Source organism: Embleya sp. NPDC020630, from assembly GCF_044334985.1.
GTDB lineage: Bacteria > Actinomycetota > Actinomycetes > Streptomycetales > Streptomycetaceae > Embleya.
This window is the reverse complement of record NZ_JBIRUB010000014.1, coordinates 171,441-213,047: the sequence shown is the minus strand read 5'-3', so window position 1 is coordinate 213,047 and position 41,607 is coordinate 171,441. Positions and strand designations below refer to the sequence as shown.

The following is a 41,607-nucleotide window of genomic DNA, read 5'->3' as shown; positions in this document are numbered from 1 at the left end:
CCCACAGGAATACGAAGCCCAGCAGGATACGCAGGCCCGCCACGGCGACATCGGCCGCGCGGACCACGGCGATCGCCGGGGACCCGGCCACGACGACGGATCCGGTCTCGTCCCTCCGGGGCGCTGAGGCGGAGTGGCGGGGCAGGTGCAGGCGCGAGGACAGTCGGTGGTCGTGTGCGGTTGCCATGTCGGGTTCCCTCCCTGGTGGCGCCGGGCCCGGTGCCCGACGCTCGGCCGCCGACGTGCGCTGCCGGGCCGTTGACATCAATCTCCCGTGATCCCGGCGGCCGCCCCAGGGCCGACAGGCCCGAACGACCGGGTCCAACAGCCGGTTGCCGCCGGGACGTTGCCGGTGAAGCGCACGAACCCACGGCAACGAAAGAGCGGTCGCCCCCGAGGCATCGGCGACGACCGCCCCGGATCGCGGCCCGGGACCACCAGGTCCGCCTCGCCGGAGGCCTCCACCAGCGCCTGACTCGCGCCTTCGCGCACAACCGGCGGGATCGCGTTCAGCGCACACACCCGCAGATGCCGCAACTGAGCTTCTTCATAGGCGGCTTCCACTGCGGGACCACAATCCGAGCCCTCGACACCCACCACCACCAGGCCCTCACCAAAACCGTGCGCTCGGGACGCGACCTCGTGCCTGTCGCGCACCACCAGCAGGGGACAGGGCGTGTACGCGGCCACCGAAAGGCTGACCGAGCCCAGGAGCAGACCGGCCATCCGGCCGTGTCCGCGGCTGCCGAGCACCACGAGGCAGGCGTGTTCGGCGGAGGCGAGCAGGACCTCGTGCGCGGGGCCGCGACGGACCCGGGCGATGGTCCAGATCTGCGGGTGCAGGGCCCGTGCGTGGGCGACGGCCGCCTTCGTCGCCTCCTCGGCCTCCCGGCGCATCTGCATCACGTAGGCGTCGAGTTGACCATCGTCGGGCAGAGTCCAGGCGCTGACGATCTCCAATGGCAGATGCCGGTTCGCCGCCTCCAGAGCAGCCTGTGTGACGGCGGAGAGCGCGGCGGAGGAGCCGTCCACGCCGACGACCACGTGTCCGGTGGGAGGCGGTGGAATGGCGGACATGGACTCGTCCTTTCGAGAGGGGGCAACCGAGCGGGCGGCGTTGCCTTTTCGAGTCCATGTCAACGCATATCGCCTCCGCCACACAGGGGCCGATGGGCCCAGCGGTGGGGCCGAGCGACCCGATCGCGGGTGTGCGTCCGGCGTCCGACGACGCATCGCGACGAGCGATGTCGAATGCGGTCAACTCAGCGGGACGCGCCACTCCACGAGTGCGCCGCCGTCGGGCGCGGGGCCGAACGAGCATGTGCCGCCCAGTGATTCGGCCCGTTCTCGCATATTCCCCAGTCCGCTGTCGCGGGCCGGGGCGGCAGGCGGACCGACGCCGTCGTCGCGTACCCGAAGGCGCACATGTTTGTCGTCGGTCTCCACGTGTACCTCGACGCGGGTCGCGTGTGCGTGGCGGGCGGCGTTGGCGAGTGCCTCGCGCAGGACCGCGATCAGGTGGACGGCGATGGGTTCGGGGACTGAGGTGTCCAGGAGGCCGTCGACGCGCAGGGTCGGGGCGAAGCCGAGGACTTCGGTGGCGGCGTCGACTTCGCGCAGGCAGCGTGAGCGCAGTCCGGTACCGGTGTCGCGGTCGCGGGCCTTGAGGGAGAAGATCGTGGAGCGGATGACCTTGATGGTGTCGTCGAGGGCGTCCACGGCGGATTCGACGCGCTCCAGGGCTTCGGGGTGGTCGATGAAGCGGGTGGCGCTTTGCAGGGTCATGCCGGTGGCGAACAGTCGTTGGATGGCGAGGTCGTGCAGGTCGCGGGCGATGCGGTCGCGGTCCTTCAGCACCGTCAACAACTCCGCGTCGCGGCGCCGCTCGGCGATCTCCAAGGCCAGCGCGGCGTGGTCGGCGAAGCCGGTGACCATGCGCAGCACCGCGTCCGACAACTGCGGGCGATCCGCTCGATTGGCGACCTGGAGCACACCGCGGATGCTGTCGGGGGTGCCGAGCGGCAGCAGGAACGCCGAGCCCAGATCGAGTTCGACGGTTTGAGCCACGACCGCGCCGGGGTCGTGGCTGAGGGTGTTGGTGACGATGGTCTCGCCAGAGCCGAACACCTTGCCCATCAGGGTGCTCTCCCCGGACAGGACGAGACCGCGAACGCCGTCCGCGAGGGGGCCCGAGGCGGCCTCCACCACCAGGTCGTCGCTGCCGGCCACCGGCACCGCCAGAGTCACCAGATCGGCGTCGGCCATCTCGCGAATGGTCGTGGTGAACGAGCGCAGCACGTCGGCGGGGGCGTCGCCGGAGAGCAGGCTTCGGGTCAGGTCCGAACTCGCCGCCAACCATCGTTCGCGGCGGCGGACGTCGTCGTACAGGCGTGCGTTGTCGATGGCGACGCCGGCCGCTGCGGCGAGGGTGCGCAGGACTGCTTCGTCATCGTCGTCGAAGTCTGCGCCGCCGCGTTTTTCGGTGAGATAGAGGTTGCCGAAGACGGTGTCGCGGATGCGGATCGGCACGCCGACGAAGGAGTTCATGGGCGGGTGACCGGGCGGGAAGCCGAACGAGTCGGGGTGTTCGGAAAGGTCGTGCAGGCGTAGCGGGTGTGGATCGCGGATGATCAGGCCGAGGATGCCCCGCCCGGTGGGAAACGGGCCGATGCGCAGGATCGTCTCGGGGTCCATGCCCACGGGCAGGAACCGGGCCAGTCGTTCCTCGTCGCCGATCACCCCGAGGGCGCCGTATTCGGCGTCGACCAGCGACACCGCCGACTCCACGATTCTCCGGAGCACGGTCTCCAGGTCCAGATCGCTGCCCACCGACAGCACGGCCTCCAGCAGCCCGTTGACCCGATCCCGGGCCGAACGCACCACCTCCACGTGTGCCTGGAGCTCGTCCAGCAGCTCGTCCAGGCGCATGCGGGGCAGAGCCGGTCGCTCGTCCGACGCCACAACCGCTCCCCAGGTGTCGAAGATTGTCTAAACGCTTCTTGTGCTCATCGTGTCAAACCATGCCCCTCCCGTCTCGTCTTCGCCGGATGGAAGGCGGGTGGCTCCGGTTGACGACATCTCCCGCAGGGCCGAACGACCCTGGAGAAGTCCCTGCGAGGGGGCCGGGAGACCCTGTGCGGGCCGTACGAGGCGGAGCAGGGTTGGGGGTGTACCTCTCGTCGAGGAGGAACCCATGGACACGCGCCCGTCGCAGAACCGGCCGCCGTGTGTGGTCGTCGGACTGAACCCGGACCCGTCGATCAATCGCGGGTCCGTCGGGTGGGGTGCTCACGAGGCGGGTCTGCGCGGCGCCGTGCTGCACCTCGTGTACGCCTGGGAACCGGCGCCCGTGCACCGCGCGCCCTACGCGCCGATGCACACCCTCGTCGACCCGACCGAGCGGCGTCGACAGGTCCGCGAGCTGCTCGACGCGGCGGAGCAGGCCGCATACCACCTCCGGCCGGACCTCTTGGTGGTCCGGCGGCCGATCGAGGGGCCGACCGTGCCGGCGCTGCTCGGCGCGGCGCGCGAGGCCGCCCTGCGGGTCCTGGGCAGCCGGCCCCGTTACGAGGATCGGCGCCCTCTCGGACCCGTCACACGCGAGTGCCTGCGTTGCGCACGCTGTCCGGTGGTCACCGTCGGTGTCGCGCCGGACGAGGAGGATCGCCGCCCGACTCCGGTGGCGACACACACGACAGGAGTAACGCCATGACCGAGACGACGCAGTCCGTTCAGGACACGAGTCCGCGCATCCCGACCGTGCGCGAGGTGATGCATGGGCCGGTGGTCTCGGTGGCTGCCGAGGACACGTTGTGGGTGGTGATGGACAACATGATCACCACTCGGCTGCACCACGTCTGCGTCCTCGACGGGGATCGGGCCCTGGGCCTGATCAGCGACCGCGATCTGGCCGCCGTCTGGACCCTGGACCCGCTGGGCCTCAAGCAGCACACCGCCGGACGCGTCGTCGCAGACACCGAGACGACCTTCGTCTCCCCCGACACCGACGTGGTGACCGCGGGTGAGCAGTTGCTCAGGCATCGCCGCGACGCGCTGCTCGTCGTCGACGCCGGTGGCGTGGCACTCGGGGTTCTCACCGACCGTGACCTGCTGACCGTTCTCCTGGGGCTGCACCGCCCACGGTGACCGGCACGGACGTCCGCGACGTTCCACAATGGAGTCGAGCCCGACCCCCGGGGGAGGGCCGTGTCGACATCGCCCAGGGCCAGACTCGGCCTCGAACGCCGGGTCCACGCGGAGGTGTACATGACAGAGCTGCGCCAGGGCAACGAGGGTCAACGGACCTGAGAACGGGGCCCGAGGCGCACCCACCGGCGCCCCGAGCCGGCCGACGGCCCGGTAAGCATCGGTGGTTGCGCGTCGCGGGCCTCTTGGTCTACCACCCTTCGACACATCCGCGCGTCGATGTGCCGAAGGGGCGTTCGGGACCGTGGGCGTGGGTGAGTTCGTGGGTGACCTGTTCGACGCCGTCCACGGCGGCGCACAGCCGTACCACGACGTCGACGAGGGTGGGGTGGTCGACCTCGCCGGTGAGATGTACGACGGCGTCGTGGACCTCGACCTCGATCGTTCCGGGATCCAGGCACAACGCCTCGCCGAGAATCTCGCGCTCGATCTCCGTGCGGATCTCCGCGTCCGACCGCACGAGGGCGCCCAGCAGGTCGCAGCGGCTGACGATGCCCACCAGCCGCCCGGAGCGGTCCACCACCGGCAGGCGCTTGACGTGGTGGCGGTCCATCAGCCGAGCCGCCCGCAGAGTGCTCGCGGTTGCTGCCACGGTGATCACCGGCGCCGTCATCAACCCGCGGGCGGTGAGCGCCTCGTCGGGTGGTGATGCCTCGCGTTCCCGTGCCCAGTCCCGCCGTGTCCGCGACGTCCCGGTGCCGGCGACGCGCGCGTGCAGCAGGTCCGCCTCCGAGACGATCCCGAGCAGCCGATGGGCGTCGTCCACCACCGGAAGCGCACTGACCTGCCACGTCTCCAGCACCCCGGCGATGTCACGGAAGCGGGCGCCGGAGCCGATGGTGACGACGTCACGGGTCATCACGTCCCCGATCGTGCCGTGTGTCATGTCGTACCTCCCGACGCAGGCGCCTGCGGAACGAGTTCGGCGGCGATGCTGTCGGCCCACGCCTCGATCTCGGCCCAGTCCCGGAAATCGCCGTAGTGCCCCCCTGCCGCGCGGAAGAACAACCGACGGCGTAGAGAGAGGTCCTTGCGGGCGATGGCGCCGGCGAAGCGGTGGTGATCGTGCACCTTCGCGACGGCGGAGATCTTGTCTACGCTCTCGGGTGTGGGAGCGTGGCGCTCGAAGCCCCCTCCGAGCGTGCGGGTCAACCCGACGTCGAACAGCCAGACCGGGCGATCGGCGAGTTCTACGCAGTGCTCGTTGACGAACGTGGTGGCGACCGGTAGCCAGGCGCCACCGTGGATGGCGCTGCCGAGGACGCAGGCATCGAACGAGGACAGGTCCTCGATCTTGTCCATCGGGCCGACCCGCGCGTGCAGACCTCGCCGGCGCAGGCGCTCTCCGATGTGGTGGGCGATTGCCCGCGTGCTGCCGTGCATGCTCGCGTACGCGATGAGGACGTTCACCATGTCACCTCCCCGGGGCACCCTCAGCATGCGACCGCCGTCGACGGTGTGACAGGGCCGCGTTGCCCGGCGTCCGGGGGCCGTTCGGCCCGGATACATCACGCCTCCTGGTTTCGCCACCCGGTTCGCCACCCGGAGTGGACCAGCGCACGGTGGCTCGAATGACGGGCGCACGGGCTCGAACGAGTCATCTCCAGAGCGACGTTCGGCCCTTCTGCGGGGCTCTCGTCGGCAGGCAGGCTGGGACGCGACCCAGGGGAGGGATCATGCGTCGACGAAGCCTGAAGATCGTGATAACCGAGTCGCACACGGGCGGCTGCGAACCGGTCGCGAGCGAGCTGACCGCGGCCGGGCACAGGGTGCTGCGCTGCCATGGGGAATCGGCGGTCGGTAGCGAAGCACCGTGTGTGGCCTGGACGGCGGGGGGCGGCTGCCCACTGATCGCACCGGACGTCGACGTCGTCGTGGACGTGCGTACCGAGGTCGGGCCGCAGACGGTACGCGAGCAGGGCGTGATGTGCGCGCTCGTGGCCGGTGTCCCGCTGGTGATCTGCGGGCCTGCCGACACCCTCGGCGGGACAGGCGCACTGTCGCGTGCGGACGTGGTGTGTGGGCGGGCGGACGTCGAGGCCGCGTGCCACCGCGCGTTCTCCCCGGTCGGGCCCACCGCGCACCGGGTGGTGGCGCGAGCGGTGTCCCGCGCGCTCGCCGGGGTGACCGCGCCCGCCGACGTGCACGTCGACCTGACGGCGCGCGAGAGCGTCGTCGTCGCCGACATCACGGTCGCCGCCTCCCCGACGGCCACCGCCTTCCGTCGTGTACGCGGTGCGGTCCGGACGGCCCTCGCGCCCTTCACCCCGGCCTGGCCGTATGTCCCGGTGACGCTGTACTACCGCGCCCCCGAGACCCGGCGCGAGTGATCCGGTCGGACGCCTCGCAAGTCCGCTCGGACCCGGCCGTTTTCCGCGCGAGCGGCTCCAACGGCCCTGCCGAAATCCTTGGAGGCGGAGGAGTGCCGGGCCCGACCGTCCCTGCACGATGTCGGGCGCGTCGCCTCCGAAAAGGGCACGCTCGACACGCCCCCGGGGCAGGGTCGTTCGGCAGGGTCGGCCGGGCCGTCCGCCCCTGCCCGGCGCGGTGGGAGGCGGCCAGTGTGTGAGGTGTCGAGATCGAGTCGATCGAGTCCATCGAGAGGCCACCATGACGACCACCACCACATCCCCCGCGGACGTCGACCTCGCGCCCTGGCGCGACTTCCGCCCCGGGGCCTGGCAACACGCCATCGACGTCCGCGACTTCATCCACACCAACCACATGCCCTACACCGGCGACGCGGACTTCCTGTGCGAGGCCACCGCACGCACGCGTGCGGTGTGGGAGCGGGTGTCGGCACTGTTCCCCGAGGAGCGCCGCAAGGGCGTGCTCGACGTGGACACCGCGACGCCCTCCACGATCACCTCGCACGCCCCCGGCTGGATCGACCGCGACCGGGAGTTGATCGTCGGCCTGCAGACCGACGCACCGCTCAAGCGGGCCATCATGCCGGGCGGCGGGCTGCGCATGGTCGAGAGCGGCCTGCGCGCCTACGGCTACGAGATGGACCCGTTCGTCCGCGCGGTGTTCGGTACCTACCGCAAGACCCACAACGACGCCGTCTTCGACGCGTACACCCCCGAGATCCTGCGGGCCCGCCGAGCGGGTCTGATCACCGGGCTCCCGGACGCCTACGGCCGGGGACGGATCATCGGCGACTACCGGCGCGTGGCCCTGTACGGCGTGGACCGCCTGATCGAGGCCAAGCGGGCCGCGCGCGGCGCCCTGGATCCGCTGCCCGCCACCGGCGAGGTGATCCGCGATCGGGAGGAACTGGCCGAACAGGTGCGCGCCCTGGCCGAGTTGAAGGAGATGGCCGCGACCTACGGCTGCGACGTCGCCCGCCCCGCGGCCACCGCGCACGAGGCCGTGCAGTGGCTGTACCTGGCCTACCTGGCCGCGACCAAGGAGCAGAACGGCGCCGCGATGTCGCTCGGCCGCACCTCCACGTTCCTGGACGTCTACCTGGAGCGCGACCTGCGCGAGGGCCGCATCGACGAGAGCCGCGCCCAGGAGCTGATCGACGACTTCGTGATCAAGCTGCGGATCATCCGCTTCCTGCGCACCCCCGAGTACGACGCGCTGTTCTCCGGCGACCCCACCTGGGTCACCGAATCCCTCGGCGGGATCGGCACCGACGGGCGTCCGCTGGTTTCGCGCACCTCCTTCCGCTACCTGCGGACCCTGTACAACCTGGGACCCGCGCCCGAGCCGAACCTGACCGTGCTGTGGTCGCCGCGACTGCCGCTCGCCTTCAGGCGCTACTGCGCACAGGTCTCGATCGACACCAGCTCGATCCAGTACGAATCCGACGACCTGATGCGCCCGCGTACCGGGGACGACACCGCGATCGCGTGCTGCGTGTCGGCGATGGCCGTGGGCAAGGACATGCAGTTCTTCGGCGCCCGGGTCAACCTCGCCAAGGCCCTGCTGTACGCGATCAACGGCGGCCGGGACGAGATCAGCGGCGAACAGGTCGGTCCGAAGTCCCTTCCGCTGACCGGCGATCGACTCGATCCGGCCGAACTCGACGCGGCGTTCGACCACGTCCTGGACTGGCTGGCGGGCGTCTATGTCGACGCGCTCAACATCATCCACCACATGCACGACAAGTACGCCTACGAGCGCCTGGAGATGGCGCTGCACGACCACCCCGTACACCGCACCATGGCCTGCGGCATCGCCGGACTCTCGGTGGTCGCGGACAGCCTCTCGGCGGTTCGGTACGCGGGAGTCGAGGTGATCCGCGACCCGGACACCGGCCTGGCCGTGGACTACCGCGTCCTGGGGGAGTATCCCGCGTTCGGCAACAACGACGATCGCGCCGACGCGATCGCGGTCGACCTGGTGCGCTCCTTCCTGCTCAAACTGCGCCGCCACCCCACCTATCGGGATGCCGAGCACACGTTGTCGGTGCTGACCATCACCTCCAACGTGGTCTACGGCAAGCACACCGGCAACACCCCCGACGGGCGTCGCGCCGGTACACCGTTCGCGCCGGGGGCCAACCCGATGAACGGCCGCGACCGGCACGGCATGGCCGCCTCCGCGCTGTCGGTGGCCAAGATCCCCTACGAGTGGGCCCGTGACGGCATCTCGCTCACCTCGACCGTGACCCCGGAGGGACTCGGCCACGACCCGACCGAGCGCGCCGACAACCTGGTGGGCCTGCTCGACGGCTACTTCGCCTCCGGCGGCTTCCACATGAACGTCAACGTGCTCGACCGGGCCACGCTCACCGACGCCATGGCACACCCCGAGCGGTACCCGAACCTGACCATCCGCGTCTCCGGATACGCGGTCCGCTTCGTCCGCCTGACCCGCGAGCAGCAGCTCGACGTGATCGGCCGGACCTTCCACGAGGCCCGGTGATCACGATGCGACAGGTCCCGGGCCCGACCATGCACGGCGCCCGCCCCCGCAACCTCGGCGACATCGGGCTGGTGCACTCGTGGGACATGTCCACGGGTGTGGACGGGCCCGGGACCCGCTTCGTGCTCTTCGTGAATGGCTGCCCGCTGCGCTGCCTGTACTGCGCCAACCCGGACACCTGGCACCTGCGCGACGGCCGGCGCACGGACGTCGATGAGGTCATGGACAGGATCGAGGCATGCCGGGACTTCCTGCGCGCGAGCGGCGGGGGCGTCACGATCACCGGCGGTGAACCCCTGCTCCAGGCCCCGTTCGTCGAGACGGTGCTGCGCCGCTGTCGCGAACTGGGCCTGCACACCGCGCTGGACACCTCCGGATACCTCGGGGCCCGTGCCGGCGATCGCCTGTTGTCCGCGACCGACCTCGTCCTGCTCGACATCAAGTCCTTCGACCCCGACGCCTACCGACGACTCACCGGCCGCGAACTCGCGCCCACCCTCGCGTTCGCCCGACGCCTGGCCGATCTCGGCATCCCTGTGTGGCTGCGCTTCGTGCTGGTCCCGGGGCTGACCGAGGATCCCGCGATGATCGACGAACTGGCGGCGTTCGCAGCGGGGTTGGGCAACGTCGAACGCGTCGACGTGCTGCCCTTCCACAAACTCGGCGCCGCCAAGTACGACGACCTGGGCATCACTTTCCCGTTGCGAGACACGCCACTGCCGCAGGTCGGACTGGTCGAGCGTGTCCGCGCGCGGTTCCGCGCGCACGGACTGCGCGCCCACTGACCGGAAACGGCGGCCCGGAACCACCATCGGGATCGGGAACACAACGGCGCGTGCGAGCGTGACCGGTACACCGCACGCACGCCGAGGGTCGGGGGAGCCATGGCCGCGTCCGAGGTCACCGTCGCGTGGATCACCGCAGGCGGCACACTCACCGGCGCCGTGGCAGGCGCCGCCGCGATGCGATTCGGGGCGATGGCCACGGTGCGCGCCGCGGTGGTCCACGAGGTGCACCAGGCGGAAACCGACCTGAGTACGTTCCTGACTCCGTTCCTTGACCTGCGTCGGCGAGTCGCGCCGGTCGCGGCCTCGATGACCGTCGGACCGTCCTGGCAGCGCCTGGCACCGATGGTCCCCACCACCGTGCCACCGTGGTGTCTGCTCGCCGACAACGCGCCCAGCCTGCTCGTGATGCCCGGCGAGGTCGCCCGCTGCGCTGCCGCGGTGGACGACGAAGTGCTCGCTCACCAAGCCCGGTCCGAGCCCACGCTCAATGCGTACGGGCAGGCTGCGGTAAGGGAGTTGGCCAATGCACTCGATCGGCTGATCCGAGCCTTTCCACCGGCCTTCAAGCGGCACGTACGCGCCGGGATGGGCACGATCCGTTGACGTGGGTCTCGGCACCGGACGGGTCGGTCGGGCCCCTGCGCAGGGCCGGTCGGCCCTGTCCGACATCCGCGATGAGCGGGACGGTGGGACCGGACGCCATCCACCCGCGCGAATGGAGAAGTGACATGGATCGGACACCGCTCGTCGTCGCGGCGACCGACGGTTCGCCCGAGGCGACCGCCGCCGTGATCGAGGCCGCCGACGAAACCGCCCGTCTGGACGCGGAGTTGGAGATCGTGTTCGTCTGGGAAGTATTGGCGCGCGGGCGGCACGCCGGCTGCGGCAAGGCGCTGAGCGACCACGTCGAACGGATCCGTCGGGAGGCCGTAGCCGTCGCACGTTCGCGGCAGCCTGCGATCGGGATGCGCTCCTCGGTGGTGCACGACGTTCCCGTCGCCGGATTGCTGGAGGTGGCCAAGCGGGCCGATCTGCTGGTCATGGGAAGCCGCGGGCACGGCGCGGTCGGCGGGATCCTGCTCGGGTCGGTGAGTTTGGCCCTGGCCGGTCGGGCGCCCTGTCCCGTTCTGGTGGTGCGCACCCGGGTGGCGGCCGGGCGGCCCGTGGTGGTGGGCGTCGTCGACGAAGACAGCCGGCCCGCGCTGGAGTATGCCTTCGCCAAGGCCCGAGCGCGCGAGGTGGGTCTGATCGCGGTGCACGCCTGGAACTTCCCCGAGATCCCGCGAGCGCTGCGGGAAGCGCAGGGAGCCGAGACGCCCTACCGCCAGGCCGAGGAGTTCGCGCGGCAGATGCTTGTGAACGTCATGTCGCCGCTTCGGGAAGCCAACCCGCAGGTGAAGGTCGAGGAACGCGTCGTACAGGGGAGTGCCGGCGCCGCGCTGGTCTCGGCGTCGCGGGACGCGGGTCTGGTCGTGGTCGGGCGGCATTCCTCACCGCGCCACTTCGGGCCCCGTCTGGGGCACGCGCCGATCGCCCTGCTGCACCACGCGCACGCGCCGCTCCTGGTCGTGCCGTCGGACTGAGTCCGCGGCCGAACGTGTCGAGACCGCCGGGTGGTTCGCCACCCGGCGGTCTCGGTGTATACCCGATCGGGACGAGTCAGTCGACGGGGATCAGCAGGACCGGTGCCTTGCTGTGGTGCAGCAGGACGTGGGCGACATGGCCGAGATTGGGCCCGAAGCGGCCGTGGCGGCGGTGGGCGGCCAGGACGATCAGGTCGGCCTCGTCGGTGGCGTCCAAAAGCGCGTGAGCGGGGATGTCGCACACGACCTGCTCGGTGACGGACACCTCGGGATACTTGTCCACGAACGGGGACAGGGCCGCGCCGAGCGTGGCCTCGGCGGCCCGGTGGCCTTCGTCGCCGGACCACAGCGGAGCGGCGTAGGGCGCCGCGGGGGACAGCGGCGGCGTCCACGCGTGCACCGCGCGAAGGGGCACGCCGCGCGCCTGTGCCGCGGCGAACGCGGCCTCGACGGCGGGGTGGCAGTCGAAGTCGGAGATGCCCACCACGACCGTGCCCGGCTCGTCCGCCGGGGCGTTGGTGTCTCGCGCGTGGACGACGAGGACCGGGCACCGCGAGACGGCGGCCACGGACAGCGAGACCGAACCCAGCAACAGGCCGACGAAGCCACCCCGGCCGCGATTGCCGAGGACGACGAGCGCCGCACGCTCGCCGGCCTCCTCCAGGGTGGGGATGGTCGGGGCGAGGGTGACCGTGTTGACGATGACCAGGTCGGGGTACCGCCGACGGGCCCGATCGGCCGCCTCGGCGACCAGGATCTCCGCCTCGCTTCGTAACTGCGCGGCGTATCCGTCCTCTTCGCGGGTCGGAGCCCATTCGACGACGTGCAGTACCTCCAGCGGTACGTGTCGCAGCGCCGCTTCGTCGGCGGCCCGGTCGGTCGCGAGGTCCGAGATCGGGGAACCGTCGACGCCCACGACGACGTGACCGCGCACGGTCGTGTCGTCGGCACCTGCGGTTGGGTGGGACGAAATGTTGTCGTTCATGTCGAACTCCCGGGATCGAGTGAATAGGGGGAATACCGGCGGGGCGTGATCTCGCCTCGCGTGTGTGCGCTGCGCGGAGTGCCAACGGTTGCCGGAGCACGGCCGTGTCGTCGGCCCTGGGCATGCCGCGGGCCCCGGATATCCAAGCCATTCCGGAGCCTGCGTGAACTCAGCCCTCTGCGGGATCGTCGTTCGTCGAGTGGTGGGGTCCGTACAGGTTCAGCAGTCGCAGTCGACTCGCCTGGAGGCGGCCGGCGATCACCTGCGCGCAGGCGAGGGTGATCGCTCGGCCGAAGGCCGGGTCGCGCTCGCATTCGGCCCGCACCGCGCCCGCGTCGAACTCCACGGCCCGGACGGTGCCGACGGCCCGGCCGCCCAGGTGCCAACGGTAGGGCGGGAACAGCCAGCTCCAGCCCACGAGTTCGCCCGGACCCAGCGTCTCGACGGTTGCCGCGGGCCCGCCGGGGACGTGTACGTCAAGGCACACGGAGCCGCCCTCGACGAGCCAGAAGGTGCGGGCCGGTCGGTCCTCCTCGAACAGGCGGGTACCCGGCTCGAAGGTGACCGGCCTGCCGAATGCCAGGAGCCGATCGAGGTGTTCCTTGGGGATGCGGCCGACGCGGCCAAAGGCGTGGAACACGGTGTCCTCCTCAACGGCCGGGCGAGCGGCGGGCGAAGTGCGCCGGGCCGGGCCTGATGTGGCTGTCGTCGAAGTCGAAGGTCAGGGTGTGGGTCACGCTCTCGACGCCGTCGACGGCGCGGCACAGGCGCACCACGATGTCGATGAGGCTGCGGTTGTCGACCGCCCCGGACAGGCACACCACCGCGTCGCGCACGTCCACCACGATCGTGCCGGGTTCCAGCCACAGCGCGCTGCGCAGGACGTCGTGCTCGATCTCGGTCCGGATGTCCTCGTCCGGACGCAGGAAGGTGCGCAGCAGGTCGCAGCGGCTGACGATGCCGATCAGGCGGCCCTGGGTGTCGACCACCGGGAGGCGCTTGACGTGGTGGCGTTCCATCAGACGCGCGCCCTGGAGGGTGCCGGCGGTGGGTTCCACGCTCACCACGGGAGTGGTCATCAGCTCGTGGGCCGTGTGGCCCTCGCCCTTGGTGTGTCGGTTGGCCAGTCGGCGCAGGCCCGGCAGGAGGTGGGTGTCCTCGGCCTGCTCCACCTGGGCGCGCAGGAGGTCCGCCTCCGAGACGATGCCCAGGATTCGCCGCTCGTCGTCGACGACCGGCAGGGCGCTGATCCGCCGGGCGTCCAATGTGGCGACGATTTCCTGGAACTCGGCGTCGGGCCCCACGGTGACCACGTCACGGGTCATGACGTCCTCGATCTTGCGTTGCAACATGCGAACCCCCTGGTCGATATGCGGCGAGTCACCGAGGCTTCGACGGCGACGTTCTCGGTCGGACACCATGAGCGTGTCGCCGTTTCGGGTGCCGTGGCAGGGCCGCGTTGCCCGGATGCCCCGGGCCGTTCGACCCGGGGCATCCGCACCGCCGATCTCGAGGGGGCGTTCGGCGGCGGGTGTGGTGACCATCGGTACCACGAGATCGTCCGTCGCGGCCCGGCCGACCTGCTCGGCGCCGAGGCGGACATCGAGATCGTCGGCGAATCGGCGTCCGCCCTCGAAGCGATGCGACGAATACCCGCCCTGCGCGGTCCGAGAGGTCGCCGCCGGCCGCTCGCTCCTGGATCCGGCGATCACCACCAAGGTCCTCGACCGCGTCCGCACCGGAACACGCGAGGACCCGCGCGTGGCGTCGCTCTCCGACCGGGAACGCCGGATCTTCGACCTGGTCGCCGAGGGCCTGACCAACCGCCAGATCGCCGAGCGCCTGCACCTGGCGGAGAAGACCGTCAAGGACTACGTCTCCACGATGCCGCACAAACCCGGCTTCGAACGCCGCGTCCAGGCCGCGGTCTTCGCCGGCACCCTGCCGCACCGCGCGTCCGTTCGACCGATCATTGCCTCGAGCCAACCGATGGCGCCGGACGTAGTCCCACTCCGGTCGAACAGCGCGCTCCGAACCCGCTGGTCGCCCACGTCCGGTCGAGCGTGACCACCGCGAATGCCTCGTAGCCGCACAGACGTTCGATCCACGCGTGCGCGGTGTCGCCCATCGCGGAGGCGGCCGTCGCGTAGGCGTCGACACGAGTGAGGTCGGAGCCGATCACGGTGATCGAGGCGGGACCTTGGGCGGCGAGACCGGTGTGCCGGTCGAGGATGTGGCCGCCGCGTTCGGCCGTGCCCGAGGTGGCGATCGCGAGTTCCCGTCCCCTGACGACGGTGCACAGTTCGCCGTCCCGCAGCGGGTGGGCGATCCCGATGCACCAGGGTTCACCGGGTTCCGGTTCGCCCCTCACGCGTATGTCACCCCCTCCGTTCACGCATGTGTTCCGGGCTCCGGCGTCGGCGAGCAAACGACTGGCGTGCTCGATCGCCCAGCCCTTGACGAGCCCGGAGGGATCGAGCCGGCCCGAGGCTTCGGCACTGAACCAACCGCCGCTCAGATCGCTCACCTCGCCACACAGGTCGAGCACGTCGGCCACGTCCGGTGGACAGTCGGCGAGCGTGATCTCGCCTCGGTCGAGGCGAGTGATCGCGCTGTCGGTGCGGTAGGTGGAGAAAACCTCGTCCACCGAGTGCAGCCACGTGATCGCCTGGTTCAGCGCCTCCCGTACCTGGCGGGTGGGCAGATCGCGGATGTCGAAGGAGAACACGGTGCCCATGACGTGTTCGACGTGGTGCAGACGACGCTGCGCGAGGTCAACCATGTGCCTGGTCCAGCGCGCTCTGAAGGGACTGCATATAGCCCTTGCTGGTGTAGGTGGCCCCGGAGACTGTGTGGATGCGCGCACTCTGCGCGGCCAACGCCTCCCGAGTCAGAGTGGGCACCGAGCGAGCGGCGATCTGCCGGTCACGGCCGTTGTCGTCGGGGGTCCGCAGGACGCGTACATCCGTGATCCTGCCGTCGACGAGCGTGACGGCGACCTGGACCGGGCCGTACCGCGTGTCGATCACATCGCCGGTGAACGTGCCGCTGCGGGTGCTCGACACGCCCTGTGGAGTGGGAGGCCCAGCGGATGTCCCGGGTGAGCCGGCTGCGGGTTCCGTGCCCAAGGACGCGGAACCCGACGGCGGCTCGTGGTGGGGTTTGAGGGACAGCAACAGGATGATGCCGGCGATGGTGGAAACGGTGCTGAGGAGCACACGACGCATGAACGACTCCTCGGAGACGGATGGTTCAGAAGGCGAACGACTCGTGATGGATAAGCCGCCGCGAAACGCCCGCGTCGCGGAGCGCGGAGATCGCGGCGGCGACCATCCCGGGCGGTCCACAGACGTAGACGTCGTGCGCGACCAGGTCGGGAACCAGGGCGGTCAGGCTTCGGGCGGTGAGCCCGCCCGCCGTGTCGACGACGTAGTGCACCCGAGCGTGTCGGGCGGCGGCGATGGCGTCCAATTCGGCGCGCAGCGCCAGATCCTCGGTGCGCCGGGCCCGATAGATCAGTGTCACCTGCCCGGGAAGGGTCTCGAACAAGGCCCGTAGCGGGGTGATGCCCATGCCACCGGCCAGCAGCAACACCCGGGGCGCGGTCCGGCGGGCCGCGGTGAACGCGCCGTACGGGCCCTCCGCCCATACGCGCGTCCCGGGCGTCAGCCGCGCAAGGGCCGCGCTGTGCGCGCCGACGGCCTTGACGGTGATGCGCAGGCCGGCGGGGTGGGCGGGCGCGGAGAGCGAGTACGGATTGGCGGTCCACCACAGACCGCGGGTCAGAAACCGCCATCGCAGGAACTGGCCCGATTCGCCGCCGAGTTCCATCAGATGCCGCCCGGTGAGGTGGACCGAGACCACTCCCGGAGTCTCGGGAGACACGGCCACGACCCGCAACCGATGACGCAGGGCGCGACGCATCGGCGTCAGGAACCGGTACCAGAGCACCAGCGCCGCGACGGCCGCGTAGAGCGCGTACCAGCCGGCGCGGGCCGGTGTGCTGCCGACGAAGTCCGCACCGTTGGCGAGCATGTGGCCGAAGACCATGAACACCGCCAGGTAGGTGACGAAGTGCAGGTAGTGCCAGGTCTCGTAGGACAATCGGCGACGGGCCGCGCGAGCCGAGACGACGCCGGTGCCCAGCAACAGCAGGAACCCGAGTGTGCCCTTCAGCATTTCCGGATAATCGAACACCAGGGTGCCCGTCTGGTGGACGACATCGGTGTGCGCGGCGAGCGAGTAGCCGACCACGATCAGCAGGGTGTGCGCCACGGCCAGACACACGGTGTATCGGCCGCCCATGGCATGCCAACGCGCCAATCGATCCGACCCGATGTGGTGGTCGAGCAGGGGTACGCGCGCCATCAGCGCCAGAAGGACCGCGCACGCGTAGCCGGCCAACAGCCCCGTAATGCGCCCTGCGTCGGTGATCCAGCCCGCGGGACCGATCACGGCCGGGGTGTCGACCCACCACAGACCCACCACCGCGACGGCTCCGCCGATGATCAGCGCCCGAGCCGCGCCCGGAACCGCGCGGCGCAGCGGATGGGGGGCGAACCCCGGTTTCGGACGGGTGCGATACAGCGTGTGGCTCACGAGGACTCCTCTCCGCCCGGCGGTGGGTGGCCAGCCTCGCAACGCAACCTCTGAACATCCTCTGAACAGCCCAAAGCGGCGCGGATTCAGAGGAAACTCAGAGGCGCGCCGCCGGCGGGAGAACGTCGATCACACGCGATGCTGGTGAGATCATGGAGAACCCGAATACGCCCTCCCCGCTGCGCCGGCCCGACGGGCAGCCGGTGCGGATCCTCGTCGTGGACGACGAGCCGGACCTGACCGACGTCTTGTCGAGCGCACTGCGCTACGAGGGCTGCGAGGTGCGCACCGCAGGGGACGGCGCCGCCGCCCTGGCGTCGGCGCGGACCTTTCGCCCCGACGCGATCGTCCTGGACTGGATGCTGCCCGACACCGACGGCGTTACCCTCCTGCGTGCCTTGCGCGCGGAACTGGAACGGGTGTGCGTGCTCTTTCTGACCGCGCGTGACGCGGTGGAGGATCGCATCGCCGGGATCACCGCGGGCGGCGACGACTACGTCACCAAACCCTTCAGCCTCGAAGAGGTACTGGCCCGACTCCGGGGATTGCTCAGGCGCGCCGGGATGGCCCGCGAGGCCGGCGGCGACCGACTGGTGGTCGGTGATCTGGTACTCGATCAGGAGGCCCGCGAGGTGACCAGGGCGGGCTCCGTGATCGAACTCTCCCGCACCGAGTTCGAACTCCTGCGCTATCTGATGCGCAACCCCCGACGCGTCCTGTCCAAAGCGCAGATCCTGGACCGGGTGTGGTCCTACGACTTCGGCGGCCAGGCACACGTGGTCGAGCTGTACATCAGCTATCTGCGCAAGAAGGTGGACGCCGGACGAAGCCCGCTGATTCACACCGTGCGCGGGGTCGGCTACGTACTCAAGCCGGAGCAGACGTGAACAGGCGCGGCCCGCGATGGCCACGCACCCTACGCAGCAGACTCACCGCCGCCCTGGTGCTCCTGCTCGCGGTCGCGTGCCTGGCCGTCGGCGTGGCCACCGTGGTCGCGCTGGAAGGATTCCTCAAGGATCGGCTGGACCGGCAACTGCACGATGCGGGAGGCAGGTTCGCCGCCGGCCTGGAGCGCTCGACCCGGCCCGGCGGCGACGGTCGACCCGATACCCGAGGTCAGGCCGAGGGCACACTGGGCGCGCGCCTGCTGAACGGACGAACCACCGCCGCGGCGGTGGTCAGCCGGGACGGACAACGCGAGCCGGTTCTCACCGAAGGCGACCGGCGGGCGCTGGCCGAGGTTCCGGTCGACGGCCGACCGCACGATCTGCGGATCCGCGGCCTGGGCCGATACCGGGTCCTCGCCATGCCCGGTCAGGACGGCGACGTGCTGATCACCGGCCTGCCGCTGCACGAGATCGAGGAGACGGTGCACCACCTGGAGGCCATCGAGGTGCTGGTCTTCGGGGCGGCTCTGGTGATCACCGGACTGGTCGCCGCGTTCTGGGTGCGCCTGTCGCTGCGCCCGTTGCGCGAGGTCGTCGATACCGCGACCCGCGTGGCGGAACTGCCGTTGGCCGGCGGGGAGGTGGCGATGCCCGCGCCGATCCCCGACACCGATCCGCGCACCGAGGTCGGCCGGGTCGGCGTCGCCCTCAACCGGATGCTGGGGCACGTGGGCGACGCGCTGGCCCGCCGACAGGCCAGTGAGCAACGCCTGCGGCACTTCGCCGCGGATGCCAGTCACGAATTGCGCACCCCGGTCGCGAGCGTGCGCGGTCACGCCGAACTCGCCCTGCGCCACCCCGGACCGATGCCGTCGCAGGTCCGTCACTCCCTGGAACGCATCCAGGCCGAATCGCAGCGCATGAGCGCACTCGTCGACGATCTGCTACTGCTCGCCCGACTGGACGCCGGTCGCCCGCTCGTACACGAAACGGTGGACCTCACCCGCCTGGTACTCGATGCCACGAGCGATGCCCGCGCGGCCGGCCCCGAACATCACTGGGTCTTGGACGTGCCCGACGAGCCGGTGACGGTCACCGGTGACGAACACCGCCTCCAGCAGGTGATTGCCAACCTCCTCACCAACGCCCGGGTCCACACCCCGCCCGGAACCGAGGTGACGGTACGCCTCGGCGCCGACGCCACACACGTCGAACTGGGTGTGTCGGACGACGGTCCCGGCGTGCCGATCGCCGCCAGAGCGCACATCTTCGGCCGCTTCACCCGCGCCGATCCCGGACGTTCGCGTGCCACGGGGTCGACCGGACTGGGCCTGGCCATCGTCAAGGCGGTCGTCGGCGCACACGGCGGAACCGTCGCGTTGACCGATCGGCGGGGGTGTACCGAGTTCCTGGTACGACTGCCCCGTTGACCGATAGTCGAGCGGTTGCCGGCGCGACAGTTCCGAAACGCGAACCGGTCGCAGACCTCGTCGAGGCCTGCGACCGGTGATCCGACGCACCTACTTGCCGGTGCTCACGGAAATCTTGCGGCTCTCGTGCTTGTCCTCGTGGAGCGGGACGGCGACGGTCAGGATGCCGTCCTTGTAGTCAGCCTTGATCTCGCTCTCCTTGGTACCGACCGGGAGCCGGACGCTGCGGCGCGCGGAACCGTACCGGAACTCCGTGTGGTGCTTGCCCTCGTTCTCCTCGACGTTCGGCGTGAATGGTGAGGACGCCGGAGGTCACGGTCAGCTGGAGGTCCTTGCCCGGGTCGATACCGGTCAGTTCCCGTGCCGTTGGGTCCGACGACGAGAGAGACGCCCCTCCGGTTGCGATCGTCGAGCGCCCGCCACGAGCGCCGCAACCCGGACGACGTCATGTCGGTCGGCCCCCTCGGCCGGGCCACTCGGCCCTATCACGGTCGTCCGCGCGTTGTGACGCTGAGGTGGAGAGCGTTGGCGCTCATGTTCCGAAAGGTGGACGTCATGAAAGCCCTGACCTACCACGGCGCCGGACTTCACCGCTGGGAGGAGGTGCCCGCGCCCGCCGTTCGCGACCCTCAGGACGCGGTGGTTCGCGTGGACGCCGTCACCATCTGCGGCACCGACCTGCACATCCTCGAAGGCGACGTGCCCGAGGTGGCCGCCGGTCGGATCCTCGGGCACGAAGCCGTCGGCACGATCACCGAAGTCGGCCCCGGCGTACGCGGCTTCGTCCGCGGTGACCGGGTGCTCGTGTCGTGCATCTCCTCGTGTGGACGTTGTCGCAACTGCCGTGCGGGTGCCTACGGTCAGTGCTCGGGGGGCGGCGGCTGGGTACTGGGTCACCTGATCGACGGGACCCAGGCCGAGTACGTGCGCGTGCCGTTCGCGGACACCTCCCTCTACCGGCTCCCGGACGCCGTCGGGGACGAGCAGGCCCTGATGCTCGCCGACATCTTGCCCACCTCGTACGAGGTCGGCGTGCGCAACGGTCAGGTGTCCCCCGGCGACACCGTGGTCATCGTCGGAGCCGGCCCCATCGGCTTGGCCGCCATCACCACCGCCCGGCTGTTCACCCCCTCCCGCATCATCGTCGTCGACCCTGCGCCCGCACGGCGCGACGCCGCGAAGGCGTTCGGGGCCGACGCCGTCCTCGACCTCCCCGAGGCCACGCCCGACACCCTGTGCTCGCTCACCACGGACGGGCAGGGCGCGCATGTGGCCATCGAGGCCGTCGGCGTGCCCGAGTCCTTCGAACTGTGCACCCGCCTGGTCCGCGCCGGCGGGCACGTCGCCAACGTCGGCGTGCACGGCCGACCCGCCACCCTGCACCTCGAAGACCTGTGGATCCGCGACCTCACCCTCACCACCGGCCTGGTCGACACCACCAGCACACCGCTGCTCCTGGACCTGCTCGCCGAGGGTCGACTGGGCACGGAAGGACTGGTCACCCACCGGTTCGGTCTCGACGAGATGCCGACCGCCTACGACGTCTTCTCCCGCGCGGCGGAGACCGGCGCGCTCAAGGTCGCCCTCTTCCGCACCTGAACACCACCTTGTTCCAGCCGCGTTCCACGAGATCCGAGGAGGATCCCGCGATGACCGTACGAGTGGGAATCAACGGCTTCGGCCGGATCGGCCGCAACTACCTGCGGGCCGTCCTGGGCCGCGCCGACGCCGGCACGACACCCGTCGAGGTGGCGGCGATCAACGACATCGCCCCCGCCGCCACGCTCGCCCACCTGCTCGAGTACGACTCCACCTACGGCACCCTCGCCCGCGCGGTCGAGGCCGACGGCGACACGATCCTCGTCGACGGCGTCCCGATCGCCGTCACCGCCCACCGGGACCCGGCGGCCCTGGACTGGGACGCGGCAGGCGTCGACATCGTGATCGAGGCCACCGGCCGCTTCCGTACCCGCGAGTACGCAGCGACGCACCTGAAGTCCGGCGCGGCCAAGGTCCTGCTGTCGGCGCCCGGCCGAGGGATCGACGCCACGATCGTGATGGGCGTCAACGAGGGCGACTACGACCCGGACACCGACCACGTCGTCTCCGCCGCCTCCTGCACCACCAACTGTGTCGTCCCGATGGTCAAGGTCCTGCACGACGCCTTCGGCATCGACCGCGGCCTGATGACCACCATCCACGGCTACACCAACGACCAGTCCCTGCTCGACGCACCCCACAAGGATCTGCGCCGGGCCCGCTCGGCCGCGCTGAGCATGATCCCCACCAGCACCGGCGCGGCCCGCTCGGTGGGTCTGGTCCTGCCGGAGCTGGCCGGCGCCCTGGACGGCATCTCGGTCCGCGTGCCCGTCGAGGACGGCTCACTCACCGACCTGGCCCTGATCCTGCGCCGCCCGACCGACGCCGCGGGCGTCAACGCCGCGTTCGAGGCGGCGGCGGATGGCCCGCTGCGCGGCATCCTGCGGGTCTCGCACGTGCCGATCGTCTCCCGCGACGTGATCGGCGACCCGCACTCGTGCGTCGTCGACGCCGAACTCACCCAGGTCAACGGCAACTTGGTGAAGGTCTTCGGCTGGTACGACAACGAATGGGGTTACACCAACCGCCTGCTCGACCTGACCGAGTACGTCGCCCACCGCCTCTGACCCCGGACCCACACGATCACGCAGGAAGGCCGGCCATGACCACCGCGTACGTGTACGACTTCACCGAAGGCTCCCGCGAACAGGCCGGGTTGCTCGGCGGCAAGGGTGCGAACCTCGCCGAGATGACCCGGCTCGGACTCCCGGTGCCGCCGGGCTTCACCGTCGGCACCGACGCCTGCCGGGCCTTCCTGCGCACCGGACGCGTGCCCGAGGGACTGGAGGAGGAGATCGACGCCCACCTCGCCCGCCTGGAGCAGGCCATGGGGCGGCGCCTGGGCCACGCCGACGACCCGCTCCTGGTCTCGGTGCGCTCCGGTGCGCGGTTCTCCATGCCCGGGATGATGGACACGATCCTCGACGTCGGACTCAACGACGCCTCGGTGCTCGGCCTCGCCAAGGCCACCGGCCGCGAGCGCTTCGCCTGGGACTCCTATCGGCGCCTGGTCCAGATGTACGGCGCCACAGTCCTCGGCATCGATGCCGCCCGCTTCGAGGCCGTGCTGACCCGGCGCCGGCGAGAAGTCGGCGCCGACGACGACCTGGGTCTGGACACCCGTCAACTCGCGGAAACGGTGCGCGAGTTCCAGGGAATCATCCACGAGGCGACGGGTGAGGAGTTTCCGCAGGACCCGCGCGAGCAGCTGCGCCGCGCGGTGGTGGCCGTGTTCGAGTCGTGGAACGGCGAACGCGCCGCGGTCTACCGTCGCCGCGAGCACATCCCGGACGACCTCGGCACCGCCGTGAACATCCAGGCCATGGTCTTCGGCAACCTGGGGCCCGACTCCGGCTCGGGCGTCGCGTTCACCCGCGACCCGGGTACCGGCCGACCGGGTGCCTACGGCGACTACCTGCCCGACGCGCAGGGCGAGGACGTGGTCTCGGGCGTGCGCGACGCCCTCGCGCTCGACGAGTTGGAGCGCCTGGACCCGGACTCGTACGGCCGACTGCGTACGCATCTGGCCCTCCTGGAGGCGCACTACCGCGACCTGTGCGACGTCGAGTTCACCGTGGAGCGCGGCCGGCTGTGGGTGTTGCAGACCAGGGTCGGCAAACGCACCCCCGAAGCCGCGTTCCGGATCGCCTGCGCGCTCGTGGACGAGGGCGTGATCACCTGGCCCGAGGCCCTGTCCCGGGTCGACGCCGGGCAACTCGACCACCTCACCTTCCCGCGCTTCGACGCGGGCCCCGACACCCCGGCCCTCGCGCACGGCGTACCGGCCTCGCCCGGAGCCGCGGTCGGCGCCGTCGTCTTCGATGTCGCCGAAGCGGTACGCCGGGCCGAAATCGGCGAGCACGTGGTGCTGGTCCGCCACGAGACCAGCCCCGACGACCTGCCCGGCATGATCGCCGCCGAAGCGGTCCTCACCGGCCGCGGCGGCAAGACCAGCCACGCGGCGGTGGTCGCCCGCGGCATGGGCAAGGTGTGTGTATGCGGCGCGGCCGACCTCGACATCGACCCGGAGCGGCGCCGGTTCACCGCCGCCGACGGGACCGTGGTCGAAGAGGGCACCGTCGTCTCCGTGGACGGCACCGCCGGCACCGTGCACCTCGGCGCGCTGCCGCTGGTGGCCTCCCCGGTCACCCACTACCTGGAGACCGGCACCCGATCGGACGGCATCGTCGACGCCGTCGCCCGCTGCCTCGAACACGCCGACCAGATCCGCCGGATGGACGTCCTGGCCAACGCGGACACCCCCGAGGACGCGGCCCGCGCCCGCCGCTACGGAGCGCACGGCATCGGCCTGTGCCGCACCGAACACATGTTCCTGGGCGAGCGTCGCCGCCTGATCGAGGACATGATCCTGGCCCGCACCGACGCCGACCGCGACGCCGCTCTGGGAGCCCTTCTCCCGCTCCAACGCGACGACTTCATCGGCATCCTCGCCGCCATGGACGCACTGCCGGTCACCATCCGCCTGATCGACCCGCCGCTCCACGAATTCCTGCCCGACCACACCGAATCAGCGGTGCGCATAGCCCGCGCACACGCGCTGGGGCAACAACCCGACCCGCGCGATCTGCGCCTGCACGAGGCCGGCGAACTGCTCCACGAGGAGAACCCGATGCTGGGCCTGCGCGGCGTACGCCTCGCGCTCGCCGTACCGGGTCTGATCGCCACCCAGGTCCGCGCGATCGCCGAGGCCGTCGTCGCCCGCGTGCGGGCCGGCGGCGATCCGCGAGCGGAGATCATGATCCCGCTCGTGGCCACCGCGGCGGAACTGCGCATCGCGCGCGCCGAGGTCGAACGGGTGCTCGCCGAGGTCCGCGAACGCACCGGAGTCGACGTGCGCTGCCCGATCGGCACCATGATCGAACTGCCCAGGGCCGCGCTGACCGCCGACGAGATCGCCCGCTCGGCCGACTTCTTCTCCTTCGGCACCAACGACCTGACCCAGACCACCTGGGGCCTGTCCCGCGACGACGCCGAGGCATCCTTCCTCGCCGCCTATCTCGAACGCGGCATCCTGCCCGTCTCCCCGTTCGAGACCATCGACCGCGACGGCGTCGGCGACCTGGTGCGCACCGGCGTCGACCGGGGCCGCGCCACCCAACCGAGCCTGCGCATCGGCGTATGCGGAGAACACGGCGGCGACCCCGACTCGATCCACTTCTTCGACGCGTGCGGCATCGACTACATCTCCTGCTCGCCGTACCGCCTCCCCGGCGCCCGCCTGGAGGCCGCCCGCGCCGCGATCGACGCACACCGCACCGACCGCACCGCATCCACATACCCCGCATCCGACCCCGACTGAGCGGCACCCGGCACGTTCGAGCCGGCGCGACGGACCGTCGTGAAGGAGGACCGATGGACAACGAAACGGCAGGTACCCGCCTTCCCGACATGGTCGACATACCCCGCAACATCCGACGCCGGCGCGAACAACTGGGCATGACCCGGGCACAGGTCTGTGCCCGGGCCGGCCTGCCCCCGAAGTGGCTCGTGGACCTCGAGATCGGCGACGCCCCGTTGACTCGCGCCACCCTCGGCATCCTGGCGGCGGCGCTGAAGACCAACGTCGGCGCCCTGATGTCCGGCGCGTTCGACGCGCCGGAAGCCGGCGTACCCGACACCCGCAGCCTGATCGCGATGAGCGAGAAGGAGTGCTACGCCCGTCTCGCCACGCACGAGGTGGGCCGGCTCGCCGGAAACCTGCACCACACACCGTGGGTACTGCCCGTCAACTACGTGCTCGACGGTAACGAGATCGTCTTCACCACCGACCCCGACTCCCCGCTCGCCCACGTCCGGGGAACGACGGCCTTCGAGGTGGATGACGTGGACCGCTACGCCCGACTGGGCTGGAGCGTCCTGGTCGTCGGCGTGGTCGAACCCGTCACCGACCCCGTCGAGATCGCCCGGCTCACCGAAGCCGGCGCCGGCACATGGCCTGCCCGCCGCGAAGAACTGTGGTTGCGTATCCACCCCGGCCGGGTGACCGGACGCCGCCTGCGCCCGGGCCCCGCGCGGCGGTGAAGCGTGCCGGGGGAGACGGACCCCGGGGACGTAGTGCACGCGCGACTGCCCGAGCCTGGAGCAGGCTCGGGCAGTCGGTTGATGTGCGAGGTCAGGCGTCCGACGCGGGGACGAACACCACCGGGGTGGCGCTGTGGCGCAGGCAGTACAGCCCGGTGGGACCGGGGATCGTGGGGCATTCGATGCCGCTGGTGCCCAGGACGAGCAACCGGGCATCTCGTGCGCGAGCGACCAGGACCTCCCCGGCGCTGCCGTGAAGTGGAGTGGCCACGATGCGCTCCGGCGGGATCGGCACCCGCACCAGGTTGGCCAGCGCGTGCTCCAAGCGCTCGCGGGCCACGGACAGCGGCGCGTCCGGCCGATCCAGGGTCGGCAGTTCCGGGTCGGCGTCCGTCCACGCCGCGACCACGTCCAGGACGACGCCGAGCTCGGCGGCCTCCCGTGCGGCCCACCGCAACGCGATCGCGGACCCGTACGAGCCGTCCAGGCCGACCACGATCCGGCCCTTCGGGTGGTTCTGCGTGCCCTTCTCGGCGGGCGCTTCGCCCTGTCGGGAGGCCGCGCCCGTCGTGTCCCGGTCGAAACGGATGTCGAGGGATTCCATGTCGAGTTCTCCTTCGGGTGGTCCTGGTGGTCTCGGTTGCGGGACGGCGGACGTCGTGCTCCGGGCAGGCCGATCAGGAGCGGCGCGAGGGGGGAAGCACCGGTTCCAACCGGAACAGCACGGGGCCGTGATCCCGGGGGCCGTGCGGCGACGTACGTCCGGCGAGGGCCGAGACGAGGTCGCGGGCGGTCACCAGACCCACCAGGGTGTCGTTGTCGTCGGTGACGGCGACCGCGTCCACCGCGTGCTCGGTCATCACCTCGGCCGCCTCGGCGAGCCCGGCGGAGATCGACACCTGCGGTTGCACGCTGCCGGGCAGGAGCTCGCTCACGTACCGCTCGGAGAGCGAGATCGCCGGAAGCGCACACGCCACCGCGAGTTCGCCGCGCTCCAACAACCCCACGCAGCGACCGTCCTCGTCCACGACGGGCAGGTGGTGGAATCCGGTGCGCTGGATCAACTCCCAGGCCATCAAAAGGGATTCGTCGCCGAGCACGGTGAGCAAAGCTGTGCTCATCACGTCGGCCACGCTCCGCTCCCGTACCGCCTCCTCCGTGGGGAGGGTGGATACCGTCTGCGGGGCGGGTCCGCTGCTGGTCCTCATCGCGTTCGCCTCCTGTGGCTCCGGGGCCCGCGATCGCGCGGTTCGCCCTGTCTCCACCATCGAGCCTTCGCAACCCCCGGCACAGGGCCGGTGGGGGTGGTCGACCGGGCCGAAGGTCCCGGTCCCGCGGTACCGGGCAGCCCTGTATCCGCCGGTCGAGCGGGCGCACGCTGAGGGTGAGGGGCCGACCGGATGTCGCCAACCCGACTCCGCCGCCCGAGACGTCGTTCGGCGACGATTGGACAAGTCATGAGCACCGGAACCCATCTCCCCGACCTCGGGATCCTGGTCGGCTACGACGGCTCGCCCGGAGGTGAGCGCGCGCTCGTGTGGGGTGCCCGCGCCGCCGCCGACGCGAAGACGCCGCTTTACTTGACGATGGTCGTCCCGGAAGCCGCTCTCGGCGGCCACGCCCGCACGGACGAGGTCCGCAGGGGAGCCCGGGCCCTCCTTGACGAGGCTGCGGCCCGAAGCCGCGCGGCGCACCCCCACCTGGCGGTCGAGACCTCACTGGCCGAGGGACCCGCCGCGGACGCGATCCTGGAAGCGAGCCGGCGGGCGGAGACGATCGTGGTGGGCACGCGCGGCCACGGAGGGTTCGCGGGCCTGCTGCTCGGATCGGTTTCCCTTCGGGTGTGCGCGCACACGACCTGTCCGGTGGTGGTCGTGCCCGAGGAGGCCGACGAGGTGGACACCCCGAGCGTCGTCGTGGGCGTCGCGGATCACAGCGACACGCCGGCGGTCGAGTTCGCCGTGGAGCGCGCCCGGCTCATCGGCGGCAGGGTGATCCCCGTCCACGTGTGGACCCTGACGATGGCGGGCTACTTCCCGGGCGTGGTGGCGCCGCTGCTCGGCGACCCGCTGGACATGGCGGCCACCCACGACCACCTGCTGACCGAAATCCTGGCGCCGATCCGGGCCGAGGCGCCGGACGTCACGATCGAGGCGATGGTCACCACCGGGGCGCCCGCCTACGCGCTGATCGGCGTCGCCGCGCACGCGGATCTGCTGGTGGTCGCCGCCCACCGCGCCCACGGCCCCTTCCCGATGCGCCTCGGCCCCACCACCCACGCGGTACTCCACCACGCGTCCTGCCCGGTGGCTGTCGTGCCGATACCCGCGACCGCGTCATGAGGGGCCCGAGGCCGCGAGCGTTGGGAACGTTCGCACGAGGGCGACGCCGGATGCGCGCCCTCCTCGGCCGTGAGCCGCTGTATCGGCGCTGCGACGTCACGCACCTGCGGTCCACGCTCGCGTTGACGATCCTGGCCCTGATCCTGGTGCCGCTGGTCGTCCTGGCGGCCGTTCATGTCCAGATCCGCTCCGGCGAGACGGCTCGTAGCCGCGAACTCGCGCACAAGCACCGGGTTTCCGCCGTGTTGTCGATCAAGCCGCCCACCGTGGCCAGGCCCGGCGCCGAGACGGTGGCGGCCAATGTGAGCTGGGTCGCAGCCGATGGCACGACCCACACCGGCGTCGCGCAGGTGCCGCTCGGCACAGCGGCGGGCGGCACGACCGGCGTCTGGCTCGACGCCGAGGGCCGGCCCACCACACCCCCACCCACCCACGACGCGATCGTCGTCGACGCGATCGCTGTCGGGATGCTCGCGTTCGCCGCGTCATTCATGGTCACGGTCGGGGCATTCGGCGTGGAGCAGCTGCTGATCTCCCGCCGGCGAGCCCGCGACTGGGAGCGGGAGTGGGCGGTCGTGGAGCCGACGTGGACCGGCCGCATCGAGCACTGAGCGCACGAGGACCGACGATCGGAGCACGACATGCGAGCCGCACCGGCCTCCGGCATGGCCACCGGTGGCCGCGTCGTGCACCACCGCGCGAGCTGCTTCCCGACCCGCGCAACACCGTGCTGATCGTCGGGTTCGCCGCCCGCGGCACGCGAGCGCGCGACTTGGTGGAAGGCGCGCGTACCCTGAAGATGTTCGGCACCTACGTACCGGTCCGCGCCGAGGTGGTGGACATTCCCGGCCTGTCCGCCCACGCGGACGCCGACGGGATCATCCGATGGTTGCGGGGCGCACCCGCCCCGAACACCTCCTACCTCGTGCACGGCGAGCCGGAAGGCGCCCAGGCACTGCGGGGCCGACTCGACGCGGAACTGGGCTGGATGGCCGTCGTGCCTCGCCCGGGAGAACGGGTATTGATCCGATGAGCAGACCCAGATGCCCACGGCCGCAAGATCCCTGGACTTTGGCATTCCAAGGCTACGAAGCCCAAGACGAGGGCCGGAGAGAGGCGCTGTGCGCGGTCGGCAACGGCTATCTGGTGACCCGAGGGGCCGCGCCGGAGTCGCGTGCCGACGGGATCCACTACCCGGGTACCTATCTCGCCGGTCGCTACGATCGGGTGGTCTCGACAATCGACGGTCGTCGGGTGGAGAACGAGGATCTGATCAATTGCCCGAACTGGCTGCCGATCACCTTCCGAGCCGGCGGCGTGACCGGATGGTTCGGCGAGGACCCCTCGACGCGGATCGTGTCCCAGCGCCTGGAACTCGACCTGCGCCGGGGAGTACTGACACGGGACGCGCTGGTCGTCGACGCGGCCGACCAGCGCACGCGCCTGCGGCAACGGCGATTCGTCAGTCTCGCCGAACCGCACATCGCGGCCCTGGAGACGGTGCTGACCCCGGAGAACTGGTCGGGCCCGCTGCACGTGCGCGCGGCGCTGGACGGCACTGTCGCCAACACCGGAGTCGCCCGCTACCGGGATCTGGTCGGTCGCCACCTGACTCCGACCGGGCAGGGGTGCGAGAAGGAGGCCCTGTGGTTGTGTGTGCACGCCCTTGGATCCCCTCTGCACATCGCGGTGGCGGCGCGCATCGGCCTCCTCCTCGACGGTGCGACCGTCGACGTCGAGTCCGAACCCGAGTCACTCCCCGGCCGACCAGGGCGGATCTTCACCGTCGAAGCCGTCGCACGGCAGTCACTGACCATGGACAAGACGGTGGCCGTATATACCTCCAAGGACCCGGCCGTCGGCGATCCACGGACCACGGCCCTGCGCGCGCTCTCGCGAACGGGCTCCTTCGACACCCTGCTGCGCGACCACGTCACCCGCTGGGCACAACTGTGGCGCCGATTCCGCACCGAAGCGGAGTTCACCGACCGCGCCGGCGAGGACAACACCCTTCACCTGCACCTGTTTCACACCGCGCAGACCTACTCCGAACACACCGTCGACCTCGATGCCGGAATGCCGGCCCGCGGCTGGCACGGCGAGGGATATCGCGGACACGTCTTCTGGGACGAACTGTTCGTGCTGCAAACGCTCAACCTGCGTACGCCGCAGATCAGCCGCGCCGTGCTGCGATACCGATACCGGCGCCTGGACGCCGCCAGACAGGCCGCCGCGGACATCGGCGTGCGCGGGGCCATGTACCCGTGGCAGAGCGCCGCCGACGGCACCGAGCAGGCCCCGAGCACACACCTCAACCCGATGTCCGGACGGTGGCTCCCCGATCGCACACACCTGCAACGCCATGTCGGCCTGGCCGTCGCCTACAACACGTGGCAGTACTACCAGGCCACCGGTGACATCGACTTCCTCGACACGTCCGGCACGGAAATGTTGCTGGAGATCGCCCGCTTCTGGGCCGACACCGCCCGGTACGACCCCGCGTTGGAGCGCTACCGGATCCGCGGCGTGATGGGTCCCGACGAGTATCACGACGCCTACCCGTGGGCCGACCACCCCGGCATCGACGACAACACCTACACAAACGTGCTCGCGGCGTGGGTACTGTCCCGCGCGCTCGACGCACTCGACGCGCTGCCCGGCTACCGACGCGACGAGTTGACCGAACGCCTCGACCTGACCCACGACGAATTCGACGGATGGCGGAAGGTCGCCCGTCGCCTCCACATCCCCTTCCACGACGGCGTGCCCAGTCAATTCGCCGGATACGAGCGCCTCGCCGAACTGGACTGGCGGCACTACCGCCGGCGATACCCGAACAATCGACGCCTGGACCGCATCCTGGAGGCCGAGGGCGACAGCGTGAACCGCTACAAGGCGTCCAAACAGGCCGACGTGCTGATGCTCTACTACCTGTTCCCCGCCCGGGAGATCCGCGCGCTGTTGCGAAGCCTCGGTTATCCGGCGGCGCACGAGATGACACAGCGCACCGTCGAGTACTACCGGGCCCGAACCGTGCACGGATCGACGCTCAGCTCGGTGGTGCACGCGTGGGTGCTGGCCCGCACCGATCGCCGGCGATCGTGGCGATTCTTTCGCGACGCTCTGGGCGGTGACGTCCACGACGTCCAAGGAGGAACCACCGCCGAAGGCATCCACCTCGGTGCCATGGCCGGGACGGTGGACCTGATGCAACGCTGCTACACCGGACTGGATACGCGTGGTGACGTCCTGTGGCTCGATCCTCGCCTCCCCGCGCGCTTGCGTCGACTGGAGGTCGAACTGCGCTACCGCGGGCACTGGGGCGTGGTGGTCGAGGTGGACCGGCGGGAAGTGACCGTGAGCCTGCGCCCGGGACAGGGCGGTCCGGTCCCGATCGGGTTCCGCGGCTCGGTGGTCGAGATCCCGCCCGGTGGCAGCGCTACGTTCACTCTCTGACGCACATGCGGTGTCAACCGCCCGGCGTGTCCGAATCGCCACGGCCACGGCCCTCGCCTCCGCGCGGGGCGTGCGCACCGGTGGTCAGGACCGCCAAGCGCTCGCGGTATTCGTCGGTGTCGATCTCGCCCCGGGCGTAGCGCTGGGCCAATACCTCGGTTGCCGACGGAGCGGCCGGCTCCGAGGGGCCGCGGCCGTGTGAGGCGCCGCGTGCCAGGAACCACACCACCGCGACGATCGCCGCGATCAGGAGCAGCATCATCACCGACCCCCACACCCAGGTCCAGCCGTCGTCCTCGTACATGTGCCCCACGTGGCGCGCGGGCGCCACCGCCAGGGTCGGAAGCACTTCCATCGCCCTCACCTTCCTCGGTTGCCGAACCGGCTTCCGCTTTCATGGTGCGTCGAATGCTCGACGAACGCCGGAGCCGACCGGCCCACTCGACGGGGCCGATCGACCCTTGTGAGGAGATTTCGCCGCGTCGGACGGTGGGGGGTGAGAGCGCATCCGCCTGCGCGCGAGGACGAGGCGGATCCACCTGTCGCCGGGGGGACGCCTCGGGCGGACGGATCGACGGAGAGCGATGTGAACTCCGCAAGGACGCAGACGACGGAACCGAAGCGGGTCTCGACGCCACACGATTCGATTCCCCGGGTGAGCGAGGTCATGAGCGCGCCGGTTGCGTACGTGGCCCTCACCGACACCCCGCGCAGAGCCCACGAGTTGATGCTCGCGCTCGGACTGCGCCATCTCGTTGTGGTCGACCCGGGCAACGGCGAGGCCGTGGGGGTGCTCCGTGACCGGGATCTCGCCGAACCGCGGGCGCTGCACCGCTGCCGGCATCTGGGGTGGGGCCCCCGTACCGTCACCGAGCTCCTGCGGCGGTGCGTGCCGATCGTGCGACCGGAGATCGACGTGCTCACCGCCATCGAAAGCATGCTCGACGCGGGCGTCGACGCGCTGGTCGTCTCCGGTCGATCCCGACTGCCGCTCGGTATCGTCACCAACCACGACCTGGCACGTGTCCTGACTCGGATCCACGACGAGGTTGCGGCGGGATGCCCTCCGGACGGCGGGGTCCATCGCAGGTCCGGTGGGTACCCGGCGCGCGCTTCTTGTTCCGACCGCCCTGGGGCTAGCGTGGAGGGAACGAAAGCGACGTCGTGAGAACGCCGGCACTTGCGCCGACCGAGTTCGGAAGCGCGTGTCCGGTCGGGTAGGCGAATTCCCATGCTGACGGTGACGGTGACGGAGGCGGATGGCCCCGCGCGTTTGACGATGTTCGCGTGCGGTGGTGGCAGGAGCGATGAGCTGGACGGGGTGTGGTGGCCGCACTCACGGGCGACTGTCGAGGAACTGGCGGCGCTGTTCACGGCGATGGAATCCGTGGGTTCCTATTCGCGAGCGACGCTCGACCGCACCCTGTGGCCCGGCCCGCCCCGGCCGTTCCGGATCACCGGACTCGGCCGGGTGGTGCGTTGGGGCGGGTTCGTGGCCGGGCAGGATCCCCACCGGGTCGAGCTCTTCTCACTGATCGACCCTTTTCGGGAACTGCTTGTGGTGCCACCGGAAACACCGCCCCGGGTCGCGGCCCACGGACCGCCGGGACTGCCTACGACACGGAGGCCGGCGCCGTGCCGTAGTAGGCGTCGCGCATGAGGGTGACCATGTCGTCGAGCATCGCCATGCGCGGGTTGGCCGGGGCGCATTGGTCCTCGTAGGCGTTGAGTGCCTGGCGGGGGAGTGCGTCCAGGAATGACTTCTCGTCGATGCCCAGGGCCTGGAACGACGGTTCGATGCCGACACGTTCCCTGAGTCGCTCGACCGCGCCGGCCAGGGACCGTACGCCTTCGGCCGGGGTCGCGGCGGGGAGGTCGAGGGTTCGGGCGATGTCTGCGAAGCGCTCGGGCGCGCGGTAGTGCTCGTACTTGGGCCAGCCGGCGAGCTTGTTGGGAGGGCTGCCGTTGTAGCGGATGACGTGCGGCAGCAGGACGGCGTTGGTGCGGCCGTGGGCCACGTGGAAGGTGGCGCCCAGGGTGTGGGACATGGCGTGGACGATGCCGAGGAAGGCGTTGCCGAAGGCCATGCCCGCGATGGTGCCGGCGTTGTGCATCTTCTCGCGGGCCTCGGGGTTGGCCTGGCGGTCGTTGACCGCGCGTTCGATGTTGTCGAACACGAGCCGGATGGCGTGCAGGGCGAGGCCGTCGGTGAAGTCGTTGGCGTAGACCGAGACGTACGCCTCGATCGCGTGGGTGAGGGTGTCCATGCCGCTGTCGGCGGCCAGAGCGGGTGGCAGTTCCGCGGCGAGGAGCGGGTCCACGATGGCCACGCTCGGGGTGAGGGCGTAGTCGGCCAGCGGGTACTTCTTGCCGGTCGCGGAGTCGGTGATCACGGCGAACGGGGTGACCTCGGCACCGGTGCCGGACGTGGTCGGTACACACACCAGTCGGGCCTTTTCCCCCAGGACGGGGAAGCGGAAGGCGCGCTTGCGGATGTCGAGGAACTTCTGTCGCATGTCGGCGAAGTCGACGTCGGGCTGTTCGTACAGCAGCCACATGACCTTGGCCGCGTCCATGGGGGAGCCGCCGCCGAGGGCGAGGATGGTGTCGGGTCGGAAGGTCCGCATGAGGTCGGCGCCGCGCCGTACCGAGTCGATGCTCGGCTCGGGCAGCACGTCGTCGATGATCTGTATCGTCACCGGCAACTCGCGCGAGTGCAGTACGTGCCGGACCCGGTCGACGTAGCCGAGGCGGGTCATCGTCGCGTCGGTGACGACGGTCACCCGATGCACGTCCGGCATGTCGGCCAGATAGCGGATCGCGTGGGGTTCGAAATAGATCTTGGGCGGGATCTTGAACCACTGCATGTTGTTGCGGCGGGTGCTCACACGTTTGACGTTCAACAGGTTGACGGCCGAGACGTTGTTGGAGGTCGAGGTGCCGCCCCAGGAGCCGCAGCCCAGGGTCAACGAGGGCAGCAGGCCGGTGTAGATGCCGCCGATCGCGCCCTGGGAGGAGGGCGCGTTGACGATGATGCGGGCGGTCTTCATGTGTCGCCCGTAGTCCTCGGCGACGGCTGGATCCTCGGTGTGCACGACGGCGCTGTGTCCCATGCCGTGGAAGGCCACCATGTCGGCGGCGAGCGCGAAGCCGTGTGCGCGCGAGTCGGCGCGCAGCACGGCCAGGACCGGGCACAACTTCTCGCGGGTCAGCGGCTCCTGCGGGCCGACCCGGTCGGCGCGGGCCAGGATCACGGTGGTGTTCGGGGGCACGCTGAAGCCCGCCCGGGCGGCGATCCACGCCGGGCTCTGCCCCACCGCCGCGGGGTTGACGCGAGGTTCACGACCCAGGCTCGCGCTTCCGCTTTCGCTCGTGCCGAAAAGGTAGGTCTCCAGCTTGGTCTTCTCGTGATCGGTGGCCAAGTGGGCGCCCAGGGCGGCGAATTCGGACAAGGCCGCGTCGTGGATGTCCGTGTGCAGGACGACGGCCTGTTCGGAGGCGCAGATCATGCCGTTGTCGAACGCCTTGGACAACACGACGTCGTTGACCGCGCGGCGCAGGTCCACGTCGCGGTCGATGTAGGCGGGTACGTTGCCGGCGCCCACGCCCAGGGCCGGCTTGCCCGCGGAGTAGGCGGCCTTGACCATGCCCTCCCCGCCGGTCGCCAGGATCAGCGCGACCCCGGGGTGGTGCATCAGCGCGGTGGTCGCCTCGATCGAGGGCGTCTCGATCCACTGCACGCAGTGCTCGGGCGCGCCGGCGGCGACGGCCGCGTCACGCACCACCCGGGCGGCCGAGGCGCTGCATCGCTGGGCGGAGGGGTGGAACGCGAAGACGACCGGGTTGCGGCTCTTGAGGGCGATCAACGCCTTGAAGATCACGGTGGCCGTCGGGTTGGTCACCGGGGTGACCGCGCACACCACCCCGACCGGTTCGGCGACCTCGACCATGCCGGTGATCTCGTCCCGGGCGACCACGCCGACCGTCTTGAGGTCGCGCATGCTGTCGGTGGTGTACTCACAGGCGAACATGTTCTTCGCCGCCTTGTCTTCGAAGACGCCCCGACCGGTCTCGTCCACCGCCTCGCGGGCGAGCCGGGTGTGCTGGTCCAAGGCGGCGACGGACGCCTTCTTGACGATGTGGTCGATCTGCTCCTGGGTCAACGCGTCGTAGGCGGCCAGCGCCTTGGTGGCATCGGAGACCAGAGTGTCCACTGCGGCGTCGATGTCGGAAGGGCTCGGGGCTGCGGCGGGGGTGGAAGCAGGTAAGGCCGTGGTGGCGCGGCTGCTCATGACGGGATTTCTCCTTGGTAAGGGTCGGAAGTGGTCCATGGAAGGGCCCGCGAAGTGCGTGTGGCGCGACCCGGTTCGGGTGGCGTGGTCACTTCACGGGCCCGGTTCGCGTCAGTGCGGGTCGCGGGCGTCGGTCCCCCAGGTCCAGTCGCGTACCTCCGGCATGTCCTCGCCGTGTTCGAGGATCCAGGCGTGGTGTCGGGTGCGGGCGTCGACCATGGTCTGGCGTACCGTCGCGGCGCGGGTGCCCAGGCCGGGGATGCGGTCGATGACGCGTTGGTAGCGGTCCATGTCGTTGAGGACGACCATGTCGAACGGGGTCGTCGTGGTGCCGTATTCCTTGGGCTGTATCCGAGTTCGCCGCCCGCCACCACGCGTCGACCATCGTCAGATCCGGTGCCTCGGGAGTCGTCGCCATCGTCATCGCTCGTCTCGTCCTCTCGTCTGTCGCCGTAATCCCGCTCATGCCCACGCTCGCCCTTCACCACATGCGGGGTGAAGGGCCGAACGGCCCTACGGGCAGGGGCCACACGGGGCGACGCCCTGGACAGGAAGGCGGCAATGCCCTCCGACGTCAGTCGTGCGTCGAGGCATCCGTTCTCGGTGCGGCGGGCACGAGGACCAACGGGCAGCGTGCGTGGTGGATCAATCCCTGGCTCACAGAACCCAACAGCATGCCGCGGAAGCCGCCGACTCCGCGCGTGCCCGCGACCAGACACAACGCGTGCTCTGCGGCTTGCACCAAGGTCCGCACGGGATGTCCGACCGCGACCTCGCGACGCACGGGAACATCCGGGTACCTCTCCGCTCGACCGGCGAGCGTTTCGGCCAACCGGATTCGGCCCTCTTCGATCTCCTCGGGCATGGCCGAGGCGCTCATCAGACCCGAGCCAGGCTGTCGGACGTGTATGGCGACGACCGTGGCACCGCGCCGCGCGGCCTCGTCGAAGGCGTACGTTACGGCGGCCTCCGATTGCGAGGAGCCGTCCACGCCGACCACGACCGTAGGCGGGTCCGCAGTCGCGTGTTCGGGTTCGCGGACGATCACGACCGGGCAGGGAGCGTGTGCGGTAACCGGCACCGCGATGCCGCCGGTCGTGAGCAATTCGGTCGCCGTGGACAGTTTGCGTGAGCCCAGGACGATCATCGCCGCATGGTGTGTTCGACCCCGACGGTGATCGGAGCGCGTCCGTCGTACGTGCCCACGATGCCTTCTTTCCCGAAGCCGGTTTTATGTCGGCGCCCGGTGGTGTCGATGACGGTGGAGACTCCACGCCGATCAGGTCCGGCCCGTGCCCGTGCCCGTATCCGTTGCGTTCGGGGTCTTCGTGCCGGCGTCGTCCACAGCCGGCCCCAGTGTCTCTGTGACGGGTCGGCGGGGGGTTGGGGCTCCGGGAGGTCCGTACCCCATCCGCAGCACCATCTGGACATGACCGGGGCCGGTCCGCGGGTCGCGCAGGGTCGCACGGGTATCCGGCCATTCGACGGCCTGATGCAGGACCGACACACGCAAGCCGTGGACGGTCGCCAGCAGCCATACCCGCTCCATGGCCTGCCCCGCACGCAGCCAATCTTCCGGACGGTCGAAGCGTGTGGTCAGGGTGCCCACCTGGGGCAGCGCCTCGAAGCGCTGCGTCGAGGTGGGAAAGGCGGGCGGGTGCCCGGTGAAGGCACGCACCGGCACCCGGGCGTCGTGGTCCTGTGGGCCCAGGGCCGCACGCGGGATGCCGTCGGTGGTGAGTTCCTCGAGGCGCAGCCATGTACGAGTTTCCGCCTGCCGGGCGAGGTCCGCGGCCGTGCGTCGTTCGGCCTCGGCCGTCAGATTCAGTACGCGGCGGGCGTCGGCCTCCTCCAGCACGTCCAAGACCACGCCTTCCGCCGCGGCGGCGGTGATGAGTTCACCGACGACGCGTTCCGGCACGTCACGGTTGGCGAACGGCAGTCGGCTGGAGTGCCGGTCACCGATCGCCGGATAGAGATCCGGACCGTACGGATGCGAGTCGTGGGTGAATCGACTCAGATCGAGGACGGCCGCCGCAGGCGGCTTGCTCCCCTCGGGCAGCAGCGTCACGCGCGGATCCCGGCCCAGTCGTCCGGCGGCGACGCACATGTTGAAGACGGCCGCGCCGACCGAGATGTACAGGGCCCGACCGTCGGGATCGGTGAGCGGAACGGCACGCGTCTTGTCCGCGTACACCATGATCCCGCGACCGTCTCTCGTGGGTCGGAAGTACCACGGTTGGCTGTTGTGGAGTGAGGGTGCCGCACCGCCTGCGGCAGCCAGACACCGCGCGTCGGCGAGACTCAGGGATGTGTTGTCCATATCGATCTCTCCCCACGGCCCATCGGTGCGGCCGGATGCCGGGAACGGCGCGTCGGGGCCGCATTCGCGGGGCCGGCGCCGGCTATGACCAGTTTCGATGATGCGGTGCAGGGACCACAGGGCCGGACGTCCCCGAAGGACCTGGGCCATGAGTCCCACGCGCGATCCGGTGCCATCCGCGACCTCGCGCCCCGCGCGCCGCGATGTCGCCTTCGTCCAGCCGGACGATGTCGCCGGGGACCAGATCCGCGGCGGCCACCTCGCCCTCGGTCCCCGCGCGCACCACGCGCACGGTCGGCACCGACACGTCCGCGGCCGCCGGCTCGTAAGGCACGAGCCGGCGGCAGCCGTACGTCTCTTCGGAACGTGGGCTGTGTCCAGCCGATCGCGCGAAGCGGCCACCCGATGTGCGGCGTCGAGATACCGCTGTGCCACGGCGTCGACGGCGTGGTCTCGGTACACGAGCACATCGCCTACCGCGCCGACGACACCCAGGATTCGTCCGGCGCCATGTGACGCCTTCGAATCCGGCGCTCCTACCGCTTCGCTGCAGCGGGACCGCGGTGAACGACGGCACGGCACGGGATCGCCGACAGGACCTTCGGCCCGGGGGTACGGCACCATCGGCCCTGTGCTCCATCGCCCGCGCCCACGACGCTGGAAGACGAAGGCACAGCGCTCGACCATCCCGCATGGGGGCGAGACTCATGAGCACCGATACCTCTGCGCGTGGGCGCGCGGGGCGATCGTGGGTGGTGACGCGCCCCGGGCCGATCGACACCCATCCCCTCGAACTCGTCGAACACGAGCGTGCGGAGCCGGGCTCGGGGGAGATCCTGGTGCGGGTGGAGGCGTGCGGCGTGTGCCGTACGGATCTGCACCTCGCGGAGGGCGATCTGGCGCCGCACCGGGCGAACACCGTCCCCGGGCACGAAGTGGTGGGCGTCGTGGAGTCCGTCGGCACGCATGCGAGGCGCTTCGTCCCCGGTGACCGCGTCGGCATCGCTTGGCTTCGCCATACCTGTGGGAAATGCCGGCATTGCCGACGCGGCGCCGAGAACCTGTGCCCCGATTCGACGTACACCGGTTGGGACGCGGACGGCGGGTTCGCCGACGTTGCCTCGGTGCCGGAGGACTACGCGTACGCGCTGCCCGCCGATCGTGACGCCGAACACCTGGCGCCGCTGCTGTGCGCGGGCATCATCGGCTACCGGGCCCTGCGGCGCGCCGACCTTCCTCCCGGTGGCAGGCTCGGCATCTACGGGTTCGGCGCGTCGGCCCACCTCGCCGCACAGATCGCCCTGGCGCAGGGCGCGTCCGTCCATGTCATGACCCGATCCGCACAGGCCCGCCGACTGGCGCTGGAACTCGGCGCCGCCACCGCAGGCGACACCTACGAGTCCCCACCCGAACCGCTGGACTCGGCCATCGTTTTCGCCCCCGTCGGCGACGTCGTGCCGGCCGCCTTGGCGGCACTCGACGCTTCCGGAACCGTGGCGGTGGCGGGCATACACCTGACCGACATTCCGTCGCTGAACTACCAGCGGCATCTGTTTCGGGAACGTAATCTGCGCAGCGTCACCGCGAACACCCGCGACGACGGCGTCGAGTTCCTACGCCTGGCGAGGGAGATCGACCTACGCGTGACGACCACCCCCTACCCCATGGCCCGCGCGGACCGCGCGCTCGCCGATCTCGCGGCGGATCGAGTGCACGGCGCGGCGGTCCTGATCGCCGATTGACCCGGAGAATCTCGAACAACCTCGAATCCGAGCAGGTGAATCATGTCCACGACACACGTTCGTCCAGGGCGAGCGACGCCCATTCCGGCGGTTCGAGAGGTGATGCACGGCCCCGTCGTCGCCGTCGCCGGCCACGACACCCTGTGGCAGGCCATGGACCGTATGCTCACGGCCCATCTGCGCCACGTGGCCGTCGTCGACGAGGGCCACGCCGTGGGCTTGCTCAGCGACCGCGACCTCGCGTCGGTGTGGGCTCTCGACCCCCTGGGACTCAAGCACCGCACGGCACGCGACGTGCTCGGACCCGAACCCTGTCTCGTCGCCCCCGACATCGACGTGATCAGCGCGAGCGAGAGACTTCTGGGAGCCGGCCTCGATGCCCTCCTGGTGGTGGACGAGACGGATCACCCCGTGGGCGTACTGACCGACCACGACCTGCTCGACATACTCGTGGGCCTGTACGGGAAGCCCGACGACCACGGGGAGCAGGGCTCTCGTCATCCGAATATGCTTCCCGATTGATCTTCGGCGACGGCGGACGTTCCGACCTCGCGAGTGGCCTGCGCGGTCGTTTAGCATGCGTGGGGGAGTAACCCTCGGTCGTTCCGGCGATGTCCCTACCGTGACGGAGTTCGTGATGCGGGGCTCGAGCGGAGACCAGGAGTCCACGGCGTATCGGCGGTGGGAAGGCGCGATAGTCCCGTGGTTGACTTTCTTGGCGGTCGTTTCGTTGACCACGTTCGTTCTGGGGGAGGCGTTGCAGGCCCGCGGGCGCGCGGTGCTGTGGATCGAGTACGGGGTGTGGGCGGTCTTCCTGACCGACTACCTCGTCAGGCTCGGACTCAGCCGGGACCGTTGGAGATTCGTGCGTGCCCACCCGCTCGACCTTGCCGCGGTCGCGATGCCCGCGACGCGGGTGTTGCGCCTGATCGCGGTGATCGGCCGGGTCGGGGCGGTTGCCCGCGGCGGGCGCACGGGGCGCCTGTTGGCGAGCACGGTCGTGTTGGTCCTCACGATCCTGGTCGCCGGCGCCGCCGCCGTCCTGGAGCCGGAACGCCACGCGTCGGACGCGAACATCACGGGTTACCCGGATGCTCTGTGGTGGGCGATCAGCACGATCACCACTGTCGGGTACGGCGATCTGCACCCCGTCACCACCGAGGGTCGCCTGGTCGGTGCGGTGCTGATGGTGGTGGGCATCGGCATGATGGGCGTGGTCACCGCGACCATCGCCACGCGGTTGATCCTCCCCGAGCAACAGGCCGAGGAACGCCTCGAATACGCGCGCCTCGAGAAACGCCTACGGGGCATGGAGGAGCAACTGCGCCGCCTGAACGATCATTTGGGTACCCATCCTCGGCCCGATTCCGTCGCCGACGTCCCCGCCCGGCAGCCCAACAGCCCTTCCGCGCAGTGAGGATCGAACCGCCTGCGGGTTGTCCCGAACCGGAAAGGCGCGGTCTGTTCGGGTGAGATCACCGCCGCGCGTGGACGCAGCCGTCGATCGACCGGTATGACTGGCCGAAGCCAACCGATCCGTGGATCGGGAGACTTCAACTGTCCGAGCGGTCTGAAACGCCCGGATGGGTTCTCGTCCTGCTGTCGCCGGTGGGGACGGAAGTCCGGACGGCACAGCGTCGAGCAGGTGTAACCGTGTCGCATGCGTCGATGGCTCATGTGGCCAGGAGGGTCTGCGGTAGAACAATCGCGTGGTGTGCGCGGTGGTCGAGATCCTCGGCCGTCTCCGGCCCGGCCGGAGACGGTGGACCGCGTCCTACTGCTGCCGGGTGGTGCGTTGCTGTCCGCTGCGCTCGGGGCCGCTCTGACCGTCCGTGGATGGCGGTCGATCCAATTGGTCGACGAGAGCGAATTGGCGCGTTCCGCACAGCGGGTCCGTGCGGAGTACCGGCTGGTCCTCGTTGACGACACGGCTCACCTGGTATCCCTGCTGAGAGAAC

General features: G+C 70.4%; 40 protein-coding genes and 5 pseudogenes. 24 read left to right on the top strand and 21 right to left on the bottom strand.

Annotated features, from left to right (window positions below):
- The 3 genes and pseudogenes from ACH4XV_RS35650 to ACH4XV_RS35640 form a co-directional block, all read right to left on the bottom strand.
- A pseudogene (locus tag ACH4XV_RS35650) lies at positions 1-187 on the bottom strand (hypothetical protein); the annotation flags it as partial.
- Between the two features lie 77 nt (positions 188-264).
- A complete protein-coding gene (locus ACH4XV_RS35645) occupies positions 265-1,077 on the bottom strand; it encodes a universal stress protein (protein WP_395796546.1) in 813 nt (270 codons plus the stop codon).
- A 180-nt stretch (positions 1,078-1,257) separates the two neighbouring features.
- Entirely contained in the window at positions 1,258-2,928 is a 1,671-nt protein-coding gene (locus tag ACH4XV_RS35640) for a GAF domain-containing protein (RefSeq protein ID WP_395796555.1), read from the bottom strand.
- Between the two features lie 265 nt (positions 2,929-3,193).
- On the opposite strand from ACH4XV_RS35640, the gene ACH4XV_RS35635 reads away from it, so the two are divergent.
- Together ACH4XV_RS35635 and ACH4XV_RS35630 are read left to right on the top strand one after the other, a co-directional pair.
- Entirely contained in the window at positions 3,194-3,712 is a 519-nt protein-coding gene (locus tag ACH4XV_RS35635; RefSeq protein ID WP_395796544.1) for a universal stress protein, read from the top strand.
- Complete coding sequence (locus ACH4XV_RS35630; protein ID WP_395796542.1) at positions 3,709-4,146, top strand: CBS domain-containing protein; 438 nt, start codon at positions 3,709-3,711, stop codon at positions 4,144-4,146. Before ACH4XV_RS35635 ends, ACH4XV_RS35630 begins: the two co-directional genes overlap by 4 nt.
- 250 nt (positions 4,147-4,396) lie before the next feature.
- On the opposite strand, the gene ACH4XV_RS35625 is transcribed toward ACH4XV_RS35630, so the two are convergent.
- Positions 4,397-5,092: a CBS domain-containing protein gene (locus ACH4XV_RS35625; RefSeq protein WP_395796540.1), complete on the bottom strand. Its 696-nt coding sequence runs from the start codon at positions 5,090-5,092 to the stop codon at positions 4,397-4,399.
- A complete protein-coding gene (locus ACH4XV_RS35620) occupies positions 5,089-5,619 on the bottom strand; it encodes a flavodoxin domain-containing protein (RefSeq protein ID WP_395796538.1) in 531 nt (176 codons plus the stop codon). The genes ACH4XV_RS35625 and ACH4XV_RS35620 overlap by 4 nt, the downstream gene beginning before the upstream one ends.
- A gap of 263 nt (positions 5,620-5,882) precedes the next feature.
- On the opposite strand from ACH4XV_RS35620, the gene ACH4XV_RS35615 reads away from it, so the two are divergent.
- The 5 genes from ACH4XV_RS35615 to ACH4XV_RS35595 all read left to right on the top strand — a co-directional run bounded on the left by ACH4XV_RS35615 (position 5,883) and on the right by ACH4XV_RS35595 (position 11,452).
- Complete coding sequence (locus ACH4XV_RS35615; RefSeq protein WP_395796536.1) at positions 5,883-6,536, top strand: hypothetical protein; 654 nt, start codon at positions 5,883-5,885, stop codon at positions 6,534-6,536.
- A gap of 280 nt (positions 6,537-6,816) precedes the next feature.
- Positions 6,817-9,081: a formate C-acetyltransferase gene (gene pflB / locus ACH4XV_RS35610; RefSeq protein ID WP_395796534.1), complete on the top strand. Its 2,265-nt coding sequence runs from the start codon at positions 6,817-6,819 to the stop codon at positions 9,079-9,081.
- Between the two features lie 5 nt (positions 9,082-9,086).
- Positions 9,087-9,866 (top strand): pyruvate formate-lyase-activating protein, encoded by a 780-nt coding sequence (gene pflA, locus ACH4XV_RS35605; protein ID WP_395796532.1) that lies wholly within the window; start codon positions 9,087-9,089, stop codon positions 9,864-9,866.
- A 99-nt stretch (positions 9,867-9,965) separates the two neighbouring features.
- On the top strand, positions 9,966-10,472 hold the full coding sequence (locus ACH4XV_RS35600) for a hypothetical protein (protein ID WP_395796530.1): 507 nt from the start codon (positions 9,966-9,968) through the stop codon (positions 10,470-10,472).
- A 125-nt stretch (positions 10,473-10,597) separates the two neighbouring features.
- Positions 10,598-11,452, top strand: coding sequence for a universal stress protein (locus tag ACH4XV_RS35595; RefSeq protein ID WP_395796528.1), 855 nt, complete (start codon positions 10,598-10,600; stop codon positions 11,450-11,452).
- 76 nt (positions 11,453-11,528) lie between these two features.
- On the opposite strand, the gene ACH4XV_RS35590 is transcribed toward ACH4XV_RS35595, so the two are convergent.
- From ACH4XV_RS35590 to ACH4XV_RS35580, 3 genes are all read right to left on the bottom strand, one after another.
- Positions 11,529-12,437: a universal stress protein gene (locus tag ACH4XV_RS35590; RefSeq protein WP_395796526.1), complete on the bottom strand. Its 909-nt coding sequence runs from the start codon at positions 12,435-12,437 to the stop codon at positions 11,529-11,531.
- Between the two features lie 169 nt (positions 12,438-12,606).
- The gene (locus ACH4XV_RS35585) at positions 12,607-13,077 is read right to left on the bottom strand and encodes a Crp/Fnr family transcriptional regulator (protein WP_395796524.1); all 471 of its coding nucleotides are present in this window, start codon (positions 13,075-13,077) and stop codon (positions 12,607-12,609) included.
- A gap of 10 nt (positions 13,078-13,087) precedes the next feature.
- Positions 13,088-13,789, bottom strand: a complete 702-nt coding sequence (locus ACH4XV_RS35580; protein WP_395796522.1) for a CBS domain-containing protein — start codon at positions 13,787-13,789, stop codon at positions 13,088-13,090.
- 141 nt (positions 13,790-13,930) lie between these two features.
- Here ACH4XV_RS35580 and ACH4XV_RS35575 point away from each other — a divergent pair.
- Positions 13,931-14,381: pseudogene (locus tag ACH4XV_RS35575) on the top strand (response regulator transcription factor); the annotation flags it as partial.
- A gap of 25 nt (positions 14,382-14,406) precedes the next feature.
- On the opposite strand, the gene ACH4XV_RS35570 reads toward ACH4XV_RS35575, so the two are convergent.
- Genes ACH4XV_RS35570 through ACH4XV_RS35560 form a run of 3 tightly spaced genes read right to left on the bottom strand, consistent with a single transcriptional unit; the run spans position 14,407 to position 17,036 of the window.
- Positions 14,407-15,219, bottom strand: a complete 813-nt coding sequence (locus ACH4XV_RS35570) for an FAD:protein FMN transferase (protein WP_395796520.1) — start codon at positions 15,217-15,219, stop codon at positions 14,407-14,409.
- Positions 15,212-15,664, bottom strand: coding sequence for an FMN-binding protein (locus ACH4XV_RS35565; RefSeq protein ID WP_395796518.1), 453 nt, complete (start codon positions 15,662-15,664; stop codon positions 15,212-15,214). Before ACH4XV_RS35565 ends, ACH4XV_RS35570 begins: the two co-directional genes overlap by 8 nt.
- Before the next feature lie 25 nt (positions 15,665-15,689).
- A complete protein-coding gene (locus ACH4XV_RS35560) occupies positions 15,690-17,036 on the bottom strand; it encodes a ferric reductase-like transmembrane domain-containing protein (RefSeq protein ID WP_395796516.1) in 1,347 nt (448 codons plus the stop codon).
- A 152-nt stretch (positions 17,037-17,188) separates the two neighbouring features.
- Between ACH4XV_RS35560 and ACH4XV_RS35555 the strand changes: the two genes are divergently transcribed.
- Both ACH4XV_RS35555 and ACH4XV_RS35550 read left to right on the top strand, forming a co-directional pair.
- On the top strand, positions 17,189-17,923 hold the full coding sequence (locus ACH4XV_RS35555) for a response regulator transcription factor (RefSeq protein ID WP_395796514.1): 735 nt from the start codon (positions 17,189-17,191) through the stop codon (positions 17,921-17,923).
- Positions 17,920-19,353, top strand: a complete 1,434-nt coding sequence (locus tag ACH4XV_RS35550) for a sensor histidine kinase (RefSeq protein ID WP_395796513.1) — start codon at positions 17,920-17,922, stop codon at positions 19,351-19,353. Before ACH4XV_RS35555 ends, ACH4XV_RS35550 begins: the two co-directional genes overlap by 4 nt.
- 90 nt (positions 19,354-19,443) lie before the next feature.
- Here the strand turns inward: ACH4XV_RS35550 and ACH4XV_RS35545 are convergent.
- Positions 19,444-19,623 (bottom strand): annotated as a pseudogene (locus tag ACH4XV_RS35545) (Hsp20/alpha crystallin family protein); the annotation flags it as partial.
- 285 nt (positions 19,624-19,908) lie between these two features.
- Here ACH4XV_RS35545 and ACH4XV_RS35540 point away from each other — a divergent pair.
- The 4 genes from ACH4XV_RS35540 to ACH4XV_RS35525 are packed head-to-tail and all read left to right on the top strand — an operon-like array spanning position 19,909 to position 25,494.
- Positions 19,909-20,952, top strand: coding sequence for an alcohol dehydrogenase catalytic domain-containing protein (locus tag ACH4XV_RS35540; RefSeq protein ID WP_395796511.1), 1,044 nt, complete (start codon positions 19,909-19,911; stop codon positions 20,950-20,952).
- A gap of 50 nt (positions 20,953-21,002) precedes the next feature.
- Positions 21,003-22,019, top strand: coding sequence for a type I glyceraldehyde-3-phosphate dehydrogenase (gap, locus tag ACH4XV_RS35535; RefSeq protein WP_395796509.1), 1,017 nt, complete (start codon positions 21,003-21,005; stop codon positions 22,017-22,019).
- A gap of 35 nt (positions 22,020-22,054) precedes the next feature.
- A complete protein-coding gene (gene ppdK / locus ACH4XV_RS35530; protein ID WP_395796507.1) occupies positions 22,055-24,772 on the top strand; it encodes a pyruvate, phosphate dikinase in 2,718 nt (905 codons plus the stop codon).
- Positions 24,773-24,825: 53 nt separating this feature from the next.
- Positions 24,826-25,494: a helix-turn-helix domain-containing protein gene (locus ACH4XV_RS35525; RefSeq protein WP_395796505.1), complete on the top strand. Its 669-nt coding sequence runs from the start codon at positions 24,826-24,828 to the stop codon at positions 25,492-25,494.
- Between the two features lie 91 nt (positions 25,495-25,585).
- Here the strand turns inward: ACH4XV_RS35525 and ACH4XV_RS35520 are convergent, their stop codons facing one another.
- The gene (locus tag ACH4XV_RS35520) at positions 25,586-26,098 is read right to left on the bottom strand and encodes a universal stress protein (protein ID WP_395796503.1); all 513 of its coding nucleotides are present in this window, start codon (positions 26,096-26,098) and stop codon (positions 25,586-25,588) included.
- A 73-nt stretch (positions 26,099-26,171) separates the two neighbouring features.
- Positions 26,172-26,702, bottom strand: coding sequence for an HPP family protein (locus ACH4XV_RS35515; RefSeq protein ID WP_395796501.1), 531 nt, complete (start codon positions 26,700-26,702; stop codon positions 26,172-26,174).
- Positions 26,703-26,951: 249 nt separating this feature from the next.
- Between ACH4XV_RS35515 and ACH4XV_RS35510 the strand changes: the two genes are divergently transcribed.
- The 4 genes from ACH4XV_RS35510 to ACH4XV_RS35495 all read left to right on the top strand — a co-directional run bounded on the left by ACH4XV_RS35510 (position 26,952) and on the right by ACH4XV_RS35495 (position 31,292).
- Positions 26,952-27,836, top strand: coding sequence for a universal stress protein (locus ACH4XV_RS35510; RefSeq protein ID WP_395796499.1), 885 nt, complete (start codon positions 26,952-26,954; stop codon positions 27,834-27,836).
- Between the two features lie 50 nt (positions 27,837-27,886).
- The gene (locus ACH4XV_RS35505; RefSeq protein WP_395796497.1) at positions 27,887-28,447 is read left to right on the top strand and encodes a hypothetical protein; all 561 of its coding nucleotides are present in this window, start codon (positions 27,887-27,889) and stop codon (positions 28,445-28,447) included.
- A 188-nt stretch (positions 28,448-28,635) separates the two neighbouring features.
- Complete coding sequence (locus ACH4XV_RS35500; RefSeq protein ID WP_395796496.1) at positions 28,636-28,869, top strand: MBL fold metallo-hydrolase RNA specificity domain-containing protein; 234 nt, start codon at positions 28,636-28,638, stop codon at positions 28,867-28,869.
- Positions 28,870-28,907: 38 nt separating this feature from the next.
- Entirely contained in the window at positions 28,908-31,292 is a 2,385-nt protein-coding gene (locus ACH4XV_RS35495; RefSeq protein WP_395796494.1) for a glycoside hydrolase family 65 protein, read from the top strand.
- Between the two features lie 13 nt (positions 31,293-31,305).
- Here ACH4XV_RS35495 and ACH4XV_RS35490 read toward each other — a convergent pair whose 3' ends face one another.
- On the bottom strand, positions 31,306-31,647 hold the full coding sequence (locus tag ACH4XV_RS35490) for an SHOCT domain-containing protein (RefSeq protein WP_395796492.1): 342 nt from the start codon (positions 31,645-31,647) through the stop codon (positions 31,306-31,308).
- A 300-nt stretch (positions 31,648-31,947) separates the two neighbouring features.
- On the opposite strand from ACH4XV_RS35490, the gene ACH4XV_RS35485 reads away from it, so the two are divergent.
- Together ACH4XV_RS35485 and ACH4XV_RS35480 are read left to right on the top strand one after the other, a co-directional pair.
- Positions 31,948-32,460 carry an HPP family protein gene (locus ACH4XV_RS35485; RefSeq protein ID WP_395796491.1) on the top strand — a complete coding sequence of 171 codons (513 nt, stop codon included), beginning with the start codon at positions 31,948-31,950 and terminating at the stop codon, positions 32,458-32,460.
- A gap of 63 nt (positions 32,461-32,523) precedes the next feature.
- The gene (locus ACH4XV_RS35480) at positions 32,524-32,952 is read left to right on the top strand and encodes a DUF5994 family protein (RefSeq protein ID WP_395796489.1); all 429 of its coding nucleotides are present in this window, start codon (positions 32,524-32,526) and stop codon (positions 32,950-32,952) included.
- On the opposite strand, the gene adhE is transcribed toward ACH4XV_RS35480, so the two are convergent.
- The 5 genes and pseudogenes from adhE to ACH4XV_RS35455 form a co-directional block, all read right to left on the bottom strand.
- Positions 32,906-35,584, bottom strand: coding sequence for a bifunctional acetaldehyde-CoA/alcohol dehydrogenase (gene adhE, locus ACH4XV_RS35475; RefSeq protein WP_395796487.1), 2,679 nt, complete (start codon positions 35,582-35,584; stop codon positions 32,906-32,908). The genes ACH4XV_RS35480 and adhE overlap by 47 nt on opposite strands.
- A 111-nt stretch (positions 35,585-35,695) precedes the next feature.
- Positions 35,696-35,926: pseudogene (locus tag ACH4XV_RS35470) on the bottom strand (hypothetical protein); the annotation flags it as partial.
- 232 nt (positions 35,927-36,158) lie between these two features.
- Positions 36,159-36,575: a universal stress protein gene (locus ACH4XV_RS35465; protein ID WP_395796553.1), complete on the bottom strand. Its 417-nt coding sequence runs from the start codon at positions 36,573-36,575 to the stop codon at positions 36,159-36,161.
- A gap of 102 nt (positions 36,576-36,677) precedes the next feature.
- A pseudogene (locus tag ACH4XV_RS35460) lies at positions 36,678-36,731 on the bottom strand (hypothetical protein); the annotation flags it as partial.
- A gap of 132 nt (positions 36,732-36,863) precedes the next feature.
- Entirely contained in the window at positions 36,864-38,057 is a 1,194-nt protein-coding gene (locus tag ACH4XV_RS35455) for an Acg family FMN-binding oxidoreductase (protein ID WP_395796485.1), read from the bottom strand.
- 216 nt (positions 38,058-38,273) lie between these two features.
- Here ACH4XV_RS35455 and ACH4XV_RS35450 point away from each other — a divergent pair, with 216 nt between their 5' ends.
- From ACH4XV_RS35450 to ACH4XV_RS35435, 4 genes are all read left to right on the top strand, one after another.
- On the top strand, positions 38,274-38,423 hold the full coding sequence (locus tag ACH4XV_RS35450) for a hypothetical protein (protein ID WP_395796483.1): 150 nt from the start codon (positions 38,274-38,276) through the stop codon (positions 38,421-38,423).
- Between the two features lie 191 nt (positions 38,424-38,614).
- Positions 38,615-39,649, top strand: coding sequence for a zinc-dependent alcohol dehydrogenase family protein (locus ACH4XV_RS35445; RefSeq protein WP_395796481.1), 1,035 nt, complete (start codon positions 38,615-38,617; stop codon positions 39,647-39,649).
- Positions 39,650-39,751: 102 nt separating this feature from the next.
- Positions 39,752-40,171, top strand: a complete 420-nt coding sequence (locus tag ACH4XV_RS35440; RefSeq protein ID WP_395796479.1) for a CBS domain-containing protein — start codon at positions 39,752-39,754, stop codon at positions 40,169-40,171.
- Positions 40,172-40,355: 184 nt separating this feature from the next.
- On the top strand, positions 40,356-41,066 hold the full coding sequence (locus ACH4XV_RS35435) for a potassium channel family protein (protein WP_395796477.1): 711 nt from the start codon (positions 40,356-40,358) through the stop codon (positions 41,064-41,066).
- Between the two features lie 357 nt (positions 41,067-41,423).
- Here ACH4XV_RS35435 and ACH4XV_RS35430 read toward each other — a convergent pair whose 3' ends face one another.
- A complete protein-coding gene (locus tag ACH4XV_RS35430) occupies positions 41,424-41,585 on the bottom strand; it encodes a hypothetical protein (protein ID WP_395796475.1) in 162 nt (53 codons plus the stop codon).
- Positions 41,586-41,607 lie beyond the last annotated feature (22 nt).

What these genes read in the sequence shown, in the direction of transcription:
- ACH4XV_RS35525 (WP_395796505.1), top strand. Translation starts at nt 24,826, where the DNA reads ATGGACAACGAAACGGCAGGTACCCGCCTTCCCGACATGGTCGACATA.
- ACH4XV_RS35640 (WP_395796555.1), bottom strand. Translation starts at nt 2,928, where the DNA reads ATGCGCCTGGACGAGCTGCTGGACGAGCTCCAGGCACACGTGGAGGTG.
- ACH4XV_RS35590 (WP_395796526.1), bottom strand. Translation starts at nt 12,437, where the DNA reads ATGAACGACAACATTTCGTCCCACCCAACCGCAGGTGCCGACGACACG.
- ACH4XV_RS35595 (WP_395796528.1), top strand. Translation starts at nt 10,598, where the DNA reads ATGGATCGGACACCGCTCGTCGTCGCGGCGACCGACGGTTCGCCCGAG.
- ACH4XV_RS35520 (WP_395796503.1), bottom strand. Translation starts at nt 26,098, where the DNA reads ATGGAATCCCTCGACATCCGTTTCGACCGGGACACGACGGGCGCGGCC.
- ACH4XV_RS35510 (WP_395796499.1), top strand. Translation starts at nt 26,952, where the DNA reads ATGAGCACCGGAACCCATCTCCCCGACCTCGGGATCCTGGTCGGCTAC.
- pflA (WP_395796532.1), top strand. Translation starts at nt 9,087, where the DNA reads ATGCGACAGGTCCCGGGCCCGACCATGCACGGCGCCCGCCCCCGCAAC.
- ACH4XV_RS35645 (WP_395796546.1), bottom strand. Translation starts at nt 1,077, where the DNA reads ATGTCCGCCATTCCACCGCCTCCCACCGGACACGTGGTCGTCGGCGTG.
- ACH4XV_RS35570 (WP_395796520.1), bottom strand. Translation starts at nt 15,219, where the DNA reads ATGGTTGACCTCGCGCAGCGTCGTCTGCACCACGTCGAACACGTCATG.
- ACH4XV_RS35540 (WP_395796511.1), top strand. Translation starts at nt 19,909, where the DNA reads ATGAAAGCCCTGACCTACCACGGCGCCGGACTTCACCGCTGGGAGGAG.
- ACH4XV_RS35505 (WP_395796497.1), top strand. Translation starts at nt 27,887, where the DNA reads ATGCGCGCCCTCCTCGGCCGTGAGCCGCTGTATCGGCGCTGCGACGTC.
- ACH4XV_RS35635 (WP_395796544.1), top strand. Translation starts at nt 3,194, where the DNA reads ATGGACACGCGCCCGTCGCAGAACCGGCCGCCGTGTGTGGTCGTCGGA.
- ACH4XV_RS35480 (WP_395796489.1), top strand. Translation starts at nt 32,524, where the DNA reads ATGCTGACGGTGACGGTGACGGAGGCGGATGGCCCCGCGCGTTTGACG.
- ACH4XV_RS35565 (WP_395796518.1), bottom strand. Translation starts at nt 15,664, where the DNA reads ATGCGTCGTGTGCTCCTCAGCACCGTTTCCACCATCGCCGGCATCATC.
- ACH4XV_RS35500 (WP_395796496.1), top strand. Translation starts at nt 28,636, where the DNA reads ATGTTCGGCACCTACGTACCGGTCCGCGCCGAGGTGGTGGACATTCCC.
- ACH4XV_RS35620 (WP_395796538.1), bottom strand. Translation starts at nt 5,619, where the DNA reads ATGGTGAACGTCCTCATCGCGTACGCGAGCATGCACGGCAGCACGCGG.
- ACH4XV_RS35455 (WP_395796485.1), bottom strand. Translation starts at nt 38,057, where the DNA reads ATGGCCCAGGTCCTTCGGGGACGTCCGGCCCTGTGGTCCCTGCACCGC.
- ACH4XV_RS35440 (WP_395796479.1), top strand. Translation starts at nt 39,752, where the DNA reads ATGCACGGCCCCGTCGTCGCCGTCGCCGGCCACGACACCCTGTGGCAG.
- ACH4XV_RS35630 (WP_395796542.1), top strand. Translation starts at nt 3,709, where the DNA reads ATGACCGAGACGACGCAGTCCGTTCAGGACACGAGTCCGCGCATCCCG.
- ACH4XV_RS35555 (WP_395796514.1), top strand. Translation starts at nt 17,189, where the DNA reads ATGGAGAACCCGAATACGCCCTCCCCGCTGCGCCGGCCCGACGGGCAG.
- ACH4XV_RS35515 (WP_395796501.1), bottom strand. Translation starts at nt 26,702, where the DNA reads ATGAGGACCAGCAGCGGACCCGCCCCGCAGACGGTATCCACCCTCCCC.
- ACH4XV_RS35615 (WP_395796536.1), top strand. Translation starts at nt 5,883, where the DNA reads ATGCGTCGACGAAGCCTGAAGATCGTGATAACCGAGTCGCACACGGGC.
- ACH4XV_RS35600 (WP_395796530.1), top strand. Translation starts at nt 9,966, where the DNA reads ATGGCCGCGTCCGAGGTCACCGTCGCGTGGATCACCGCAGGCGGCACA.
- ACH4XV_RS35445 (WP_395796481.1), top strand. Translation starts at nt 38,615, where the DNA reads ATGAGCACCGATACCTCTGCGCGTGGGCGCGCGGGGCGATCGTGGGTG.
- ACH4XV_RS35625 (WP_395796540.1), bottom strand. Translation starts at nt 5,092, where the DNA reads ATGACACACGGCACGATCGGGGACGTGATGACCCGTGACGTCGTCACC.
- ACH4XV_RS35580 (WP_395796522.1), bottom strand. Translation starts at nt 13,789, where the DNA reads ATGTTGCAACGCAAGATCGAGGACGTCATGACCCGTGACGTGGTCACC.
- adhE (WP_395796487.1), bottom strand. Translation starts at nt 35,584, where the DNA reads ATGAGCAGCCGCGCCACCACGGCCTTACCTGCTTCCACCCCCGCCGCA.
- ppdK (WP_395796507.1), top strand. Translation starts at nt 22,055, where the DNA reads ATGACCACCGCGTACGTGTACGACTTCACCGAAGGCTCCCGCGAACAG.
- pflB (WP_395796534.1), top strand. Translation starts at nt 6,817, where the DNA reads ATGACGACCACCACCACATCCCCCGCGGACGTCGACCTCGCGCCCTGG.
- ACH4XV_RS35490 (WP_395796492.1), bottom strand. Translation starts at nt 31,647, where the DNA reads ATGGAAGTGCTTCCGACCCTGGCGGTGGCGCCCGCGCGCCACGTGGGG.
- gap (WP_395796509.1), top strand. Translation starts at nt 21,003, where the DNA reads ATGACCGTACGAGTGGGAATCAACGGCTTCGGCCGGATCGGCCGCAAC.